This is a genomic window from Sphingobacterium nematocida, assembly GCF_900168125.1.
GTDB classification, from domain to species: domain Bacteria; phylum Bacteroidota; class Bacteroidia; order Sphingobacteriales; family Sphingobacteriaceae; genus Sphingobacterium; species Sphingobacterium nematocida.
This window is the reverse complement of the sequence record NZ_FUZF01000022.1, coordinates 57672-98936: the sequence shown is the minus strand read 5'-3', so window position 1 is coordinate 98936 and position 41265 is coordinate 57672. Positions and strand designations below refer to the sequence as shown.

Here is a 41265-nt window from a genome sequence, read left to right as displayed (position 1 = left end):
CGTCATCGTAAGTTTGTAAAGCAACAGCAGGATTATCAGATACAGAATATAGTTTTGTATTTAGGTTAAGATCCAGCAGAGAGAAGGAATAAGACTTTAGTTCGTCATTAGTCATATAAGACTCTTCGGTATGTTAGTCCCCTTCTCTCATTCTTATTACGAACTTGGACAGTTCATTAGGCCTTAGGAGCCTGTTTTTACGATTGATAAGTCATAATAAGAACTGCTGAAATCCTTTTTTTACGATTAGTACAAATATGGTAACAGGAATCGATTGTTCAAAAGATTATTTTGACATTGCAGTTTTAAAAGAAGGCAAAGTAGCTTTCAAGGGCAGGTTTGCTAACAATAGTAAAGGTTTTACGGATATGCTTCGGCATACCCAAGGGAGCCATGTTGCGATGGAAGCGACAGGTCCTTATTACTTCCAGCTGGCAAGATTTTTATATGATTCGGGAACACGTGTTTCAGTAGTTAATCCATTGGTTATACGCCGGTTTGCACAGATGAGATTGTCTAGAGCAAAGACAGACAAGAAAGATGCGATGGTAATAGCAGCGTTTGTACAGATGACCAGTCCTAAGCTCTGGGAACCTCCAACTGAAGCAATCCAAAGCATCCGCAATCTGGAAACTTATCTGGAGGGGCTTAAGCAAAGAAGGCACATGTTAGGTAGTCAATTGCATGCTTTTGAGGCCGCAGGCACAATAGATAGGCTATTGTATGATGAAATAACGGAGGAGGTTGAAAGCCATGATAAACGGATTGGGGAGAAAGAGCGCCAGATAGAAATCCTGATAAAACAGCACTACGCAGAAATGGCCTCTAATATCAGAAGTGTACCCGGTATAGGTCCCAGAAGTGTTTCTATGCTGATCATTGCTACAGATGGCTTCGGGATGTTCAAAAACTACAAGCAGGTCATATCTTATTTCGGACTGGCGCCCAGGATATATGAATCAGGTACAAGTGTGAAAGGTAAAGGTCATATCTGTAAAATGGGAATGGGACAGGTAAGAAAAGTATTATATATGGCAGCCGTTTCTGCCATAAAATGCAACAAAGCCTGTAAAGATCTCTACGAAAGGTTGAGGGGTAAAGGAAAACCTTATCGGGTAGCAATAATAGCAGCGGTAAACAAGCTGATCAAACAGGTATTTGCAATAGCAAAATCAGGGGAACCGTATAAAGTACAGCTCTCCTAACAGAATATTATTTGGAGAAAATTAAATTTAAGTTTGGATTTAAACACAGTTCATACCTACCGTTAGATTTACCGTCATAGCTTATTCGCTATTGTGATGATCGAAGAGACATCACTAAATTGACTTTATATGGACTGTAATCGTATTGCACATAAAAATGAATTTATGTAGGTTTGTTTTGTGGATGAAAAAAATAGATTTTTTATTGAAATAGCCTATGACGGCAGTGCATATCATGGTTGGCAAGTCCAACCAAATGCAATATCCGTACAGGAAAAATTAAATAACGCATTAAAAACATTCCTACGCTCAGATATCGAAACTATTGGTGCTGGAAGGACCGACACTGGCGTACACGCAAAACAGCTCTACGTTCATTTCGACTCTGAAAACCCGCTATTCTCAAACTCTCCAGAAAAAGCTCAGCAGTCCTTAAATGCCTTACTCCCTTACGATATTGCAATCAAACGCATTATTCCAGTTCATGCAGACGCACACGCCAGATTTGACGCGACTTCACGTAGTTACGAATACCACATGCATATATACAAAAATCCATTTTTGATTAATAAGTCATGGCAACTTCGTGAAGTACCCAATGTAGACAAAATGAACGAAGCCGCTGAAAAACTCTTAGGCACCAAAGACTTCTCCTGCTTTAGCAAATCAAATACGCAGGTCCATACCAATATCTGCACGATTACAGAAGCCAAATGGATACAAGAGGGGGATCATTTCCTTTTTAAAGTAACAGCAGACAGATTTTTAAGAAATATGGTGCGTGCTATAGTGGGGACACTTCTGAAAATAGGACAACACGATCTACCGATTTCCTACATTGACGAAGTACTAAATAGTAAAAGTAGATCCATGGCAGGTACCTCTGTGCCTGCTCACGGTTTATATTTAACTAAGGTTGTTTATCCGTACATAGAGATAGCTTAAACATATGAAAAAAGAGAAAATAACAGGGAGTACCTATGATAGTAAGTTGCTCAACAGGCTAGCAAAATATATGCGCCCATACCGTAGCACCTTCTGGGTATCGGTGGTATTAACTATTCTGTTAGCTGCTGTAGCCCCTGCTCTACCTCTTTTAATTGAACATACACTAGACAGCTACATTCTGAAAGGTAAATCTGATGGGCTAAACACCATGCTTGCATTAATGATGTTTTTGTTGGTGCTACAAACTATTATCAGATACTTTCATACACTAATGACCAATACACTCGGTCAATCGGTTATTCGTGACATCCGTATTCAAGTGTTTAATCACATTACAAACTTGCGATTAAAATATTTTGACAATACACCAATAGGTCGCCTTATTACACGGACAATATCCGATCTAGAAACCATCGCGAATATTTTCTCTGAAGGTTTGATACAGATTATCGGAGACTTGTTGCAATTGGTTGTGATCCTAGCCGTCATGTTTTATACGGACTGGAGGTTGACCTTAATTGTATTAGTTCCTATGCCATTAATGATCGCCGCCACTTACGTATTCAAAGAAGCAATGAAATCCGCTTTTCAAGGAGTTAGATTATGGGTTGCGAATTTAAATACATTTTTACAAGAACATATCTCGGGGATGGCCATTATTCAATATTTCTCCCGAGAGGATCAAGAGATGCGCAAATTTGAAGCTATTAACAAAGAACATCGAAATGCCCACATTCGCGCGAATTGGTATTTTTCCATTTTCTTTCCCGTCCTCGAAATCATAGTAGCAATCGCGACCGGACTATTAGTATGGTATGGATCCAAACAAATTATCGCGGATATCATTTCTCCTGGTGTAGTCGTTGCCTTTATCATGTATATCAACATGATATTTCGACCTATCCGTGAGTTAATTGACAAGTTCAACACCTTGCAAATGGGAATGGTTTCCGCAGAACGCATCTTTGACGTCTTAGATACGAATGAGTTTACACCAAATATAGGAGCTATTACACAAGCTAAAATCCGTGGTGCTATTGAGTTCAAAAATGTATGGTTCGCTTACAATGATGAAAAATGGGTATTAAAAGACGTTAGCTTCAGTGTCTCCCCAGGAGAAACATTAGCCCTTGTCGGTGCTACTGGAGCAGGTAAATCATCCATAATCAGCATCTTGAGCAGGTTTTATGAAATACAAAAGGGACAAATTCTACTAGATGGAGTAGACATCAAAGATTATGAGCTTAGTTTTTTAAGAAACAACATCTCTATTGTATTGCAAGATGTTTTTCTTTTTTCTGACACAATAAAAAATAACATATCGTTAAATGATTCTACGATTTCAATCGAAAAGATCACAGATGCGGCAAAAAGGGTAGGCGCGTATGAGTTTATCAACAGACTTCCTAATCAATTTGAATACGAAGTACAAGAACGAGGGGCTACATTATCCGCCGGACAAGCTCAACTAGTCTCCTTTATCAGGGCCCTTGTACACGATCCGAAAATACTCGTCTTAGATGAAGCGACTTCTTCCATAGATACCGAGACAGAAGAAATGATACAATCAGCAATAGATAATTTAATGGAAGGCAGAACAGCAATCGTCATCGCGCATCGGCTCTCTACCATACAGAAGGCAGATAAAATTATAGTTCTTGACAAAGGTGAGATTAAAGAGATTGGCTCCCATCAAGAACTGTTGAATATTGGTGGGTATTATAAAAAACTTTATGATCTCCAATTTAACTCCACAAGCATCTAAAAAAAATCCCCCAAGTCTAGCTCGGGGGATTTACAGTCTATAAAAAAGAGAGAGAAATAGTTATAAAACTGTAATTTGTGCCTAGACGTCTATTTTTCAAGAAAAACTAAACACACATCTAGGGCTTAATATCTATGACTAATTAATAAGCTGATAAACTTCTCGCATATAATAGGCTTCCTGCAAAACCATTGTAAAATCGCGCCACTCATCTTCTGAAAATGTAAATAAAATCTCCTGAACCGGAGTAGGCAGTAATATCCGGCATGTGCCATCCGGAAATCCCAAATACTCCTCTTCACCGATCTTCTTGTTTATTTCTTCGAGAAAACAATCGTATTGAAATGAATTAAACGTCAAAATAAAAGCCCCTTGCCATATATAATGATTTTTACATTTGCTGCAATAGTTGATTGTGGTATTACCCCTCGCACCCAAGGTTATTGACTGACACATAAGCTATACCTTTATTTAGATCAAATATAAATAAAAGGTTGGTAACAGCAAATCTTTTATTAATTTATTTTAGGTCGCTTTAACAGTTTCGAAAAACTTTTTTGATTTAAAATAAGCAATAAGGCCAATAACCCCAATCACAAACCACAGAAAATCAACAACAAATATATCAGTATATCCATCCTTGAACGTACTCCAAAACCAGTTTCCCGTCTTTAAACCGTTTACTATTGGTACACAAAACGACAACAAACTACCGACCAGTAGTGTCTCTCTATTGGTACGATTGATCTGCTTTCGCAACGTGTAATAGATAACGAGCACAAGCCAACTATAAAAATATGCGCTATAGATGAACGTCTGGTCGACCTGTGGACTCAACCTGATCGCGATAAAAGTAAATGCTGTAACTGGCAGCATCGTCAGACATACCGCCATAAATAGATTAGCCATCCATAAGTTGAACTTCCGCTTTCTCGGTATCACATTATTCTTATTTCGTGCAACAAGCCATATCAATATTCCCGAAGTGATCACCAAACAGCCCATTATTCCCAAAATAAAATAAATAGTCTTGACAGGATAGCCCCCAAAGTCTCCAAAGTGCAAGCGATAGAGTAAACTTCTTACCTTATCCACGTAGGTCGCCTCTATCATAGGCGATTTCTCTTCCACTACTTTATCATCGTGAATCCGATAGTCTATGATTCCTGTTCCAGCAAAACTCTTGTCAAAGTGAGGTTCAAATTCCATCACGATATGCATGTTGGAATCGGCATAGTTTTTTATATGAACACGGTTCATCCTTGCATCGGGCCATTTCGATTGTGCTAGACTTAGATAATCAGCCACGCGCACATCCTTTTCCATAGGCTTATACGCATACTCATGTTTTATCGCCCTGGAATACCCTAGATCTTGATACATTTTGTCCTGATCACCTTCGTACAACAACTTGCCAAATGGTATAGCTAGAACGGAATTTATTATCAAAAAAACACCCGTCACCGCATATAAAAACTGAAAAGGAAATCCAATCACACCGAGTGCCGTGTGCATATCTGTCCATACCGTCTTCCATTTATTAAAAGGTCTAAAAACAAAAAAGTTAGTTATAATTTTATCCCAATGCAGCATCAACCCTGTAATCAATGCAAACAAAAACAAAAAGGAGGTCACTCCAGCTACAAAGTAACCAAAAGGCGCAATACCGACCCGTATTGGCACTTCATTGAGTTGTGCTAAAAAGTGTAACCGATACAGAAACTCCGACATATCATAATTGCTATTGTAGTCGCCAGATTTTTGCTGGACAAAGTCATAGTTGAAATATTTAGTATCCGCATTACCGCGGCCTCGTCTTCTACCCTTTTTCTCCTCAGTCGCGGGCTTTGCTTTAGCAAGATTTTCCTTGTTCAGGACAGAGTCATTGGAAGCGGAAACATTCACATAAGCGCCAGCTCCACCTTGATTGATGTAAAAAGTGAGATCCCTGCCCCGTAAGTTCATTTCATCTCCCAAAGAATCAATCAACTTATCATAATTCTTCAAATCCCCTTTATACCCTATATAAGAGGTTCCTTTTTGCCAGGCGGCAATTTCGTCCCTAAAAAAAGAAAATGATCCCGCAAAAAAGATGACATACAGCAGCGCACAGATAATGATACCGCTAATCGTATGCGTATTAAAGTATATATTATAATTTCGAATATTCATAACTAGTTCTTAAGAAGGTAGGGGAGCGCGAACGCTAAAGTCAAGATGATATATCCCGCCCACACCTTCCATCCATTTTTGGACAAAAAAGCGATAAGCAACAATACGGCCCAAAGCGTATAACCTGTAAATGCAGCAGTAATAATAATATTCTTCTTCTCGAAGACCGACGTCAATAGCAAGTGAAATGACAACATAACGGTATATCCGCCAATAAAACCGGCGGTGATCTTTAGAAACCGTTGAAACGGACTACTCAAGTACTTTTTGTTTGCAGGCATAAAAATAAATAGCTAATTATCTAAAAAATGAAGAGCTCCAAGCTAAGGCTGAAGACAAATAATAGCGCCATTTGGTACCACCGAAATAGCGCGTATGGCGCCAAAAGGATAACCAGACTGAAAGCTCCCATTATATAGACTATTAATGCAAAGCTCCCTGCCCCTATTCCCTGCACCACCGTAATGACCACACCGCACAGCAAAAAAAGTAACAAACTAAATCCCCTAATAAGACTCCGTTGTTTGCTAAACTTTTCTAACCAAAGTGGTCTATTGACAAACTTGACCTTTTCACTGGAATGATAAAACAGAAAGGCAGCGAGTAGCATGATAGAAAACAGAATACTATACATCTTATATCAAAATAATCAGCTCCATTGTCCCTAATAGAGACAACGGAGCCAAAAGTTAATGGATTAATTTAAATGCTCAATAGCTGTGATGGTACCACCTTCTACTTTCAAACCTCTAGTTGCTGTCGCCGTACTTGCATCAATTTTGTAGACATAACCCACACCTGATGTTAGGTTCACACCGATATATCCGTTACGGCCGTCTTTAGGCGAATAATTATTACGCATTGTAAAAGAGCTAATTTCAAGTGCAGAAGGAAGTCCTGTTACTTTTTTGTACGTCTTGCTAACCACATTGATTACACCGATGGTTTTTCCTGTAGCATAAGCTCCCTTTTCTGCTTTTTCGTTCGAATAAACCACGAAGTTATTATTCCCTACATATAACCATGTTGTAATATTCAAACCTCCAGATACTTCCTCGAAATTGAAGAAATACGATTTATCAATCTCACCGGTCGCTGTATTGATCTTAACAACTGCTGAAGGTTTCGTAGAATTCATTTTTGTCCCGTCGGATGTTGCTACAGCACTCGAAAAAGCGTAAGCCTCATTGCTACTCGTCAACTCAAGTCCGTCTGTAAAATATCTCCCGATGAAACTGATACGGTCATCCTTAATTACCTTTTCCAGCTTCATTTCCGGATAAGAATAAACGGCTATCCAAGCTTGGTCAGGATAGGCTGTTCCAAACGTAGCGCTACAACAGCCCTTTACTGAAAAATAGGGTGCATAGACTTTATTACCCACCTGCTTAATCCACGAAAAGAATGTTAGTTCTCCAGGGGCACCGTTATTTGCCGCTAACTCCGCTGAGTTGATCGAACCTTGTTTATCAACTTGTAGTGTATTCGTATTAAAGCCATACCAACTAATTGTAGGGTTGGTAATATTCCGGGAAATCTTGGTCATCAAGATATCGTCATTTACTGGCGCAAACGCCTGAACAGTTTCTGTTACAGCATTAGCGATTTTACGCAACCCTCCGTTTTGAATATCATACACCGTGATAGCGCCTGGATTGCCCTGCCCATACAACATGCTATAAAATCGATTCTTGTACGTCACGTAATATCTATATGTACCGTCCTGCTCTACTCCTTGTCCCTTTATCGAGATAGCGCCGGTATCCAGACTACTCGATGTAAGCAGGTAATCAGCAACTCCTGTTGAAGCGGTTGGAGTCACCGTAACTATAAAGTTTCCGGGAGTTTTGTTGACAATATCGCTTTCTTTGTCTTGACAGGACACCATCATCCCCATAGTAGCCAATACCAATAGTGTGTTTTTAAATTGCATAATATATGTGTGTTAAAATTTATTATTATTTATAAAGTATCTTAGATTCAGGTAAAAGGCACGCCCCGGCTTCTGCATACTGAAATTATCGACCAACTTGGCATCGGTAATATTTCTCGCTTCTAAGCTCACATTGTACTTCCCATTTTTCAGACCATATACGACACTAACATCGTGGCTAAGCTGAAAAGGCGTTACCAATTTGATTTCAGAATTGGGGCCTCCTAAACTTGGCCAACTCAGCCAAAAAGAATCTACATAAAGTAAATTGTATCCTACATTTAGGTTATTGCCATGTCCTCCTACATTCTTGAAAGCGAAAGATACATCCGCATTCCAGAAATAATAAGGGATATTTGGCATCTGGTCACGGTATACACCACTCGGTATCTCTACGCCAGAATTTGGATCGCGATCTACCTGCTGCATGTTGATCAAATATTGATAAGTTAAGCTCCCTCCGGCACTGATAAAGTTCTTATAAGAGTATCGAAGATCCGCTTCTCCTCCATACGTCACAACACCATCTCTATTGTCTGCGATATATTTGCTTTGGTTATTGTTCAGTCGCTGATAGATAAAATCAGTAGCATCCCGATATATCAAGCTAGGCATAACAGAAAAGTTATGGTTCTTACCTAATCGGAAATTATAATTTACGCCAACATTTATATTACGACTTTGCTCGGGCTTTAGATTAGGATTTGATTCTTGATTCTCTACATCACCAAATATCTGATAAGGGGTAGGCATCTTGCTGGTCAACTCGTAAGAAGCCTTCATTTGCATATTGGGATTAATGAAATAGGCGGCAGCAAAACCATATCCTAATCTGCTCATCAATTGCCTCTGCGCATCTCCATTTTTATTATTTTGATGATAGTGTTTCAAGAATGCTGTCGTGCTCCACTTCTCGGCGACTTGATACTGATAACCCATCGCGACTATATTCTTCTGTGTTTTCTTCGCTAGCTCATACTGTGTATTAACAGGATTTAGCTCATCGGTCCCCTTTCTATTGAAAGTGTTAAAGACATTATTGAGACTAAAATTATGATTTTCGTTCAGGCTATAGGTAACTGTTGCCGTAACAAGACCTTCATTATTGCTATACTTGTATAGGCTTCGACTACGTTCGCCAGAAGTCGGCGGTAACCCCGCGTTGGTATCACCAAACCAATCAAAGCGTTTAGCTACCGTGTCGATATTTTGCTCTTTACCAACGTTAATATTAGCATTCAAAATAACGTCCAATCCTTTGATGAGATCCTTTTTACTGTATTTTAGGGTCGGCATCACGGTGTTGCCCCTTCGATGCCAACCTCCAAATACCGCATCTATTCTCGCTCCTGTCTGAATCTCCTTGTAATTTTTTCCTAAAACTATTCCCAATAAGAGCTTATCCGCAAACGGCTTATTCACGAATCCCAGATTCGCAATCATAGATTCATTATGATACTTATCGTGAAAGCGTGATACTCGACCAGGTTTTGTATAGTTCTCCCCACGATTGTTGTAAGCGTCGATATCAACCTTATAATTATTGTCCGAATAATTTTGGAAGGCATTCAATTGAAAAGTCAACCCCTGCTTATTCGTAACGGCTGTATTGATCACCGTGCGGTGTGTATTGAATGAACCGTACGAATAAGACACGTCTACATAATTATGTTTCTTATCTCCAGTGACAATATTAATAGCACCACCTAAGGCATCCGAGCCTAGCCATACTGGTACTACTCCCTTATAAACTTCTATTCGTTCTGCTAGATTGATTGGAATATTATTAATTTGGAAGGAGGAACCAAAATTTTCCATTGGCACACCATCCAAAAAATAGCGAACGTGCTCTCCAGAAAACCCATTCAACGATAGATTAAAACTAGATCCCAACCCACCATTTTCTCTAACCCGTACACCAGCCACGCGATCCAATGCTCCAGCAATGTCTAATGTCGTATTATGCAGTTTAGTCGCATCGATAGCGGTTACATTATAAGCCTGACGGTTGACTTCTTGTGTCTTTGTAAGACCCATAACGTGTACAGTCTCAATATCGGACTGTTGTTGCAAGGTAAAGCTCAAGTGAGTTAAAGTTTCCTTCAGGACCAACGACTGTTTCTGAGACCGATACCCTACAGCAGAAACATCAATATCAATGTTTTTCTTTTCTAGGCCATTGACCTTATAACTCCCCTCCTTGTCTGTGAACATCACAACGCCATTTACTCTCACTGTCGCATTTTGAAGAGCCTCCCCCGCCGAAGACAAAACTCTTCCATTAAGCTCAAAACGCTGTATCTGAGCGTTCCCACAGCCAATCCATCCAGATATAAAAATCAAGACGACGTATTTTAAAATTTGCATTTCTTATCTTTTACAGTATCTAAAATGGAGCATAGTCCATCTATAATTCATTTGCCGCTGGATTTCTTCGATATGATATTATTGCAAGCTTGCCGACTTATTGCCAATAATATCTACCTTTTCGATTTATTGTACGATTATACTCGATGTTGTACCTTGCCAAACCTTACTATAAGACTTATTATGCCATTGTCCAGATTCCGCTTTATTTACAGCAGCTTCGAGTACATATATCCCTTTCCAGATCGCAGGAAAGCTCACCTTGCCATTCGCATCAGCTTTGAAAGTTTTGCTCCATCCCTCCTGGCTCATGACCAATAGATCTGCGTCGGGAACAGGTTTACCGTCCTGAAGTACTACAGCCTCTATCATTTGCCCGTTTTCATGTACTTTAGGTTGTACCTGAATACAGAATGGCAGGTTTAATAATGCCGCATTAGTGTCCCCTACCGAGACCAATGCTGTAGAAGAAAATTCATACTTTGTAGTACCTCCTAAATCTTTCGCAACATGAACTACTGACAATGTGTACATCCCGTCTTCGGTAGGCGTAAACGTGCTTTCAAAATGATCGCCAGAAATAGATTTGCTTAATTCGATTTGCTTGTTAGAAGGGCTGGTTAAGATGATTTTAAAATCCTTTACATCAGAATACCACTTATCGATAGACTCGATCTCGTTGGTAGCATACTCCCCATAAAAAATTTTGACTTGATGCGCTTTATTTTTAGCAGCAATAGGACTTGATTCGATCCAAAGGGCATGAGCCGAGACTGCCCCCCAAGATAGTAGACCAAGAATGGTTAAAAAAAAGTAATTAGTGTAATTTTTCATAATATATTGAATAGTGTAATTGTTTTTTTATTCAACCGATTATGAAAAGAATACAAGATTTTTTCTATCTTGCATTTCCTTCCATATTTTACAGTATCGGGGGTGATCTGTCTCTATATGAGGTCAGATCCACTAATATCAGTTGCCGCTGATGTTAGATTTTGCGTCATGCAGAGATTGCCGTCTCTAGCATGACGCTCTTTTTTAAATTCAGTATTCTAATACCCAACTAGAAAATAATTTCTTATAAGTCTTTTAGCAACCTTAGAAACATATAATCAAATAGATTTTATTTAGACTTATTACAAACAATGGCAAATATAAGAGGTTTAATCTGTTATTTGCAACAAATAATTTACTTTTTTTTTAAAAGCGATCGCGCATGTCATGGCTATTACCTCTTTCGGACATCATGTCCGAACTTCTTTATTATTACGTTTACTATTAAGCTATCCTTTAGCTAGGGTTAACATAGCCTTAACCTAGCCTTAGCCTAGTTCACAGCTATATTAATACTATATAATCAGTAGGTGAAAAATAACTTAATATTGAACTTAGTAATAACAAGCTATCAACTTGACCAGAAATAAATAGGAGACAAATTGGGAAACTATCTGCAGAGTTGGATCCCACTAAAATAGTTTCTACTGAATGTGAAAAAGGAAATTGGCATTTGGGACTTGGAAAGCTGAGATAAAAAAAAAGGACTGTCTCTATTTTTGCGAGACAGTCCCTTTTTATACATAATAACTTAACTAATTCAATCCTCTCTTTTTCATCAAATGGACTGGATCCGGATCTTTTCCTCTAAAGGCTCTATACAAGGCAGCAGGATCTCCTGTTCCACCTCTTTCAAGAATATTCTTACGGAAAGATTCTGCTGTCGCTTGATCAAAGAGCCCTTTCTCTTTGAAAGCAGCATAAGCATCCGAGTCTAGCACCTCTGCCCAGATGTACGCGTAATAACCAGCGGAGTAGCCCCCAGAAAAAATATGTTGAAAATATGTACTTCTATAACGAGGAATAATAGCGTCGATCAAACCGATCTTAACCATAGCTGCTTTCTCAAAAGCATTAGCGTTATCCGTTATTGGGGATGTGGTAGCATGGTAGTTCATATCCAATAAAGAAGCGGAAACATATTCTGTCGTAGCAAATCCTTGGTCGAACGTGCCGGCCTTGTCCATCTTTGCGATCAAAGAATCTGGTATAGCTTCTCCCGTTTTATAATGTTTAGCATATGTCTTTAAAACCTCTGGATCAGCAGCCCAATTTTCCATGATCTGTGATGGCAATTCCACAAAGTCACGAGACACCGATGTACCTGCCAGGGACTTGTACTTTACATTAGAGAATAACCCGTGTAAAGCATGTCCAAATTCATGGAATAAAGTAGTTGCTTCGTCAAATGTCAGTAATGCTGGTTGGTCTCCTACTGGCTTAGTGAAATTACAAACAATAGAAATTACTGGAGCAACACGTTTCGAATCTTTCGTTTGTTGACTACGGTACGAAGTCATCCAAGCCCCTCCCCGTTTTGAATCACGTGGAAAAAAATCTGCATACAGCAAACCTAAATGCGAACCATCCTTATCTTTCACTTCGTAAACTTCAACTTCCTCATGATAGGTAGGCACATTATTTAAGGCCACAAATGTAATTCCCCATAATTTTGTTGCTGTGGCAAATGCGCCTTCTCGAACAGCAGACAAACTGAAATAAGGTTTGATTTCCTCTTCATTCAATGCAAAACGTTTTACACGGATTTTCTCCGCATAATATCTCCAATCATAAGGTGCTACCTTGAAAGTATCTTTTGCAGCATCAATCTCCTTTTGAATATCAGCAGCTTCTACCTTAGCTTTAGCCAGAGCCGGGCCCCAAAGCTTATTCAACAAGCTATATACATTTGTAGGATTCGCAGCCATAGATTCCTCTAGAACATAAGCAGCGTGGGAGGCATATCCTAAAAGTTTAGCTTTTTCTAAACGTAAATTAGCAATCTTTACTAATGATTCTTTATTGTCATTATCATTACCATTGTTGCCACGGGATTGGTATGCATTCCAGATCTGCTTACGTAGTTCTCTGTTATCTGCATATTGCAAAAACGGCATTACAGAAGGATTAGAAAGGGTGAAGACCCATTTCCCTTCTTTGCCCTTTGACTTAGCTACATCTGCAGCGGCTGCAATCAGCCCCTCAGATAGTCCTGCTAAATCTTCTTCTTTGTCAACGACTAGCTCATAAGCATTAGTCTCAGCTAGTAAGTTTTGCCCATATTGTGTAGTCAACACAGAAAGATCTGCATTGATTTTTTTTAACTTCTCTTTATCTCTGTCCGTCAAATTAGCGCCCGAACGAACAAAACCTTTATAAGTCTCCTCCAACAATTTTTTGTCCTCTGCATCAAGACCTAAAGCATCCTTCTTTGCATATACCGATTTGACTTTAGCAAAGAGCTTAGCATTGAGTTGGATTTCATCACTATGCGCCGAGATAAGTGGCGCGAGATCCTTGGCGATTGCCTGTATAGTATCATTTGTATTCGCAGAATTCAGATTATAAAACACCGTGGAAACATTACCTAATAATGATCCCGCATTCTCCAATGCAACTATTGTGTTTATAAAATTCGGTTCTTCTGTATTATTGACAATACTATCGATCTCTAAATTGTGCTTTTTAAGAGCCTCTTCAAAAGCGGGGCGAAAATGTACATCTTTTATCTTATCAAAAGGGGGAACATTAAATGGCGTATCGTAGGCCGCCAATAATGGGTTATCAGAATTCGTCATTTTTTCTTCGTTATTACATCCTACAAACATAGAGGCAACAACTAAAAATGGAATGAAGCTTTTTTTACTCATTTCAATCTATTTATTTTTTCATCTAATTTTTTCCGTTCCAATAATTTAGGAGGGGCGTATGCAAACTTAGATAAATTTCATGACAAATTCTTCCTTCACCGCTTATTTACCAATGTTCACCGAAAATATCTAAAAAGATTCAGGTCTCCTCCTTACTTTTGCGCTTAGATGGTTCAGCCGTCTCAAATTTAACAGAATGAGTACATTAAAACATTTTTTTTGGTGGTGCGCAGGGGTTCATAAAGAAACATTATCTCGATTTCCCGAAGAACATAGCAAATACGTCAGTATCGGTGCGACCATTTTCTTTACTGGGCTTTTTGCAAGTTTAGCAGGAGGTTATGCCCTTTACTTTGTGTTTAGCGGCACTCCGTTTAGCTTATTTTACGCCTTGTTATTTGGAGCAATATGGGGACTAGCTATATTTAACCTCGATCGTTATATCGTATTGAGTCTGGATAAATCAGGGAGTACATTCAAACAACTATTACAGGCATTGCCACGCATTCTACTTGCTATCCTGATCGGGATAGTCATTTCCCGTCCCTTAGAGCTTAAAGTCTTTGATAAAGAAATAAAAGAACATCTACGTGTCGAATACTTAAGGCAACAACACGCGAGCATAGATACACTAAACAGGACCTTTGAAAGCAAGTACCTTGTCGAGTACGGGCAGTTGCGAAGTTTAAAAGCGCAAGCAGATTCTCTAGAATCAACTCTAAAAATAGCGAGACAGCAGCTCAATCACGAGATCTTCGGCACTAAGACAACCGAAACATCTGGTGTCTTAGGTTACGGCCCTTACGCTAAAATGAAAGAAGAAAATCTAAAAAAAGAAGCGATTCTTTTAGACACACTAAGGAATAGAATCCAAAACAAAGAGAGTCAGCTATTATCGAGGAAAGAGAAGGAAGGACTGCTTGATCAATCCATACTATCGGCAAAAAGTTTAGATAGTGCTGTGAATGTAGCAGGTTTTGCCGACAGAAATGCGGCTTTAGCCAACTTGCATAAAAATCCGGATGGCACAGAAGACAGCTCTACAAAGTATGCCGTCATTTTTATCGCATTGCTATTTTTATTCTTCGAATGTTTACCTGTTTTTGTCAAGTTAATGAGTGCTAGAGATACCTATGACGCGGCAATACATGATCAGCGTACAATACATTTCTTTGAATCAGCCTCTAACGTCGATGTAGAAAAAAATGCCCTAAACAAACTCGTCCCACAACGAACGGACATCGCCATTCAAAAGCGATTGGATAAGCTCACGGAGGATTATGAAAATTCGAAACAGCCCTAAGTGACAAAAATAAAATAGTTGTTTATTAAACCTTTTATCCTTTTTGGAATCATATTTGGTACAGATACAAAAGATATTAATTAAAACAAGCAACAGAAAATGAACAAACAATTATCTAAAATCTTTACCATTTTATTTGGACTCTTAAGTTTAACGACGATAACTATGGCACAATCTGTATTAAAACAAAGCACAGATATATTTCCTACTCCTGAAAAAGGATATAAGAAAATGATTATTGAAGTCCCTCATTCCAAAAACGACGATAGTAAAAAAATAGAATTCACTGTCGGAAAATGGATGGAAGTGGATGGTTGTAATCACTTCTCTCTACAAGGAAAACTTGAGAAAAAAGATCTACAGGGTTGGGGCTATGATTATTATGTATTTACGACCAATGGTCAAGTAGCGTCGACACAAATGGCTTGTCCTGGGGCTCCTAATCGCCATCTTTTTGTTTCGGCGCAGCCCGAAATGACACGTTACAATGGTAAGTTACCCATAGTAATTTATGTCCCAGAGGAATACGAAGTGCAGTTCAAAATCTATAAAGCAGAAGAAGATGTATACGTTGCGGCAGAGGAGCGCGTAAAGCAGAAATAGAAAAAGAAACTATCGATATAAAAAAGGCCGGTCAATTGACCGGCCTTTTTTATATATTACTGAAACTTCTTCGCATTTACTTTACGCTCATTTTCAGTAAGATAAATCTTACGTAAACGCATAGATTGCGGTGTCACTTCTATGTACTCGTCTGCTTGGATATACTCCATACATTCTTCAAGAGAAAACTTAATCGCTGGTGCGATACGAGTATTATCATCAGAACCAGAAGCACGCATATTTGTCAACTGCTTCCCTTTGGTAACATTGATTGTTAAATCATTATCACGGATATGCTCGCCTAAAATCTGTCCTTCATAGATTTCTACCCCTGGATCTACAAAGAAACGTCCACGATCTTGTAACTTATCGATAGAATAAGCTGTAGTAGAACCTGTATCTAAAGAAATCAATACACCTGCCATACGCTTAGGAATAGTACCTTTCCAAGGTTCATAACCTTTCAAACGGTGCGCCATGACAGCCTCTCCTGCTGTAGCTGTCAATACATTATTACGTAGACCAATAATACCACGAGAAGGAATAGAGAATTCCAAATGTTGCATATCACCTTTGGCTTCCATAATTAGTAATTCACCTTTACGCTGCGTTACCAATTCGATCACTTTACCAGAAACCTCAGCAGGCACATCTACCACCAATTCTTCGATAGGCTCACATTTTACACCGTCAATCTCTTTTACAATTACCTGTGGTTGGCCCACTTGCAATTCGTAACCTTCACGACGCATTGTTTCAATCAACACAGACAAATGGAGAATACCACGACCATATACTAACCAAGCATCAGGCGACTCTGTAGGAACAACACGCAGAGCAAGGTTTTTTTCTAATTCCTTTTGTAAACGGTCATAAATATTACGGGAGGTAACCAACTTACCCTCTCGGCCAAAGAAAGGAGAGTTATTAATGGTAAACAACATATTCATTGTTGGCTCATCAATGCTCATAACCTCCAATTGTTCAGGATTCTCGAAATCTGCAATAGTATCACCAATATCGAATCCTTCGATACCAACAACAGCACAAATATCCCCTGCATGTACCTCTGGAACTTTAATACGTCCTAATCCTTCAAATACTTGTAATTCCTTTACACGAGACTTAACGATTTTACCATCGCGTTTCACAAGAGAAACAGGTTGATTCTCTTTGATTACTCCACGAGCAACACGACCGATTGCAATACGTCCCACAAATGTAGAATAATCCAAAGAAGTCACTTGCATTTGCAAAGTTCCTTCAGAAACTTTTGGTGCCGGAATATGCGCTACAATTGCGTCCAGTAACGCAGTAAAATCTGTCGTTGGTTGCTTCCAATCCGTAGACATCCAACCTTGTTTTGAAGAACCATATAATACTGGGAAATCCAACTGATCCTCGGTAGCGCCCAAATTGAAGAATAAATCGAACACGTTCTCATATACCTCATCAGGACGACAGTTTTCTTTATCGACTTTGTTAACCACAACAATTGGTTTGATACCTAAGCCCAACGCTTTGCCTGTCACGAAACGTGTCTGTGGCATTGGTCCCTCAAAGGCATCTACCAACAATACGACTCCGTCAGCCATCTTCAATACGCGTTCAACCTCTCCGCCGAAATCGGCGTGACCAGGAGTATCAATGATGTTGATTTTAACATCTTTGTATTTTACAGCTACGTTTTTTGAAACGATTGTGATACCGCGTTCACGTTCTAGATCATTATTATCCAGGATTAACTCTCCTGCGTTTTCGTTTTCTCTAAATTGATTGGTAAAGTAAAGAATCTTATCGACCAACGTCGTTTTACCGTGGTCAACGTGTGCGATAATCGCGATGTTTCTAATATTTTGCATCCAGCAAGTAAATTTGTTTTAAATTCAGGGTGCAAAGATAATTATTTTACACCTCAAATTTTAGTGTTTTATATTATTATTTTGTTATATTTTGTTTTTTTCAACTTAATTTTCAAACACTTAAATGCAAAAGCAGACTTTTTTAGAGCTCTACCAACATTTAACTAGCGTTCGTTCAGCAGGCATTTCCTTTAATAGAAAGAGGTATTAGCGTTGCTAATACCTCTTAAATATCTCAAACAGGTATCTCACTACTTAATTACTCCTAACGCTTTTCCAACTTTAGTAAAGGCCGCAATAGCCTTATCCAAATGTGCTCTATCATGTCCGGCAGATATCTGTACACGAATACGTGCTTTACCTTGAGGTACAACAGGGTAGTAAAAACCAATCACATAAATACCTTCATCCAACATCTTAGATGCAAATTCCTGTGCCAGCTTTGCATCATAAAGCATCACTGGTACAATTGGATGAAATCCAGGTTTGATATCAAAACCTGCTGCAGTCATCTGCTCGCGGAAATACAACGTATTTGCTTCCAATTTATCGCGCAACTCCGTAGTCTCACTCAACATATCCAATACCGCTACGGACGCCCCTGTAATTGCTGGTGCCAATGTATTCGAAAAAAGGTATGGTCTAGAGCGCTGACGCAACATATCGATAATTTCTTTCTTGCCCGAGGTAAATCCACCGGAAGCGCCACCCAAAGCTTTACCAAGAGTACCTGTAATAATATCAACACGGTCGATAACATTAAATAGCTCGTGCGTACCTCTTCCAGTTTTACCAATAAAACCAGAACAGTGTGACTCATCGATCATTACTAATGCCTCATACTTGTCGGCTAGGTCACAGATTTTATCCAATGGTGCTACAGATCCATCCATTGAAAATGCACCGTCTGTAACGATTATTTTATGACGAGCGCCCGAAGCCGCTTGCAATTGGGCTTCCAAATCCGTCATATCGCAATTCTTATAACGGAAACGCTGTGCTTTACATAGACGTACCCCATCAATAATAGAAGCATGATTTAATTCATCGGAAATAATAGCATCTTCGGCGCCAAATAAAGGTTCAAAAACTCCCCCGTTGGCGTCAAATGCTGCCGCATACAAAATAGTATCCTCTGTACCTAAAAACTTAGACAACTTCTCTTCCAACTCTTTGTGCACATCCTGTGTTCCACAGATAAAACGCACTGAAGACATTCCGTAGCCATACTTGTCTACAGCATTCTTGGCCGCTTCAACAACCTTAGGGTGTGAAGACAACCCCAAATAATTGTTCGCACAAAAGTTGACGACCTCTTGTCCGGTACTTACTTTAATGTCTGCTCCTTGAGGGGTTGTAATGATACGTTCCTCTTTATAAAGTCCTGCTTCTTTGATGGCAGCCAACTCTTTTTCCAATGCTGGCTTTAACGTTTTGTACATATGAAAAAATTAAAAAATCTAAAGTTATAATTTTAAAATATCCAAAGCGTTAGGGCCTTAGAACATTTAATTTTAGTCCCAAAGATAGCAGAATTTTACCACACCACATTACGAAATCGTTTGTCTGAATATTATCAAATCCAGATTATTTAGTCCGTGTCCAGGTTTCAGACCGCCCAAACATACTAATACCTATGAATCCACGAATATCCAAAGCATCATTCCCCTTAAGTTTCATTTTACAACTGTATGTCTTACCGCTTTTAGGGTCATAAATTTCTCCGCCCTCATAAGAGGTACCTTTTTTTGTAAAATTGTTAAGAATCACCACGCCATTTAGAGCGCGAGATCTCAATTTTTCATCCGGATTTTTTGTGTCTTTTTTTGACTTATCTTTAACGAGATACAACTTACCAAAAAACTTTCCATTCGATTCGTAGATTTCTACCTTCCCCTCTCCACTGGGATTTAACCACGTCCCAACAATAGGGTCCTTACCTTGCGCATAAGATACAATAGTAAAAAGTAGCGCTGCAAAAGAAAATAATAACTGTCTCATACTATAATTAAGTTTAAAATACACATTAAAGATAAGACATTTTTGTATGCACGCATAATAATATCTTATAAACAGCTTATTGGAAGCTTACAAATAACCACGAGCTATTACATCGTTTGGCACCAATTTTGAACGCCATTCTACAAAAAACAGGTACTATTATGAGATTCATTATTTCCCTTTTATTGACAGGATTAGTTGTTGTCATTGCAGCTTATGTTATTCCTGGAGTACAGGTTGCTGGCTTTGGGTGGGCTATCGTCACAGGCTTAGTCATCGGCTTTGTAAACGCCATTGTAGGCGGCATATTACGACTATTTACTTTTCCACTAAACTGGCTTACCTTTGGCTTAGTTTCTTTCATCATCACCATTCTAATGATTATGTTAAGCGACTCCATCATGGGATCCAAATTTGATGTCTCTGGATTCTGGAACGCAGCACTTTTCGCCATCGTAGTTGCCGTAATTGAAATGCTATTGGGTAAAATCATCAGCAAAGAGAAGTAAATTTTAATCCATTAAAAAAGCCCTTGTTGGAATTGTCAAGGACTTTAAGGTTAATATAGGAATGGTAATCCTATCTTCTAATAAATGTATAGTCAAAACTACAACAATACCTTATTCTTCTTAAATTTTGAGGGGGGACAAAATAGGGACAAATAACAAAAAGCCCCATCAGATATTCTGATGGGGCTTTTATTTCGAAAACCATGGTTAACTTACCGCTTCTTTTTCTTCATTTTATTAATCCATATCATGGTACCAGTTACTGGTAAAGACGTTGCGATGAGGCAGGAAATAAAATACAACACCTTAGTAAACGGCCCGTAAACATCTCCAATGTGCAATGCCTTAATAGACGCAGCAGCTCTTTCATTAAAAGGCTTATCCCTAAAGACATCCTTCTCCAACACTGTACCAGTATATTGATCCAAAGTCAGTTTATCCCCAGCGGAAGGGGCGAAAAAACCAATTCGATTTTTAGATACGGAGATCGTGCCGGTACTATCCTTCGCAAAATTAATCGTGATATCTCCATCATAAGGCAATAGTCTATTCACCGCTAAGATTGTTTCTTCAACGCTCATCGGCTTAGTTCCATCTGTCGGAATGATTGATAGCAATTTTGGCTTCTCTTCTTTAGGCGCATCGGGGGACTTATAAGTTCCCCAGGTCTTCTGCCATCCAGCGCGGTACCAATCGAATGACCAAAATGGACCTGTCACTGCCATCAAGAAAAGGATGATACAGCTATAAAATCCCAACGTATTATGCAAATCGTGATTTATACGTTTCCATTTAGCCGACCATTTGATTTTAAGTCCATTTTTCCATCCACGCATTTTTACTGGGAACCAAATAATTATTCCCGAAATAACGCCGATCAAAAACAATATAGTAGCTGTTCCCGTAATCCAAGATCCAAGCTTTCTATTCTCCACTCCTTCAATAATAGGATTCTCCACCTCATTCAATAGTAACCACCTATGCAATCCAAACATTGTTTGCATCACAGCAGCCGTCTTTGTCTTCTCATCTGAAGGATCACCGATCACTTGTCCAGTATAAGGGTTCAAGGCCATCTGATTTGCGCGAGGACCACGACCTCCTCCGGCAGGACTGGGAGCAGCCTTCGCTTTCCCTACATCAGCCAGTACCTTTGTCCCTTCCTCGACCTTCTTTTCACGGCCTTCTTTACCCGCTGTGCCTTTCGCATCGTCTTTCTTTCCATCAAACGCCTTCCCTTCAGCAGACTTTTCCTCTCCACCTTCTTCCTTTTTAGGCTTGGCGTACAGAGCGAAAGTCGTTTTTTCCGAATCGAAGGGAACCTTCACCCCTACCAGCTTGCCTTTAATATCTGGTTTAACTTGCGCAAGGAGTGTGTCCACATTAAGCTTAGCACCTTCAGGTTTTACCTTGTAATAATGAGGGATAGCTGCCTCTCGAAGTTCTGTATTGTAGGTATAAATAGTACCTGTCGCACATACGATAAGTACAATAATACCAGAAATCAAACCACCCCAAAGGTGAATGTCATTAAAAAATTTACGAACCTTAGGCCAATTGGATGAAGACATAATGTTTTATTTTTTTGCAAATATATATTATTTATTCTTAGTCTAAATAGCATTGAGTAAAAAAAGGAGGGCTTTAAGGTATATCTTAAAGCCCTCCACCCATAGAGACCTAAGATCTAGTAGGCTCCGATGTAACGATTACCGGCTTTGTTTTTTAATTTAGCACCTAATGTCATTTCTCCCGTCTTTCTATTAAACACATGGATATTACCATCTGCACCAATTCCGGTGACAGGAATATACACATAATCTCCTTTCAACCCTATACCTTGGTGTTGACCAAAATCTAATGTAGCCTCATCAGTGATAGTTTGTTTAATAGCTGTTCTATTTTTCAAGTCAACACGTGCGACATACCCTCCTTCACCATTCAAACTGTACAATACATAACCTATTCCATCCCCAACATATCTCCAACTCTCTATATAACTATCCTTAGTGCCTAATGCTTGGTCTAAGCTAAGTACAAAAGAGTTGTCATATTTATTATCAGCTCCAATCTTTAGAATCTTCGACCCACCGGTACCTTCCAACTCGCGATGTGTAGCTTGATAAATCGCTCCATCTTCTGCGACGTAGTTCATTGGACTGCGGTATCCACTATTGTCACCTGTTGCTTGAGTAGATGTAATAAAGTGAGGATTAGTTAATGAAGGGTAATCAACAACTAAAGTCCGGGTTGCCAAGCGTGGCAAAGTTCCTGCAGGATAAACAGCCGCATTACTACTGTTATATGTTATATAACCATTCATATCGTATTGTCTCATCCAAGTGCCAATATATAACTTATCACCTTTCTTATTTAAGACTGGGGCATCAAAGCGAAAAACATGGTAGCCCTTAGCAATTTCATCATCACTTAAAGCTGGCATATCGAAATAGTTTTCATTAACATTAATTAATTTCGTGTTATGTAGATCCAATACTAAGACCCTACCTGAACTTTTAATAGTATTAATTGTCTCAAACGGAGCAGTACCTTTTTTGGTAATAGCAACTTTTACATCTACCGCAACACCAATTCCCTCCGCAGCTTTAACCCAACGTGGCGAAGTGCCAACGTATGTGGATGTATTTAGTGCGCTCCCTACCTCCGTAAAAGAACTCCCTCCTTTTACTTCATATTTGTTAAAGACACCTCCATCATCGCCTGTATATTGTATATTATACAAATACTGTCCATCGATTGAAGCTTGCAAACGCGCCGTACGATTCGATTTAACACCAAATCCTTTGTCGAAGACGTCCACAGTAAAATTTGGATTCCTAGCCTCCTCCGCTGTTATACTAAACACCTTTGTTCCTCCATTTCCGTCACCTGGATTTGTCTGATACAATGCTCCTGCCAACGTAATGTACCCCTCTTCATTCACAGGAGGGAGAGTTTCTGGACTATCACTTTTTGAACAGCCCACCAATCCTACTGCAAGGATCGTCGCGATTGCCAACGTTGATTTACCTAATTTTATTTTCATGAGATATTGAATTATTTTGGATAATTAGAATTTACTTATTGTATAATTTATTTTGAGATAAAAGGCTCGGCCAGGTTTCTGTACTGCGAAATTGTCATATATTTCAGCGTTAAAGATATTCTTTGCATCTAGACTGGCTACGATTTTACGATTAGGAAATCTATAACTAAGACCTATATCATTATAAAACTGTTTAGGTGTTAACTCTTGCTCTATACCCAACCAACCAATATAAAACTCCTCTACAAAACCCGCATTGTAATAGACATTCATATTTGAATTCTTTTGCAAGAGATTATTAAAGGTATATTGAACACTTCCGTTTGCTGTAAAAAATGGCTCATTAGGTAGTTGCTTGTTGTATTTATCTAGCACTCCCCCTGTTGCAGGATCATATTTTACTTTGTAAAGAGAGCTAAATCTGGAAAAGTTCAGAATTAAATGTAAATTATTATTGTGGGTATAACCAAGTTCTCCCTCGAATCCAACAGCTTGGGCGACTCCAATATTTACAAAAGGTGTAGCCTCCGGCAATTCGTCATTCCTACTCTCACTTGCTCTACGCATAATACGGTCTTTCATATTGCGCAAGAATCCATTCCCCGAAAAAGAAAACTTGTGGTTAGAGAAATCAAAGCTCCCTAATTTAATACCAAGATTAACATTATCGCTCACCTCTGGACGAAGCCCAAGATTAGCTAACGTATTTTCATCAGCACTTCCAAAAATTTCTGAATCCGAAGGCATGCGAACAGCTCGCTCTGTAGACCCAATTAATACTACATTGGATTTAAGTTCGTAAGACAGTGCTAAACCATACCCCATAGTTGACTTATTATTCTGAGTTTCTAATCTATAAAATACAGGAGCACCATTCTCCATCCGATAGCTGGGGGCCCAGTGTGTAGCATTCTGCTTATATAGTTTGGTAAAAACATTCGACTTCAACTTATCACCCATCCACTGAGCCTCATAGTTTAGCGCAAAAACATGCTTTCCCAAATCACTATCAGAACGAAACTCCTTACCAGCTGTCACTTTCAAAGCATCATTATCGTCTCTATTCACGGTATTGAATACATGATTTAAGGAAACACTATGATTTGATGAAATAGCGTAATTTAAGTTAGTCCTTGTTGTGATAATCTCTCTATTGATCGTATTCATAGTAGGCTCTCCCTGTTGAGCCCCATCTCTCGTTTTAATTGGATTACCATGAAAACCAATCATCTTTTCTCCTGACCAGTTATAAACCCAACTTACGGTATCTTGAATATAAGTCTCCCTGTTACTATAATTAGCATTGATATTGAGTTGGAGACCATCAACAAACAAATCTCTTTTTAAATAATTAAGACTAAACACATGGCCTTGATATTCTGCAAATCGCCCCATGTAAGGCTTACCCATCGTTTGCCCATGTTGTATTTCCTTATATGTATCTGAGCCATTATACCCTACGAAGAACTGATCTGCCCACTTGACATCAGTAAAACCCACCTCAAAACGTCCGCCATATGACTTATATTCATCCCAAAAACGCTTCGCAACAACTTGCTCCATTGTCAAATCAGGCAATGTATTGCGAGCAAATTTGCCCCATATTTTATAGCTATTATCTGTCTTAGTTAAAAACGCAGCAGCTCTAAATGTTAATCCATTCTTCGGATTTCTATATTGTCCACTTAAATCTGACTGAAATGTATTAAAAGCTCCATACGACAGGGCTGCTGTTAAATTATTCTGGGAAAACCCTTTCTTTAAAACGACATTGACGGCCCCACCCATGAGATCTCCCGAAAGATGTGCTGGGAGAACCCCTTTATATACTTCAACCCTCTCTATCATAGCAGGAGGGATACTATTCAGATTAAAGGAAGATCCGTATGTAGAAATTTCGATACCGTCTATAAATATGCCAACTGATCTTCCCGACATACCGTTTAGATTGTATTGTACATCGGATCCTAATCCACCATTTTGGCGTACACGTACTCCTACAGTCCGATCTAATAACTCATTCGTCTGCATATTACGTAAGGCAGCCTCCTTTGTCTCTACAACATTCACAGCAAACCCAGAAGTTTCAATTTCCCTCTTTGCTGTATTACGCGTCACCCTCACTTCATCCAGTGATACATCTCCTTTATCACCCACATGTATATGCAGATCTGGATAATTTTTATTAACATCAATCTGTAAAGTCCTAGGCTCAATCTCCACAGATGACACGAACAATGTGTACTTACCTTGCGGGACAGTAGGGAATGAATATCGACCTTGTTCATTAGTAATAGAGACTAATGATGTGCCGCTAATTTTTATTGTGACATGAGATATAGCTTCGCCACTTTCCCTATGTACCTTACCATTTACAGAGAATGTTTTTTGGGCAAATACAGAGGTTACATAGACCACAAAAAGCAAGGACAGGCAAATTTGTTTCATTATCTCAGATTAATACTTTAATTTTGTTTCTTAGAACAAGTCTAAATAAATTATCACCGCTGCAAATCTAGAATTATTCTAAACAGTAAAATGACGGGATCGGGAAAAAAAACTTCAAATTCGGAAAATACAAGCATACACTCCGTACCTTATACATTAAGTGCCTTGACTGCTATCACACTCAACATCCACTACGTTTTGTTGAATGATACCAATTCACAGTACATCATGAGTCCTGTCAATGGCTTTTTAAACGTTCTATTTCCGACCGTCGACAATGCCTGTATCTGTCCATACTTTTTAAAACAGCAATCCTATGTAATCCGGGGAGGAGAAAATATCATCCATCCCATAAAACAAGGAGAAATGTTGGAATGGAAAAATATCTATAAGGATAACCTCGCCATAGCACTTTTCTTTTCTGATGATATTCTAGATGATTTTAGGCTAAAATTCGAAGAGAATAGTGGTCGATTTAAAAATGGTTTATTAACAGGGAGTGATAATAGAATCCGCCTGCTTATCAACCAGGCTTTAGAATTCATGACCCACGATACCTACTTAAATCGTTTACGCGTACAGGCGTTGTTAATCGAAATTTTAGTACATCAGATCGAAGGACTGTATGCAGAAAATGAACGGCATGAAATCATCGCGAATAAAAACCATTACGATAAAATACTACTGGCCAAGAATATTATTCATCGGGATTTTTCAAAAAATTATACCATCCCCGAGCTTGCCAAACATGTAGGCACGAACGAACAGTACCTCAAAACACATTTTAAGCAATATTTTGGCAAGACAGTGATGAACTACATCACAGAAAAGAAGATGGAACACGCCAAAGAGCTAATCTTAACTGGAGATTATCGCGTATCAGATGTAGCACGGATGACTGGATATAAACATTCAACCCACTTTACTTCCGCGTTCAAAAAATACTTTGGATTTATCCCCAATTCACTAAGATACACCTTCTTAATAGCCAACGAAGGGGCTCAATTGCTCACTGAGTTTGAAAGCATGATTAATGTATTATAAAAGAAGAGCCCTCATGAATGGGGGCTCTTCTTCTATATTGTTATATTCAAGCCTACATAAATTCCCCTTTACACGCAATATAATTGTGTCGTAATATAAAAACGAATTTTGTAGCTCTCCTCATCCATTTAGATTCTTTTATAGAGGAAATGTTTAAAACTTATAACTCAAAGTCGTCATGAAATTCCGTGGCGGAATCGGATTCACCGAGTAATTCTCATGAATGAAATAACTTAATTCATTCGTCACATTAGCTACCTTTGCCAATAAACTTAAACGACCGATTGAATAGCCTAAAGACAAGTCTAGCGTTGTAAAAGGATCTACAGGTACCAAACGATTCATTCCATCTCTAACGTTTATTTTACTGTTATTCCAGCCAGCATTACGTTTTCCTGTATAAAATGCAGAAAATCCTACCTTTAATCCTTTAATACTACCATTTTGTACAGTATAGAATACAGTAGCATTGCCCGTATGTGCTGTAGTCCCCACCAAACGAACCCCCTCCTCACTTCCAGAGGTCTCTGCATCCTTTCCTTCAGCAGTTTTATACTTATAGATATCCATGGTTTCTGTATAACGCATAAAATTATATGCATATCCTGCCATCATATCCAGGCCTGGCAATAGTCGACCTGTGATATCCAACTCAACACCGTCAGATGATGTTTTGCCCGAAAATTCCTTCATGTTTGGATCCCCATTTGCCGAACCGTTCGCATCCAAGAATGCCATTTGGGTGAATTTACTATTGTTAATACGGTAAACAGTTAGATTTGTTGAAAAATGACCTCTGAAAAAGTCATTTTTTACGCCTGCCTCATAGTGATCTACAATCGATGGTGACAATGGCTGATAATTAATATCATAACCCGTATTTGATATAAAGTTATTACTATAACTCACATACATAGAAGTTGACTTAATAGGTTGATAGATTAGGGCAAATTTTGGCGACCAAGCTTTATCTTCTTTTGCACCTAACTCTTTTTTATTAATATCTAAATTCTTAATCTCCTCAGTTATTCCTGTTTTATAGTTGTATTTATCTGCATATGGAGTTCGCTGATAGGTGTAACGAATACCAGCCAACACTTTAAATTTATCTGTGACTGAAATCAAATCCTGAATAAATGTACCATAACGATAAACGTCTGTTTTAGTCCAAGCATTCTTTGCCGTATTTGGAATATCCATGCGCATCCCCGCAGCGTAAGGGTCAAATACATTAATACTATCATAAAATGTAGTTACTTTAGATGGATTTTTTAAATCCGCATAAATATCATATGCATAAGCTTTTGTTGAAGACTGATCCGCGTCTGCTCCAAACAACAACTGGTGTTTGATCCCTCCAGTATTAAATTTACCAGTAAGATTCAATTGTTGATTCATGGTAAACTCTTCGGTTTGGCTGCGGCTTAGTGATCGGGGAGCAAGTCCTTGAGCATTTGCCTGCAATCGCTCCGATCCATAGTAGTTTCTATTATAATTCTGCATACTAGCGATTGCAGATATTTTCCAATTGTCATTAAAATTATGATCCAACGCCGCTTGTCCATTCGTCGAATTCGTGTTATTAAAAGCTCCATTTACGTTCAAGAACGTACCACGACCTACTGCATCATTCAACTTACCTTCTACAGATCCTATTCCAAAATCAGGTGTAAAATTCGACTTTAAATAATCAAAATTAACATTCAATTCTGTACGATCAGATATTTTGTAAAGCACAGATGGGTTGACGTACACTCGATTTGATTTCACAACGTCGCGGTAACTATTTGCTGAGCTGCCCGTTCCTATAAAACGAAAGGCAACTTTATTAGACAGTGGTCCGTACACATCCAGTGTAGGTTTGTACGCATCCCAAGACCCATAGCGCATAGATACCTCTCCACCCAACTCGAACTTTGGTTTCTTGGTTGTCATATTTACAACCGCACCACCAGTCACTCCACCATACAATAAAGCCGCGGAACCTTTAAGAATCTCAACAGATTCTAACGTACTCGCTTCGATCTGTCCTCCATTGTTAGTCCGCGCACCGTTTTTAAATATATTATTCGAACCCATGCTATATCCGCGAGCGTAAAAGTTCTCACCTACTCCACCTCGATTGGCTCCTAAAGCTATACCGTTGGCATTTTTTAATGCATCAGCAAGTGTATTAATCTGTTGATCCTTGATGACCTGTGAATTGATAATCTGAACAGATTGGGGTAGATCTCTATCCAAAATACCAGACTTCGCGACGCCGACAGTTTTAGTATTGACAGAATTATACCCAGTTATATCGACCTGATCAATAGCGTGATCCGCTTTCTGTAGTGTAATTTCTTCTAACAATGTCTGATCGCCCTTTGGTGCGACCTTTATCCGGTTTCTTTGAAAACCGACACCTCCTAACAAAAGTTCAAAAGCTCCCTTTTGATCTACATACAGCTGAAACTGCCCATTGCTATCTGTCTTAGTAGACTTACTACCTACTGATACACTGATATCCGAAATAGATTGTCCCTTTGAATCAACGACCTTACCCTTTACCGTAGTTTGTGCATGCGCCAAAGAAGAGATCCCTAAGGTACCCATTAATGCGAAAAACAGTTTTACCTTCATTTGCTTTTTATTTGTACTAATTCTAAATTAATCGCAAAATTAACGCTAGCACAGCGCTCTAAAAATAAAGAATCAGACAAAAACATTAATAATCCGAAATTTCAGTCCCTTCTTTATGTCCGTACCTCAATCCGATTGTGAATTAAGCTTGAAAAAGAAAAGGGCTGATACATATATGTATCAGCCCCCTTTATTTAAGATTTGTAATCAACTAATCAAATTTCCACCGTACAAAAGCTTCAATCGCTTCGTAATCAGCTAGACCCAATTGGTGGTACAAGTCTGCAGTCTCACTGGTACGATCCTCAGCACGCACCCAGAACTCGCGTGGATCATCTCCAGGGAATACAGGCACATCTTTTTGTGATTGATGCTTAAAGATCGCCAAACGCTTACGTTTTACCTCTTGAGGTGAAAGTGGTACCGCCATCTCAATCTCGTGTATTGGGTATTCATGCCATGCACCACGGTACAACCATAACCAGCAGTCTTTAGTCCACTCATCAGTTTTACGAAGGCGTAACAATGCTTCCAAAATAATATCGAAACAAACTCTATGTGTTCCATGTGGATCAGCAAAATCACCCGCTGCAAAAACCTGTTGTGGCTTCACCTGGCGAAGTAATTCCATTGTTTGCGCAATATCATCCTCAAACGACACCTCTTTAGAGAATTTTGTCCGGTCGTAAAACGGAAGATCCTGAAAATGTATATTCTCATCTGGTAACCCGACAAAGCGAGCTCCGGCAATAGCTTCTCCTTTACGAATCAAGCCTTTCACTGTACGTATAATCTCTGGATCTACTTGATTCGGCTGTTTCGTTTTGAAAAACTCACGCGCCTCCTCATAGATCTTCGTAGTGATACCTTTGTCATCTTCGATAGCTACTGCAAAATCTTGTACAAATTCCAAATAACGAAGGACATCATCATCCCATACCGCTGTATTTCCAGATGTCTGGTAAGCTACGTGTACATTATGTCCTTGATCAGCTAGACGAATAAAAGTTCCTCCCATAGAGATAACATCATCATCCGGATGCGGAGAAAACAAAATTACGTTTTTACGAGCTGGCTCAGCACGTTCAGGACGGTTGCTATCATCTACATTTGGCTTACCTCCCGGCCACCCAGTAATTGTACGCTGCAACTCATTGAAGATCTTAATATTAATATTATAAGCAGGTCCTTGCTCTGTTACCAGTTCGGCCATACCGTTATTATTATAATCGTCATCTGTCAGCTTTAAAATAGCCTTATTTAATTTTAAAGACAACCAAACAACAGCCTTCTTCGTCAATGATTCGGTCCAAGCCACATCGTGAGCCAACCAAGGTGTATCAAAACGCGTTAAAAGAGATGCTGCATCTTCGTCAAGAATGAACTCCACATTGTCAGATAACTGAAGATAAGTAGCTGGGATATCAGGAGATATCTCTCCCTCGATTGCTTTCTTTACAATCTCCGCTTTCTTTTCATTCCAAGCCATCAGGATAATTTCCTTAGCCTTGAAAATGGTACCTACTCCCATTGTAATAGCTTTAGTAGGCACATACTCCTTACCTCCAAAATCACGGGAAGCATCACGGCGTGTCAAATCATCTAATGTAACTAGGCGTGTACCAGAGTTAGGAGCCGATCCTGGCTCATTAAAACCAATATGTCCAGTACGACCGATACCCAAAATCTGAATATCCAATCCACCTAGTTCAGAAATCTTCTGCTCATATGCTTCGCAGTAAGCCTGTACTTGACTAATATCTATTGTTCCGTCAGGAATATTAATGTTTTCTTTTGGAATATCAATCAGATCGAACAGGTTCTTCTTCATGAAGGTAACATAGCTCTGATCTGCCGTAGGCTGCATAGGAAAGTACTCGTCCAGATTGAATGTGATCACATTCTGAAAACTCAATCCTTCTTCTTTGTGCAGGCGAACAAGTTCTTTGTAAACTTTAACAGGTGTTGCTCCTGTCGCTAGACCTAATACAGCTTTTTCGCCTTTTGCTTGCTTTTCTTTAATTAATGAAGCGATACGATTTGCAACATGAATAGAAGCAGCACTTTGACTTGCATGTACAGATACAGGCACCTTCTCAAAGCGTGTTTCCTCTAATAAATTTAATCTTGCCATTTATGAGGTAATAAATATGATAAATCGTGAATAGCAAATTTAATAATAATATGAGCTTTTCGTAAATAAAAGTGCAATTAAAAAATAATTTTAAAATCATTTTGATATGCAACCCTTTGCGTAGAACTATATTTGACGCAATGACTCGATGGCTTTCATTAAAGTTTCATCTTTCTTAGCAAAACAAATACGCAACAAATTTTGATTTCGACTATCAGAATAAAAAGCGGATACAGGAATCATCGCAACTTTCGCTTCGGCTGTCAGTTGTTTAGCAAAATCCAACTCATTCAGCTCGGAAATAGCTTTATAGTCGAGTAATAAGAAATAGGTTCCCTCACAAGGCAACACATTAAAAGCAGTCTCCCGTAAACCTTCAATCAATAGATTACGCTTCTGTTCAAATAATAGAGGCACTGTGGTATAGTAATTTTGATCTTCTAAATACTCAGCAATAGCCATCTGAACGGGCGTATTAACAGAAAAAACTGAAAACTGATGAATCTTCCGCAATTCCAATGTTAGTAATGGCGGAGCTATGACATAGCCAATCTTCCAACCCGTTGTATGGAGCAACTTACCAAAGGAACACACTACGAAACTGCGTTGACGCAATGTTTCAAACTTCAAAACAGACTGATGTGTTTTATTATCAAAAACGACATGCTCATAGACTTCATCCGACAAGACATAAACAGGCCACTTCGATACAATACCTTCTAACCGAAGAATATCATTTTCATTCAAAATTCGTCCTGTTGGATTATTTGGATTGTTAACAACAATAAGCTTGGTATGTTGATTTATCAGGGACTCTACAACATCCCAATCTAAATTAAAGTCAGGCCCCATTAATTGAACGGGAACAACTTTAGCCCCCATGACTTCAATAGCCGGTCGATAGGAATCATAGGCTGGTTCAAAAATGATTACCTCATCCTTTGGCCTCAACAACATGGAAAAAATAGTAAATAAACCCTGGGTTCCACCTGCTGTTATAGTAACCTCATTAACCGCATCAACATTAATATTATAAATAAATTTATACTTATCTGCAATACGCTGCCGTAAAGTGAGATTACCAGGCATTGGAGCATACTGATTGAATCCTTCCTTCATGTTTTTATACACCAGATCGACCAACTTCGGGTCGGTATCAAAATCCGGAAACCCTTGCGATAGATTGATAGCATTACATTGCTGAGCCCATTCCGTCATTTGAGAAAAAATGCTCATACCGGTATTAGGCAATTTAGAATCAAACGAAATATTAGAGGCGGGTATCTTCATCAAAAATCATTAATCCATTCGTAATTTTAACAGCGCTAAATCATGATGACAATAGCGAATACGAATGTAATAGAATTCCGGTTTATTTTTCAAGAAAAACGACCAAGTGTCAGATTTTTAATGACATTCGCATTTTAATTACATTTTATCTAAGTTTGATTAAAGCAATTCGCAAAAATTGCCCATTATAGTTTAAAATATAAAGAGCACACGAAATAATTATACACATATGAAAAAAATACTTTCATTGATATTAACAAGTCTCCCTCTCTTACTTTTAGCACAATCTAAAGAAGATTTAATAAAGGAGATTAAAGCTAATCCCAAACAAATGGAAACTATTAGGCTTATCCAGCGAGTCGGAGGCTATGATCCAGACTACAAAGAAATGGAGGCTCTATTCAAGACACTTGACAAGACTATCAAAAAATCGAATGAGGGAAAAGTATTCCAACGCTACCTAAAAAGTCTTTCCAATGTGGTTATAGGAAAAAAAGCTCCAGGAATCACACAATTTGACTTAGATGGCAATCCCTATGGATTGCAAGACCTCAAGGGGAGATATGTACTTATCGACTTTTGGGCTTCATGGTGTCCTCCATGTCGTGCAGAAAACCCCAATTTGGTAGCTGCTTATAGCGAATTCAAAAGTAAGAATTTCGAAATTTTGGGAGTATCATTTGACAAAGACTTCGATTCGTGGAAAAAAGCTATTGCAGACGATAATCTTACCTGGAAACATATTTCTGATCTTCAATATTGGAATAATGGCGCTGCTATTCCTTATGGTATTAAAGCTATTCCTCAGAATGTTTTGGTAGATCCCAATGGAATCATTATTGCCCGCAACTTACATGGAGAAGAGCTAAAGAAAAAGTTAAGGGAGATTTTATAAAATCTCCCTTAATAGCTACATATTATAATACTGCTCCCAACCTTTCATTGGTGGTGGCCCTACCAATAAGCCATTCGCAATCTTATCATTTACTATTTCCTTTTTGACAGGATCAAACGAAAAAGATCGGTTCAAACGCTGTGCTATAACTCCCAGACAGAAAACCTGACTTAATGGGCCTGAGATTTCAAAAGGTGACCTTGCCTTCTCTTCACCTTTGCAAGCTTTCAAAAAGTTTGCAAAGTGGTCAGAAGGAGACAATGGCACATTCGGAAGTTTATTTGCTATATCCTTAGCTTTCTCTTCAGGTATAATTTGCAAAGTGGAACCATGCGAGCCCCCTTTAAAAGTAAGATCTTTGGAATAAATGATCTTGCCAGGATTCAATTTGGCAGGCTCCATTTTTCCAGTACTAGGTGGTGGAATATTAGGACCCAGTCCAGACACCCCATAACCATTCGGAATTGGCGGTAAATTATCCAATCCATCGTACCAATTAATGGTTACTCCGGGCATATTTTTCCGTTTATCGAAATTGAACTTCAAGGTTGAAGACATCGGAAAGAAAAAAGAATTATGTCCATCTAATTTAACCGCTTCCACAGATGACGGGAGTCCTAGCTCTAAAAATTCATGAGCAGTATCCAATATATGTGCCCCCCAATCACCTAGTGCTCCCATACCAAAATCAAACCAACACCTCCATTGCCCATTTATATAATCTCTATTGTAATCATGTCCCTTCGTCTGCATCTGCCATAATTCCCAATCTAACGTATCTGGTATACGCTCAGGGTAAGGAAACCCCTTCATATTAACATCCCACCCATGCCATCGACGAGGCATATTCATATGTGCATCAATCTGAGTTACATCTCTGATAACCCCTGCTTCTTTCCAAGTTTTAAATTGGAAATAGTTCGCTTCAGAATGCCCTTGGTTACCCATTTGGGTAACTACCTTAGGATTTCGTTTAGCTTTCTGTATAAGTAACTCATTTTCCCAGAATGTATGTGCCAGAGGCTTCTCCACATATACGTGTTTTCCCAAATCCATCGCTAACATAGCTATCGCATAATGCGAAAAATCAGGTGTCCCTACAGAAACAGCGTCAATTTGATCTCCCATCTTGTCAAACATTTTCCTGAAATCTTGAAAACGAGGAACATCTGGAAACATCTTCATAATTTCTGCGGTATGCGAAGCACCCATATCTACGTCACACAACGCTACAATATTACATAGTCCCGTTTTATATAATGCACGAATAATTTCTCCTGCTCTATTACCAATTCCGACACAGGCTAGATTGACACGCTCATTGGCACTAGCCAATTTAACCTCACCTAACACACTATTGGACAATAAGACTGCGCCACCGGCCATGGTTGCTCTCTGAATGAAACTTCTGCGGGATAAATAATGATTCATTTATGCTTGGTATTAGGTTCTTACTTCAATTTTTTCAATTTAAGGTTACGGAAGGATACTTCATCGCCATGATCTTGCAATAAAATATGCCCCTGCGATGCTTCTCCAAAGCGATCCCAATCTTTATACTTACTAATAGCGACCAAATCCTTAAACTCTTTTGAACCTCTTTGATAGGACAACATCTTAATACCATTGAGGTAATGAACTACTTCGTTATTGGCTGTCACCACGATGCGCCCACGATTCCATTCGCCTATAGGCCTTCTAGCCCTGCCGTCTTTATTAGACGTAATAAGGTCGTAAAGAGAGGCTAAAGTACGATTACCATCTCTACCCAATTTAGCATCAGGATGCGTGGCATCATCCAAAATCTGAAATTCAGGACCTATCGCCGATCCCGTAGATTTCTCTTTCAAAGTTACGAAATACTTAACCCCGCTATTCGCCCCAGGAGTGAGCTTAAACTCGAAGGAAAAATCGAAAGCCGTATATTGCTCTTTTGTAACAATATCTCCCCCATTGGTGGATTCTCCACCATCAGATTTCAATACTCTAATCTCCCCATTTTTTACTTCCCAACCATTTTTTGGGAAAGCGTCCCCCTTTATACTTTTCCAGCCCGTATGATCTTCACCATTAAACAACAAACCAAACCCCGCATTCTTTTCTGCCTTAGAAAGATTATTCGGTTTCAGATTGACAATAAATACCTCTTTTGGAAAAGCAGTAGGTTTTAGATTTTGTGTCTGGATCTTGATATTCTTAAAGTAAACCTTTTTACCGTCTAATGCCTCAGGAATACTGTGCACCTGCAAGCCTATAAAACCCTTACTATCAATTGTGTCAATAACAAAGGCAGTAGGTATTCCATTGACCCATGTCCGCAGCTCGTCATCTATCGCTTCGATCCGTATATGATTAAATTCATCTTTCTTATACGCGGACTTGGCTTTTTCATTCATGTCCAATGGGTACAACCACCCCCTTCGAGCTTCATCATAAATTCCCCCTGTCCATGCGCGACTTGTTGGATCGATTTCGACTTGACGACCATACACCCGTCCTCTACCTCCGTTGGCAGACGGATCGATATGACTACGTGTCTGTACCCCCGAATTGGTCTGATCACCTTCCAATTTAATATCCAATTCAAGGATAAAATTTCCATATTCTGCTTCTGTAATCAAAAACGAATTTGGCGTTCCTTTAGTCATACGTCCGACAATAGCACCATCTTCTATCGTGTAAGGCGCATTACCCCCTACAGACTTCCAACCTGTTAAAGTTTTTCCATCAAATAGATTTGTCCAACCCTTGGAGTCAGAGACCTGGGCCTGAACAACGCCCACATACAATACACCCAATAGTCCTGTAAGGACCGTAGATTTTTTCAAATTAAACATTCCTTTCATATATGTATACTTGCTTTCTATCTGCCATTGTCGGGCCCCGATTGTGTTCGACACTCTTTCCAATCTTGCATCACAACCGAAAAACCAACTTTGTTTATAATTAAGACACTCTAATAAATACCTCTCGCTCGCTTCCAACGTATCTGTAGCAAATGATACGGCACACCGATCACGCTGTCTCCAATCAACATACTACTACTTTCAGAATTGTCCTTAGGTTTATTAAACTATCCGAATATAACGAAAAAGAGGCAAGATGATTTAATATTCAGTCTGTAAGCACCTATTTTTTAACGAAATCGATTGCGGCCTTACCTAATTATTTTGGAGAAGGGAACCTCCAAGCAGGGACTTAAAACGGTTACAGACTCCCACAAAGGAAAAATCTGTTGGAGATTGAATATTCTACACAAACAGTCTACCTGCTTTAGCCAAAAAGCGCTCTAAACAAATCCTCCAGTGTAGCCATAGGCCGGATAGCGATATTATATTTCTTTGCATCCAACCCCTTGACATTATATTTTGAGATAAATATACCGTCAAACCCCAATTTTTCTGCTTCAGCTATACGTTGTTCGATACGGTTGACAGCGCGAATTTCGCCTGATAAACCAACCTCGCCAGCAAATGTAACCTGGGCAGGCAACGGAATATCCTGTTGCGAAGATATAAGCGCTGCGATCACAGCCAAATCAATAGCAGGATCTTCAACCCGAAGTCCTCCTGCAATATTTAAAAATACATCCTGCGCACTCAATCGGAAACCGAAACGCTTCTCCAATACCGCCAACAACATACTCAGCCGCTTCGTATCAAATCCTGTGGCTGTACGTTGTGGCGTACCAAAAGCCGAGTTGCTGACCAATGCCTGGACCTCAATCATTAACGGCCTAACCCCTTCGAGCATAGCCGCAACAGCGACGCCACTCACCGGACTATCCCGTTGGGAGAGCATTATTTCAGAGGGATTTGACACTTCGCGCAGCCCAGCTCCCTGCATTTCATAGATACCTAATTCTGACGACGAGCCAAATCTGTTCTTGACGGACCTCAATATTCGATACACATGATTTCTGTCTCCTTCGAATTGTAAAACCGTATCTACCATATGTTCCAACACTTTGGGGCCGGCAATCGAACCATCCTTTGTAATATGCCCAACGATCAGCACCGGTGTATTTGTTTCCTTAGCAAAACGTAGCAACTCTGCTGTACATTCACGCACCTGAGACACCGATCCAGGGGCAGATTCTATTTGCGATGAGTGCAACGTCTGGATCGAATCTATTACGATAACATTTGGATTGACGACTTCTATCTGTTTGAATATATTCTGCGTACTACTTTCTGTCAGGATATAGCAGTTGGCTTTTGATGACTGTGACAGTCTTTCGGCCCTCATTTTTATCTGCTGTTCGCTTTCTTCTCCCGAAATATAGAGTGTCCTTACTTCTGGTAAAGACAGTGCCAACTGCAGCATTAACGTTGACTTTCCAATCCCCGGTTCACCCCCGATGAGGACTAAGGATCCCGGCACAATACCTCCGCCGAGTACGCGATTGAATTCTTTGTCGGGTGTCAAAATCCGCTGTTCCTCTGAATAGACGATCTCGTGTATGATAGCAGCTTTATTGGTACGTTTTGTAGCCCCGGAACCAACGGTCGTACTACGCCATTCCGGAACCCGGGATGAGCTCGTCGTTACGACTTCTTCTACAAAAGTATTCCATTGCTTACAGGAAGGACATTGCCCCAACCATTTAGGAGATTCGTACCCACAAGATTGACAAAAATATGCTGATTTTGACTTGGCCATTAGGCTAAATTAATAAAATCCTCCATTAGATGTAACAATATCTTCTTAAATTCGACCTATAACCAAACTAAATGAACAAAAGCACGGAAATAGAATTTGTTGGGCTACTGGAACAACACCAGAATATCCTTCATAAGATCTGCAAGCTATATGCTGCGGATTTGGATACGCACAAAGATCTTTTTCAGGAAATGGTCATTCAACTTTGGAAATCCTATCCATCATTCAAAGGCGATGCAAAATTTACGACCTGGGCATACCGGGTGGCTTTGAATACAGCGATTTCACTGTACCGCGGTACAAAACGAAAAATAACAACTGTAGATTGGAACAATTCCCTACAAAACATACGTTATGAAGAATATGACACAGAACAGGAAGAACAACTAAAAGCACTATACATGGCAGTAAGGCAATTGAATGATATCGAAAAGGCACTGGTGTACATGTATCTGGAAGACAAAGATTACGCTGAGATTTCCGAAACATTGGGTATTAGCGAAGTCAACGCTCGCGTGAAAATGAACCGCATAAAAACAAAGCTGAAAAGCATGATAAATCAGAACGGAGGTTATTAATGGATGGATTAGATTTATTAAAACAACACTGGAACGGAGATAATAATTTTCCGAAAATAGAAAGAAGTGAACTTCAAGCGATGTTGCATCGAAGCTCTTCGTCTATCGTAAAATGGATTTTTATTATTTGCTGTCTGGAATTTGCCTTGTGGCTAGCAGTTTCCTTTCTGGTACCAGTAGAAAAAGAAGAGTTCCTAATATTCCAGATAATAGATGGTATATACAACATTGCCTTCTACGCTGTTATCTTTTATTTCATCTTCCAGTTTTACAGTTTACTTATTAAAATAAAAACAACGAGCAGCACTAAAAAACTAATGGAGAGCATATTAGCAGTCCGCAAAAATGCACATCAGTACATTCAATTCAATATACTGGCGGCATACCTTGCATTTGCGCTACAGTTTATTCAACTAGTTATAGAAGAGTACCTCGGCGGGAATAGTTGGGGCGAAATGATTTTTGTAATCGTCTTAGGAGCAATTCTTTTCACCCTGTTTGGCCTATTATTTATCTGGTTATTTAAACTCTATTTCAAAGTGTTGTACGGCTTTCTCTTAAAAAAACTAAACAAAAACTATGATGAACTAACCCGTCTGGAAGAAGAGGTTAATTAACCCCGTCGGATTCGTTCTCCTTTAAAATACGCAAAAAATTTAGTCCCATTATCTTTGCTATGGCATCTTCTTTATAACCCCTTGCTAGTAGCGCTTTGGTCAAGTTCGGAAACTGAGACACATCTTCCAAATCTTGAGGAGGAGCCTCTATCCCATCGAAATCGGATCCAATGGCAACATGATCTATCCCGACCTGTTTGACGAGATATTCAATATGGTCGACCAATAGTGATAAGGGGGCGTTGGCTTGATACTTTTGCTCTTTTGTAAGCAAACTATATTGTTTTGAAACAGACATTCCTTGGGGAGCAACTCCGACATATTTGGCGTAAAGCCCCTTTACTTTCGCTTCATAATCTGAATCCAGGAAACCCGAATAAAAGTTGATCCCTATGACCCCTCCATTTTTCTTCAGCGCTGCCAATTGCTGATCATCCAGATTTCTAAAATGAGGAGTCAGTGTAGCTGCGTTGCTGTGTGAAACCAAAATAGGTTTAGTGCTGACTTCCAACACATCATAAAACAGCTTTTTACTACCGTGTGATAAATCCACCATCATGCCCAATTCGTTCATCTTTCGGATTATTGCACGCCCCTTCTTTGACAAGCCCCTTTGTTTAGATGCTATTTTATGGTCTTCAATCGCTGCGGCAGTAGCCCAAGATAGGTTATAGTTCCATGTAAGCGTCAAGTATCGGGCGCCACGCCGGTACAGTGCCTCAAGATTCGTAAGACTAGACTCGATCATATTTCCACCTTCAATACCTATCAGAGCTGCTACTTTACCTTGATCGTGTATGCGACTAATATCTTGCGCACTCTGGGCTAAGGCGATTTGGTCCGGATTACGCCGAATAACTTCTGATAAAGCATCAATCTGGTCATTAGCATGTTGAAAAGCTCCTTTCTGCCATCGTTTATCATCAGACCACACGGCAAACACCTGAACATCAACACCTCCTTCTATCAATCGAGGGATATCCGTATGCCCCTCTTGCAGTCTCTGACCAATATCTCGACCTAGTAGAATACTCTCGATAATTACATCGTTATGCCCATCGACAACAACGATCCTCTTGTGCAGCGCGTTATGATCTTGCGCCCACCCTACTGAACAACACAACCCGACTAAGCATAAAGAACTAAAAAATCGTATCATTTTGCTTCATTTATCGTTTCGTAGATAGCATCCTGTATCCGGCTCCTAACATTTAAATCATACAATTTGGTCGATACCTGAGGATGTACGCGATTGGACAAAAAGATATATATCAGCTGATGCTTCGGATCTATCCATATGCAGGTTCCTGTATACCCAGTATGACCATATACTGATGCATTAGCCAATCGGGAAGGATATTCTTTCTTAGGATCCAAATCTGCACGATCAAAGCCAAGTCCCCTACGACTCGTCTTAGACTGCTTAGAGGTAAAAAGATCTACTGTACCTGGTTTAAAATAACGAACACCACCATACTCTCCCCTATTGAGCAACAGCTGTCCATAGATGGCAAGATCATTGGCTGTAGAAAACAATCCAGCATGCCCCGCCACACC

32 protein-coding genes (1 of these 32 cut by a window edge) are annotated in these 41265 nt (G+C 39.3%); 10 read left to right on the top strand and 22 right to left on the bottom strand.

Annotated features, from left to right (window positions below):
• Positions 1 to 257 precede the first annotated feature (257 nt).
• The 3 genes from B5X76_RS19110 (at position 258) to B5X76_RS19100 (ending at position 3918) form a co-directional block, all read left to right on the top strand.
• Complete coding sequence (locus B5X76_RS19110; RefSeq protein WP_079642830.1) at positions 258 to 1205, top strand: IS110 family RNA-guided transposase; 948 nt, start codon at positions 258 to 260, stop codon at positions 1203 to 1205.
• Positions 1206 to 1385: 180 nt separating this feature from the next.
• The gene (gene truA / locus B5X76_RS19105) at positions 1386 to 2150 is read left to right on the top strand and encodes a tRNA pseudouridine(38-40) synthase TruA (RefSeq protein WP_079645526.1); all 765 of its coding nucleotides are present in this window, start codon (positions 1386 to 1388) and stop codon (positions 2148 to 2150) included.
• A 4-nt stretch (positions 2151 to 2154) separates the two neighbouring features.
• Positions 2155 to 3918, top strand: coding sequence for an ABC transporter ATP-binding protein (locus B5X76_RS19100; RefSeq protein ID WP_079645525.1), 1764 nt, complete (start codon positions 2155 to 2157; stop codon positions 3916 to 3918).
• A 138-nt stretch (positions 3919 to 4056) separates the two neighbouring features.
• On the opposite strand, the gene B5X76_RS19095 is transcribed toward B5X76_RS19100, so the two are convergent.
• The 8 genes from B5X76_RS19095 to B5X76_RS19060 all read right to left on the bottom strand — a co-directional run bounded on the left by B5X76_RS19095 (position 4057) and on the right by B5X76_RS19060 (position 14094).
• Positions 4057 to 4374 carry a hypothetical protein gene (locus tag B5X76_RS19095; protein WP_079645524.1) on the bottom strand — a complete coding sequence of 106 codons (318 nt, stop codon included), beginning with the start codon at positions 4372 to 4374 and terminating at the stop codon, positions 4057 to 4059.
• A 69-nt stretch (positions 4375 to 4443) separates the two neighbouring features.
• Entirely contained in the window at positions 4444 to 6090 is a 1647-nt protein-coding gene (locus B5X76_RS19090; RefSeq protein ID WP_079645523.1) for a PepSY-associated TM helix domain-containing protein, read from the bottom strand.
• 2 nt (positions 6091 to 6092) lie between these two features.
• A complete protein-coding gene (locus B5X76_RS19085) occupies positions 6093 to 6371 on the bottom strand; it encodes a hypothetical protein (protein WP_079645522.1) in 279 nt (92 codons plus the stop codon).
• Positions 6372 to 6391: 20 nt separating this feature from the next.
• Entirely contained in the window at positions 6392 to 6724 is a 333-nt protein-coding gene (locus B5X76_RS19080; protein ID WP_139375401.1) for a hypothetical protein, read from the bottom strand.
• A 63-nt stretch (positions 6725 to 6787) separates the two neighbouring features.
• Complete coding sequence (locus tag B5X76_RS19075) at positions 6788 to 8023, bottom strand: DUF4374 domain-containing protein (RefSeq protein WP_079645520.1); 1236 nt, start codon at positions 8021 to 8023, stop codon at positions 6788 to 6790.
• 12 nt (positions 8024 to 8035) lie between these two features.
• Positions 8036 to 10390, bottom strand: coding sequence for a TonB-dependent receptor (locus tag B5X76_RS19070; protein WP_079645519.1), 2355 nt, complete (start codon positions 10388 to 10390; stop codon positions 8036 to 8038).
• Positions 10391 to 10516: 126 nt separating this feature from the next.
• Positions 10517 to 11224 carry a DUF4198 domain-containing protein gene (locus tag B5X76_RS19065; protein ID WP_079645518.1) on the bottom strand — a complete coding sequence of 236 codons (708 nt, stop codon included), beginning with the start codon at positions 11222 to 11224 and terminating at the stop codon, positions 10517 to 10519.
• Between the two features lie 755 nt (positions 11225 to 11979).
• The gene (locus tag B5X76_RS19060; protein WP_079645517.1) at positions 11980 to 14094 is read right to left on the bottom strand and encodes a M3 family metallopeptidase; all 2115 of its coding nucleotides are present in this window, start codon (positions 14092 to 14094) and stop codon (positions 11980 to 11982) included.
• Between the two features lie 196 nt (positions 14095 to 14290).
• On the opposite strand from B5X76_RS19060, the gene B5X76_RS19055 reads away from it, so the two are divergent.
• Both B5X76_RS19055 and B5X76_RS19050 read left to right on the top strand, forming a co-directional pair.
• Entirely contained in the window at positions 14291 to 15397 is a 1107-nt protein-coding gene (locus tag B5X76_RS19055; RefSeq protein WP_079645516.1) for a DUF4407 domain-containing protein, read from the top strand.
• A gap of 99 nt (positions 15398 to 15496) precedes the next feature.
• A complete protein-coding gene (locus tag B5X76_RS19050; protein WP_079645515.1) occupies positions 15497 to 16000 on the top strand; it encodes an ecotin in 504 nt (167 codons plus the stop codon).
• A gap of 56 nt (positions 16001 to 16056) precedes the next feature.
• Here the strand turns inward: B5X76_RS19050 and typA are convergent, their stop codons facing one another.
• From typA to B5X76_RS19035, 3 genes are all read right to left on the bottom strand, one after another.
• Positions 16057 to 17862 carry a translational GTPase TypA gene (typA, locus tag B5X76_RS19045; RefSeq protein ID WP_079645514.1) on the bottom strand — a complete coding sequence of 602 codons (1806 nt, stop codon included), beginning with the start codon at positions 17860 to 17862 and terminating at the stop codon, positions 16057 to 16059.
• A gap of 251 nt (positions 17863 to 18113) precedes the next feature.
• Positions 18114 to 19304, bottom strand: coding sequence for a glycine C-acetyltransferase (gene kbl, locus B5X76_RS19040; RefSeq protein WP_079645513.1), 1191 nt, complete (start codon positions 19302 to 19304; stop codon positions 18114 to 18116).
• Positions 19305 to 19449: 145 nt separating this feature from the next.
• Positions 19450 to 19863 carry a DUF2147 domain-containing protein gene (locus B5X76_RS19035; protein WP_079645512.1) on the bottom strand — a complete coding sequence of 138 codons (414 nt, stop codon included), beginning with the start codon at positions 19861 to 19863 and terminating at the stop codon, positions 19450 to 19452.
• A gap of 161 nt (positions 19864 to 20024) precedes the next feature.
• On the opposite strand from B5X76_RS19035, the gene B5X76_RS19030 reads away from it, so the two are divergent.
• Positions 20025 to 20372, top strand: a complete 348-nt coding sequence (locus B5X76_RS19030) for a phage holin family protein (protein ID WP_139375400.1) — start codon at positions 20025 to 20027, stop codon at positions 20370 to 20372.
• A 212-nt stretch (positions 20373 to 20584) separates the two neighbouring features.
• Here the strand turns inward: B5X76_RS19030 and B5X76_RS19025 are convergent, their stop codons facing one another.
• The 3 genes from B5X76_RS19025 to B5X76_RS19015 all read right to left on the bottom strand — a co-directional run bounded on the left by B5X76_RS19025 (position 20585) and on the right by B5X76_RS19015 (position 25866).
• Positions 20585 to 21943, bottom strand: coding sequence for a PepSY-associated TM helix domain-containing protein (locus B5X76_RS19025; RefSeq protein WP_079645511.1), 1359 nt, complete (start codon positions 21941 to 21943; stop codon positions 20585 to 20587).
• 116 nt (positions 21944 to 22059) lie between these two features.
• The gene (locus B5X76_RS19020) at positions 22060 to 23418 is read right to left on the bottom strand and encodes a hypothetical protein (RefSeq protein WP_079645510.1); all 1359 of its coding nucleotides are present in this window, start codon (positions 23416 to 23418) and stop codon (positions 22060 to 22062) included.
• 24 nt (positions 23419 to 23442) lie between these two features.
• On the bottom strand, positions 23443 to 25866 hold the full coding sequence (locus B5X76_RS19015; protein ID WP_079645509.1) for a TonB-dependent receptor: 2424 nt from the start codon (positions 25864 to 25866) through the stop codon (positions 23443 to 23445).
• 90 nt (positions 25867 to 25956) lie between these two features.
• Here B5X76_RS19015 and B5X76_RS19010 point away from each other — a divergent pair, with 90 nt between their 5' ends.
• Positions 25957 to 26910, top strand: a complete 954-nt coding sequence (locus B5X76_RS19010) for a helix-turn-helix transcriptional regulator (RefSeq protein WP_079645508.1) — start codon at positions 25957 to 25959, stop codon at positions 26908 to 26910.
• A 153-nt stretch (positions 26911 to 27063) separates the two neighbouring features.
• Here B5X76_RS19010 and B5X76_RS19005 read toward each other — a convergent pair whose 3' ends face one another.
• The 3 genes from B5X76_RS19005 to B5X76_RS18995 form a co-directional block, all read right to left on the bottom strand.
• Entirely contained in the window at positions 27064 to 29532 is a 2469-nt protein-coding gene (locus B5X76_RS19005) for a TonB-dependent siderophore receptor (protein WP_079645507.1), read from the bottom strand.
• Positions 29533 to 29743: 211 nt separating this feature from the next.
• Positions 29744 to 31666 (bottom strand): glucosamine-6-phosphate deaminase, encoded by a 1923-nt coding sequence (nagB, locus tag B5X76_RS19000; protein ID WP_079645506.1) that lies wholly within the window; start codon positions 31664 to 31666, stop codon positions 29744 to 29746.
• A gap of 126 nt (positions 31667 to 31792) precedes the next feature.
• Positions 31793 to 32956: a methionine aminotransferase gene (locus B5X76_RS18995; protein WP_079645505.1), complete on the bottom strand. Its 1164-nt coding sequence runs from the start codon at positions 32954 to 32956 to the stop codon at positions 31793 to 31795.
• A 229-nt stretch (positions 32957 to 33185) separates the two neighbouring features.
• On the opposite strand from B5X76_RS18995, the gene B5X76_RS18990 reads away from it, so the two are divergent.
• A complete protein-coding gene (locus B5X76_RS18990) occupies positions 33186 to 33851 on the top strand; it encodes a TlpA family protein disulfide reductase (protein WP_079645504.1) in 666 nt (221 codons plus the stop codon).
• A gap of 15 nt (positions 33852 to 33866) precedes the next feature.
• Here B5X76_RS18990 and B5X76_RS18985 read toward each other — a convergent pair whose 3' ends face one another.
• From B5X76_RS18985 to radA, 3 genes are all read right to left on the bottom strand, one after another.
• Positions 33867 to 35282: a Gfo/Idh/MocA family oxidoreductase gene (locus B5X76_RS18985; protein WP_079645503.1), complete on the bottom strand. Its 1416-nt coding sequence runs from the start codon at positions 35280 to 35282 to the stop codon at positions 33867 to 33869.
• Between the two features lie 20 nt (positions 35283 to 35302).
• Complete coding sequence (locus B5X76_RS18980) at positions 35303 to 36697, bottom strand: 3-keto-disaccharide hydrolase (RefSeq protein ID WP_079645530.1); 1395 nt, start codon at positions 36695 to 36697, stop codon at positions 35303 to 35305.
• A 427-nt stretch (positions 36698 to 37124) separates the two neighbouring features.
• Positions 37125 to 38513, bottom strand: coding sequence for a DNA repair protein RadA (gene radA, locus B5X76_RS18975; protein WP_079645502.1), 1389 nt, complete (start codon positions 38511 to 38513; stop codon positions 37125 to 37127).
• 71 nt (positions 38514 to 38584) lie between these two features.
• Here radA and B5X76_RS18970 point away from each other — a divergent pair, with 71 nt between their 5' ends.
• Positions 38585 to 39091, top strand: coding sequence for an RNA polymerase sigma factor (locus tag B5X76_RS18970; RefSeq protein ID WP_079645501.1), 507 nt, complete (start codon positions 38585 to 38587; stop codon positions 39089 to 39091).
• Positions 39091 to 39708: a hypothetical protein gene (locus tag B5X76_RS18965; RefSeq protein WP_079645500.1), complete on the top strand. Its 618-nt coding sequence runs from the start codon at positions 39091 to 39093 to the stop codon at positions 39706 to 39708. The genes B5X76_RS18970 and B5X76_RS18965 overlap by 1 nt, the downstream gene beginning before the upstream one ends.
• Here B5X76_RS18965 and B5X76_RS18960 read toward each other — a convergent pair.
• Together B5X76_RS18960 and B5X76_RS18955 are read right to left on the bottom strand one after the other, a co-directional pair.
• A complete protein-coding gene (locus B5X76_RS18960; RefSeq protein ID WP_079645499.1) occupies positions 39701 to 40867 on the bottom strand; it encodes a dipeptidase in 1167 nt (388 codons plus the stop codon). The genes B5X76_RS18965 and B5X76_RS18960 overlap by 8 nt on opposite strands.
• A protein-coding gene (locus tag B5X76_RS18955) for a serine hydrolase domain-containing protein (RefSeq protein ID WP_079645498.1) crosses the window boundary here: on the bottom strand, positions 40864 to 41265 show its final stretch. Its footprint extends 1335 nt past the window's final position; the window shows 402 of its 1737 coding nt (coding positions 1336–1737); its start codon lies beyond the right edge, outside the window; its stop codon occupies positions 40864 to 40866. The genes B5X76_RS18960 and B5X76_RS18955 overlap by 4 nt, the downstream gene beginning before the upstream one ends.

Bases quoted from the DNA above. Each gene is read 5' to 3' on its own strand.
- B5X76_RS19110 (WP_079642830.1), top strand. From the start codon at position 258: ATGGTAACAGGAATCGATTGTTCAAAAGATTATTTTGACATTGCAGTT.
- B5X76_RS19100 (WP_079645525.1), top strand. From the start codon at position 2,155: ATGAAAAAAGAGAAAATAACAGGGAGTACCTATGATAGTAAGTTGCTC.
- B5X76_RS19095 (WP_079645524.1), bottom strand. From the start codon at position 4,374: ATGTGTCAGTCAATAACCTTGGGTGCGAGGGGTAATACCACAATCAAC.
- B5X76_RS19090 (WP_079645523.1), bottom strand. From the start codon at position 6,090: ATGAATATTCGAAATTATAATATATACTTTAATACGCATACGATTAGC.
- B5X76_RS19085 (WP_079645522.1), bottom strand. From the start codon at position 6,371: ATGCCTGCAAACAAAAAGTACTTGAGTAGTCCGTTTCAACGGTTTCTA.
- B5X76_RS19080 (WP_139375401.1), bottom strand. From the start codon at position 6,724: ATGTATAGTATTCTGTTTTCTATCATGCTACTCGCTGCCTTTCTGTTT.
- B5X76_RS19075 (WP_079645520.1), bottom strand. From the start codon at position 8,023: ATGCAATTTAAAAACACACTATTGGTATTGGCTACTATGGGGATGATG.
- B5X76_RS19070 (WP_079645519.1), bottom strand. From the start codon at position 10,390: ATGCAAATTTTAAAATACGTCGTCTTGATTTTTATATCTGGATGGATT.
- B5X76_RS19065 (WP_079645518.1), bottom strand. From the start codon at position 11,224: ATGAAAAATTACACTAATTACTTTTTTTTAACCATTCTTGGTCTACTA.
- B5X76_RS19060 (WP_079645517.1), bottom strand. From the start codon at position 14,094: ATGAGTAAAAAAAGCTTCATTCCATTTTTAGTTGTTGCCTCTATGTTT.
- B5X76_RS19055 (WP_079645516.1), top strand. From the start codon at position 14,291: ATGAGTACATTAAAACATTTTTTTTGGTGGTGCGCAGGGGTTCATAAA.
- B5X76_RS19050 (WP_079645515.1), top strand. From the start codon at position 15,497: ATGAACAAACAATTATCTAAAATCTTTACCATTTTATTTGGACTCTTA.
- typA (WP_079645514.1), bottom strand. From the start codon at position 17,862: ATGCAAAATATTAGAAACATCGCGATTATCGCACACGTTGACCACGGT.
- kbl (WP_079645513.1), bottom strand. From the start codon at position 19,304: ATGTACAAAACGTTAAAGCCAGCATTGGAAAAAGAGTTGGCTGCCATC.
- B5X76_RS19035 (WP_079645512.1), bottom strand. From the start codon at position 19,863: ATGAGACAGTTATTATTTTCTTTTGCAGCGCTACTTTTTACTATTGTA.
- B5X76_RS19030 (WP_139375400.1), top strand. From the start codon at position 20,025: ATGAGATTCATTATTTCCCTTTTATTGACAGGATTAGTTGTTGTCATT.
- B5X76_RS19025 (WP_079645511.1), bottom strand. From the start codon at position 21,943: ATGTCTTCATCCAATTGGCCTAAGGTTCGTAAATTTTTTAATGACATT.
- B5X76_RS19020 (WP_079645510.1), bottom strand. From the start codon at position 23,418: ATGAAAATAAAATTAGGTAAATCAACGTTGGCAATCGCGACGATCCTT.
- B5X76_RS19015 (WP_079645509.1), bottom strand. From the start codon at position 25,866: ATGAAACAAATTTGCCTGTCCTTGCTTTTTGTGGTCTATGTAACCTCT.
- B5X76_RS19010 (WP_079645508.1), top strand. From the start codon at position 25,957: ATGACGGGATCGGGAAAAAAAACTTCAAATTCGGAAAATACAAGCATA.
- B5X76_RS19005 (WP_079645507.1), bottom strand. From the start codon at position 29,532: ATGAAGGTAAAACTGTTTTTCGCATTAATGGGTACCTTAGGGATCTCT.
- nagB (WP_079645506.1), bottom strand. From the start codon at position 31,666: ATGGCAAGATTAAATTTATTAGAGGAAACACGCTTTGAGAAGGTGCCT.
- B5X76_RS18995 (WP_079645505.1), bottom strand. From the start codon at position 32,956: ATGAAGATACCCGCCTCTAATATTTCGTTTGATTCTAAATTGCCTAAT.
- B5X76_RS18990 (WP_079645504.1), top strand. From the start codon at position 33,186: ATGAAAAAAATACTTTCATTGATATTAACAAGTCTCCCTCTCTTACTT.
- B5X76_RS18985 (WP_079645503.1), bottom strand. From the start codon at position 35,282: ATGAATCATTATTTATCCCGCAGAAGTTTCATTCAGAGAGCAACCATG.
- B5X76_RS18980 (WP_079645530.1), bottom strand. From the start codon at position 36,697: ATGAAAGGAATGTTTAATTTGAAAAAATCTACGGTCCTTACAGGACTA.
- radA (WP_079645502.1), bottom strand. From the start codon at position 38,513: ATGGCCAAGTCAAAATCAGCATATTTTTGTCAATCTTGTGGGTACGAA.
- B5X76_RS18970 (WP_079645501.1), top strand. From the start codon at position 38,585: ATGAACAAAAGCACGGAAATAGAATTTGTTGGGCTACTGGAACAACAC.
- B5X76_RS18965 (WP_079645500.1), top strand. From the start codon at position 39,091: ATGGATGGATTAGATTTATTAAAACAACACTGGAACGGAGATAATAAT.
- B5X76_RS18960 (WP_079645499.1), bottom strand. From the start codon at position 40,867: ATGATACGATTTTTTAGTTCTTTATGCTTAGTCGGGTTGTGTTGTTCA.